The sequence below is a fragment of the Bacteroides intestinalis genome (assembly GCF_003464595.1).
Lineage (GTDB): Bacteria > Bacteroidota > Bacteroidia > Bacteroidales > Bacteroidaceae > Bacteroides > Bacteroides intestinalis_A.
In genome coordinates, this window is sequence record NZ_QRZF01000027.1 from 4,106 (window position 1) to 61,776 (window position 57,671).

Here is a 57,671-nt window from a genome sequence, read left to right on the forward strand (position 1 = left end):
TTTAAATATCCGTTTCATATATTCTTGTTTTAAATTATCAATTTTAGCATAGGAATAGCAGAAAACAAGCCGTCCCGCCTCATGCACTTCTGTGCACGGGGCGGGACGGAAAACAATATTTTATTAAAAAAATTACTTAAACAGCATTCTTTCTATAGTCTCCACTAACTCTAATGCTTGGGGATATAATGCCGAAGTGGTCTCTTCATCAAAATAAATAAAATCTTCATAATCCCCAATTTGCCTATTATCAAATAGATCCGTATAAAATTTACTTAAAGGTATGGGAAACTTCCCAGTCCTAACAAAATGCATACCCAACATCTGCCGTACTCCAGCATGAGTTTTGGTTTCCTGTCATCATAACAGTATCCCTTCTTTCATTACATTCTTATAAAATGGAGTAATACGATGTAATGTCTCCCATATCTTACGAGAAAGCACTATCGGACTAATAATAACTCCACTCTCAAACTCTATATCATAAAGCGGATATGTTATTGCACGCCTATCTTCTAATGTCACTTTCTCTTTATCAAGCAGAATTAGCACATCAACATCACTATCGGGACGTGCTTCTCCACGAGCCTCTGAACCATACAAAATAGCTTGAGCATCAGGAGCGACACTTTTCAATGTATTGCGAATGGCTTCTATGATTTCAGGTCTTTTCATTCTTTCATTTCATTAACTCGTTTCAACGCAAAAATAGTCAGTTTCCTATTGATAAGTAAACTTTCAACAAACTATTTTACTCTCCTCCCACTGGTTAAATAAAGGGAATGAATTCTCTACACAGTGTGGAGAAAATCTCTTTATATACAAAATTTCAGCACAACATACATAGTACAGGATAGAAGACTAAATACATTTGTTTTCCGTTATTCCAACATATCAAAGAGCGCATCATAAAAGAAACCATCAAGGCTTCTTCCGAATATTATCCTGCACACACCTCACTGAAAAGCCGAATTTCCAGTCGATAGGATGTGTAACTGCAATGGCATTATCCTGAATCTGATAAATCAACATACCACTCGTAGTCTTCGTTCCATGTTCAGAAGTCCACTGATAAACTGTACTATTCTTTTTATCCCGGTAAGTGCCATTCATTTCACGAAGCGAAACGGCAGGAAAGAATATGGATTTATCGCCATCCGGACCTTCTGAAGTTCCATAGTAAATAAATCCTGAACCCACAAAATCCGGTTCTTGTACTGCACCGGTAATGGAAGATATGGTAGAGCCATTGTAGAACATTATGTTGTTGAACTTCGGTTTAATCGATTCCAGTGCTCCGGTAGTACCATCATTGGCTCCGAATCCTATCCACATACAATACTTGAATGTACCATCATCGCTAAAGATAGAAGAATTATATCCCGAGAGAGCCGATTGCGTAATACCATTGGAAGGAACCCTCCATCCTTTAGGACAAGGATCATAAATAGTTTTAGGACCATCCCCATTCCAATTATAAGATATGGCAGGATATTCATTATTCGTACCTGTACTATACGTCAATGGATTTTGTATTAGCTGTTCCACCGAAGTCAGTTTTTGTTTTTTTACATCCAACGGTTCACCCACTTCATCAAAAATAGTCTTTGTCTCTTTTGTTGTGCCGTCTGCTGCAGCAAAGAACGGATCTTTGCGCCCTCCCTGATAAAGCAAGCCGAGAGTACGCCGTCCGTCAATCTGGTTATCTTGCATGCCTGCCTTGGTAGCTCCCAGATTGCGATCCATAATGACACATTTATAGAAAGCTCCGGCAGCATCCGTCCACGAAATACCCTGATATACCTGTACCGCACCACCTTGAGTCGCATTCCGGGCATCGTTGATGGCAGCCTCGCGAGTAGCTCCATCCGTTATTTTACTTGCATCCAGCCCAGCCGGTACATAGTCGCTAATCCAGATATGCCAACTCCATACGGTGGCACCTGACTGATTTACAGCTTCTATCACTGCATTTCCTCCCTTGGTAACAGGTACTTTTACGTGTACCAGTGCTTTATTTAAATCTCCGATATCAGTAGTATTTACCAAATTGGCATGATTATCCTTGTCTACAACATATCCCAATACCAAATCACCAGAGGTTCCGGTATCTTTCGTCTGCCACAATACCCGGACATGATCGATAGCCTTATCAGCAGACAATGTAGCACCATCCGTCAGATAAGTATTCCAGCCATCCGTTCCTGCCTCGTGCTTATAAGGGTTAAAGCAGATATTCGTACCCGGCAGCATCATCAGGCAGTTGCTGGTGGGCACAATGTTGGTACTGATTACCGGAGTCTGATCCAGCAATTGGATACGGCCATCCCCACGATAGTCAGTGGAGTTGATATTCAGTGTCCAGGTATAATCCGTATTTTCCAGCAAATTAAAGTCCGTAGAGGCATCACCACCCAGATAAGCCCGATAATAAAGACGTTCATTCTTAGTAGAATTATCTACCACCACTTCCGCATACGAAGCGGCATCGGGGGCATTCTCTTTCGTACGATAATAGGAAGAAGAAGCGGCGGCTGAAGTTCCGCGTGCATTGGCAGGTATCCACAAGGTTTTTGAACCTGCCGCCAAGTCACCGGGATCGGTCAAACGGAAATAGTCAACAAATTCTACGATTGCAGATGGATACGTCATTCCCCATTCTGTTTGTGTAGCGGCCGGAAGAAGCCGGAAGGCTGCAGGTATCTGGCAGAGGCGGACCTCTTTGACAGCATACGCATTATCCGTCAACTTATTATTCCATGCCACCGTCATCTTGGCAGCCAGGCGTTTGAGTAATAAACGGGCATCGTATGCACCCTCCACACTCTGAATGCCCTCGCTCGTTACTTTAACATGAGGTAAATGGAGGAGATAAGGCATTTTGTTGATATTAATGCCACTTGCACTTGTACTGCCATCGGTAGGAATAGCATCGAAGTAACTTTTATCCAGAGTCAACTTCTGGAGTTCTGATATGCTATTGCCAAAATTGAGAGAGCCATTGTCCTTTCCACAAGCCACAATCACCAATTGGCAATCATCCAATGCCGCCAATGAGAGGGTCAGTTTCTTGTTCAAATCCGTAGATCCGGAGAAACTCTGGCTTTTCTTCAATATTCCATTACTATCATATTGCATGATGCGAAGTTCATACAACTTGTCAGGTTTCATCCCTGCATCAGTTCTTGTATGTACCATTGGCACCGGTTCAGCACTGAAAGCACCGTCCTGCGCCATGCCATTGCTACGTGTCGTCCCGGAAGGTGTATAACCATCCTCTTCGTCAGCAAAACCTAACGAAAGAGAAACAGTTACCTGTTTTTCTTCCTGTTGTGGTGACGAGAATCCCAGTTCGTTTTCACAAGCTGTAATTCCTACGAGTAATATGAGACCTGCCATAGGTCCCATGATCTTCTTCTTTATCCCAATCATATCATTCAGGTTTTAAAAATCCACCACTTTATCAATCGTCTCCACCTTATCAAACACCACCACATTACCATTCGTAATGGTTACCCGCACATCACCACTGTTGGCGCCGCTGATCTGCACAGTAATTGTATAGTGGTAGCCGCGGCGGACATTGTAATCATTCACCAGATTGCCGCCCAGATACAAACGATAGCGGACAGAGATAGGACTCGTGGCAGTCGGAGCAGCGCTACTATAACTGTACCAATACGACCCGACCAGATCAATATAGGTACATTTCGACAAGTCACCACCCGTTTCAGGTTTGCCGTCACCACCCAATGCGGGCACCTTGCCGTCGGCTTTAGGACCGTAGGCATTGAGGTTTTTCTCTTGGAAAGATTTGCCGCAACCTACTCCGCGAAGATTTTCGGGCATATAGAAAGTATAGGTACCATTTACACTAAGACCATTATCGGTGGCGTCAGTATCAACCGGATAAGTATTGGTTATTTGATCTGCTGCCGGATAAGCACCGACAGTTGTTCCGGCACGGCTTTCAAGAGCGAATGATTCAGGTAGATTATAAGCCGTTATAGATTGAAGGGTGAATCGTGCGGGAGAAGCCACTTTATTCGTCCACTTTACATCAATCCAGCTATAAGCATAGCTCAAACCGGCCAGAAGAACCGCTTTACCACTTGCATCAGTACCTTTAAATTCTATGTCATCCGAAACCAGATAATTCTGCTGGCTTTTATAATTCGAATAGCTGATTACGATGCCTTCCAAATCTACTTTTTGAGCATTAGTATTTTTGGAAAAAGCAACCAACTGACTTTGGCTTTCACCGAAATTTACGATAATACGGAAAGTTCCGCTTACATCCGAAAAGTTACCCGTTTCTACCTGTACAAGTGCTCCGCTGGTTCCAAAATCACTAATCTTATCACTGCCATAACATACAGCATGCAACATCTTTCCATCTGCATCGAACTGCACCACCCACACATCATTAATACTAACGCCACCGATAGATCCGGCACGAGTATCTACCGACAAGGCCGGAGGCAGACTCAAATAAATACTGAGTCCCCCACTCTCATTCTCAACTGGTTCCGAAGATTCGCAAGCCACAAACAGAAAGATGGCAGCAACACAAAGAAGGGTTATTATCTTATTCATAAGCATACACTGTATTTTGATCAATCTTTTCCCAAATCCTCACCGGTCAGATTGGACGTTGTCCATTCACGAATGGCAAGCGTAAGGTCGGAAGGAACAATCGCACCGTAAAATGTCAGTGAGAAGTCAAACTGATACGTCATTCCCGGCAACAAGGCTTTTTCAATAGTGGCAAAATAGGAATCGGTAGAAGTTTTCGTCTGACTGCCATCTTTATATTTCACTGTCAGATTCACATCAAACTTCATCTTTTGCGTTCCACCTACAGGCAATAGTACACCGGGATCGCTGGTGCGTTCCTTGGTAACATCATACTCCAAAGTATTATTTGAATCGAACTTTTCAAAAGAATAGGATGCATTGGCAACAGTAGTAGCACTCGGCGTCTCCCAGGAAGTATTATTCAGTTTATAGACAAAACTTCCGTACAGGCCGCTCACCTTAATGTAATTCACAACCAATGCCGTAGGAGTCACCGGTTGCATGGAGTTTCTTGCCTTCACAGTGGTTATCACCTGCGCCCCCATGCGAGTAAAAGGTTTGGGCAGAGATACCAGCATGGTATTGTCTCCCGTTTTATCCGGTTGCACCACGATGCCTTCCAACTTGGTGTACATGAAGTCCTTTCCGTTACTTACGGTAAATGCTCCGCTGTTATCCAACTCCGGCACTTCGGTAGAAGAATTGTAAGATACCAGATAGAGGTCGTACGTTCCACGATACAGGGTCAGACTGCCTGTAGCCTTGCCGGGTTTTGAAGCATCTGCTTCACTGGGTTGGACAGTGTAGTTTTTACTATCCAGCGGAGTTCCCAGATTCGTGCTTCCTGCCGAAAAAGCGTAGATGCGGAATATCTTACCGATTGCCATATCTTCTGATGTAGAAGCAGCATCGGCACGTGTCACCGAGGCACTATACATATCGAACGTCAATGTCACAGGTTCCCCCGGCTCCGAATCAGGGTCAGCATCCGGCAGCACTGCATCACCGGCACTGCATCCTGCCAGCAAAATTCCCAAAACAAGGCCGGAAAATACCGGAAAGCGGGAGGCTAAATTTAAAGATTTGTATTTCATAAGTCACTTATATTCCAATTCCCGTATTCTGATTTGCATCACTCTTCCATGCGTCAATCTTTACATTGGTCAGACTGCCGCCCATCTTGTCCACCGTAATGGCATAGACATAATGATAGCCTGCTTTCCATTGCACCGCACTCACAACCGCCGTTTCAAAAGAACGGGGAGTGACGGTACCGTCGGCCTCGGTGACGTCCACAGTAAGGCGAAATGAAAGGCGCGTTTCGGCAGCACTCATAGGGGCTACCAAAGAACTGACATTAGGGTCTTTTTGCAAGGTACTCAGCACTGCCGATCCTTCCAAAGCGATGGAATTGGTAGATGCCAGACCGTTCAGGGTTCCGGTACTCAGATTCATAGTACCACTCGAACCCATTTGCAAACGGCTGGTACTACTTAGCAGTTCTATCTTTGTCAAAGTCAGCGTTTCCTGTACATTGGCAGATTTCGACACCCGGAAACTAACCTTTGCCAGAGCATGATTCATGGTGAAGGTAACCGCACGGGAAGCAGCCGTAGCCGTCAGCGGGGTGGCACAAAGGTAATCCACCTGCTGGGAAGCGTTGAAATTGTCCGCTACCACCTGAACAGGTACGGAATGATTACCGACAGAGGAATTTGTGACCGATAGATCCGACGGAGCAAAGGCATATAAACGATTGGGAGTGCTCGCATCCGTCACCGTTATATCGGGAGGAGTAATTGAACTCCATGTTCCATTCGCCAATTCGTACACGGATTTGGCATTCGTTGCCAGTGCTGCATGCGCGTTATCGGTGACATATACACCGATTTTAGTCAACTGGGTAGCTCCCAGCGCACGAGTGACCGAAGGATCGGACAACTCCACCGAACGTAACTGCAAAGCATTTCCCTCAGTGTCCGGTTCCGGTACACCGTCTCCGTCACAGCCCAAGAATACGAGAGCTGCTACGGAAGCCAACAAGATATCTGTATATTTCATTTTCATCATTTTTTCTCGTTCTACTTTGTTACACCGGTCAGGTTGCATTGCCGGCATCTTCTTCACCATCAGTAGTACTGAAACCCGGAAGAAATTCCGTCACGACTACGCTGGTAAGGTTCAACTCATTCGTTCCGGTAAACGTGTATTGATATTCGTATCCCGCCTGAAAGGTCAAGCCACTGCCTTTCTCCTGATAAGTACGGGTCCCAAAGGGGCTTGCCGTCACCGAAATGAGATAGGACGTGGCAGCATCGGGTGAAAAGATACCTGAATAGGTATGGCGTCTCACGGCTTCGGAGGTTTTCAGTAATGTGATGGTTTCCTCGGTAGTTTTATTTCCACTACAGAGTCCCTTTCCGGTAACCTTAGCACTTCCACTACTATTATCAACCTGAAAACTTACAATAATCGTAATTTTACAGGCAGCCGGTGCAAAACTGAAACTGACACGGTTTCCGGTGGCAGCGGCGGTAGCAGTCAGCCGATTGCTTTTCCAGAATTTAGTAGGCGTGCTTTGATCTGCCAGTATACTTGAAAAATCATTGGGAAAAGTGGCTGTAAAAGTCTCCCCATTACCCGTTGTAGTCATCGGAGTAGTGGACACAGACGGGGTCCAACCTCCGGCTGCCGTCCGTTTATAATTGACGTCGGTTGATCCTGTTTTTGATATTTTAATCACATCATCGGTCACAAATTTCTTTTTATCATAGTCCGATAGATGCGGGTCGTCCGCACGGGTTTGGGGATTACCGATTTCGGCAGATATTTCCAACGGCGTAGCGACGCCTGCACCGTCCTGTGTACACGATGCGAATATACCCGCTATCAATAACAGTAGTAACCGGAATTGTGACCGGACACCCGTGTACTTAGTATATATATGAGTCTTATTCATCATGCTTACTTTTAATTAGTCAAAGTCCCCATTATGTCTGCCCGATACCGTCCAGTCCTTTATTTCGGCCTGACCTACCGGGACGAGAATATTATTCTGCAGTTTCAGTGTATATGTATAGCTGGTTCCCTTTGCCATGGCACATTGGACAGTAGCTTTATAGGTGAGGCCATACGCATCTGTTATTGTTATTGAAATGTCCGTATTCTTGGCCCGCGGATAAATCACCGCGCACCAGAGGTAGTCGGAATCGACAGGGCGCAGCATATTGATACTTTCAGTAGCCGTACTGCTGCCCGTCCGCAATCCGGTTGCCTGCACGGTCATCCGGCTGAAAACAGGCAATTTATTCACACCAGTAAATTTCAGTGTCAGTTTTGCATTTTCATGATTGAAGGCATTCGTGCCTGTAAATTTCACTTCAGCACCCGAAACAGGAACTTCGGGCGTACGGAGGTAGTTACTTTTCAGGAAATCCGCTTTCTTCTCCTGGCTTGCCTGGATGCCATCATAACCGACCGGGAAAGAAGCACGATACGTCACGGCAGGAAGAAAGCCCAATTCGCTACCTGCGGGTGCTTTCCAACTACCGGTTGCATTCAGGGTATATCCGGAAGATGCCAGCAGGGCAGTGTTACGTGTACAGGTTACATTGATCTGGTCATCGGTTCTGAATTTACTCAGATCGTAGTCATTGGCAGGTGCAGCATCCCCCAACCTATCTGTAGATGAAGGGGAAGCGGAAGTCCCGATCTCGGCAGTAATGGTGAGCGGAGTGCCTGACGCTACCGGAATACCCGATTGCTCGTCGGTGCAACCGGATGCCAGTAACAGGAAGCCGGAAGCGATATAGGGCAGTATATTTAAAATCTGTTTCTTCATTGGTTCGTTTCTCCTTTCGTCGGTTTATTCTATAACGGGCGGCACGTCCTGCGAGCCTCCGTCCTTTTCTGTCCAAGCTTTTATTTCAACACTTTTCAGGGTGATGTCATTCTTGTCGAGTTGCAAGTTGTAGGTGTAGCGATGTCCTTTCTTCCACTCACCGTTGAACAGGGCGGCGTTGGCGGCGGTCAGGGTGCGGTCGTTGGTTGACGCAGACTTTTGCCCTAATACGAGGTTCAGGGATATCGGGTTGGTACTGGTTTCGTCTTTAGCTTTCGGGGCAACCAATCCGTAAGCTACCGGTTTCGGGGCACCGATATTACCCGGAAGTTGTGAAGTTCCTGCAGTTGCGGTAAAAGTGATGGTAGTGGTTGGGGCAAGAGTGATCGTACCGTCATTCAGTGCCAGGGTGCCGGCTGCATTTGCAGCACTGAAAACGGATGTGCCCGTGCCGGTGGTAAGGCTGATACTTTTCACATAGTCGTACTCGCTATCGGGCACGCGTCCGGCTTTGTATTCGATGGTAAATACAAGTTGTGCTAAGGCGTGTTGCAGATAGACGGTTGGGGTGGCATTAGTTGCACTTACAGTGATGGCAGTGGCATCGCCTGCAGTATTGCTTGCCGAGCCGTAGAGGTAGTCGGTTTGTGAACAGGCAGTGGTGCTTGTGCCGTCGAAGGTTTGCGCGGCAGGTAAGGTTAAAGGTATGGTCCGGGTGGTTCCGGATTCTGTGGGGGCCGTTCCATTATCCGGATACCAAGCATAGAGGCGTGCCTGTTCGGTACGGAGGTTGAGTTTCTTTGCTCCGCCCCAAGTGGTACCGTTTGTGGTGGCAAAGGTAGTATAAACCATAGCAGGATCGGCATAGGCGGTATGACCATCGGTACGGGTAAGGTAAGCGCCTATTTTATTTACCTGTCCGGTTGCTGTACCCGTTTCATTCACAATGGAGCGGACGGAGACATTGGAGGCTGTACTGAAAGAGGGTTGCAGAAAGACAGGAGTATCCGTGTCGGACAGGCAACCGTCGTCGGTACACCCGCCTGCAAGCAGGAGGGTGCAAAAGACGGACAGGTAAAAGATTGAGAGTTTATTCATATATGAAATAAAACTAATAAAATTACTTAATTTCCAGATTAGCACTACCGACTACTTCTTCCCATTGTGTCACTGTTATAGTACCCAAAGAAAGCTCCGTACCACTTAATTTCACTGTATAGAGATGATTTTTTCCGGCAGGCCATGCACCGCTATTAGCGGTAGGTGCTGTCAATTTCACTGTGTATTCTGCTCCATCAATGGTGAAGGTAGCTTGAATTTTATCATTACCGATGGAAGTAGAAATGGGAAGCACCATGATACTGAATTTTTTGGCACCTGCACCGTTAGTAGTAGATTCTAATGTGTAACCATCTTTAATAGTACGCGTATAGGTTGCAGCAGTCGGAGTACCTTCCGTAATTGTACCGTTCTTAATATTCATTGTCGGGCTTGCGCCTTTGCTTAAAGTAGTACCGTCACCTACATTCTTCAGTACAATCTTCGTTAACTTACCTGTACCTTCATAATCGGCTGCTTTGTAAACACGAAAACTTACCATAGAAAGAGCATGCTTCATGGTCAGTTCCACACCTTTAGTTTGGTTTGATTTATTCGTAACTTTTGGAACTGGCGTTGCATACATACAATCCACTTCACCATCAGCAGCAGCGATAGAAGTGCCGGTTACATTATCAACGGCAGTGATAGTAGTAGCATCAGTTCCCTCTAAGAGTTTAGCAGGAATCGTCAAATTAGTAGTATTATACGTATCACCAGTAGGATAATAGGCATAAATCGTAGCCTCTGCATTCGTCAGATATATTTTATCAGACCCGTCACTATTCCAAGCGCTGCTACTATACTTATATTTTGCGTAATTATTACTTTTATCACTCGTATAATCTGCTCCCTCAGCATATACCGCCACAGTAGTACCATCAGCGAACGCAGCACCATCTACTACCCCGCGTGTCAGTGTCACTCTTGGAGAAATCCGTAATTCCACCGGGTCGTTGTTTTCAGCAGTTCCGGTGTTTTGATCATCCCAACATCCGGCAGTCAGCAACAGACCGGAAATAAGGGCGAGATTCATCAGTTGTTTGGTTTTCATTATTATTTTCTTTTTATCATTCATAACAGTTCGTTTGTTCATGCTATTATGGAACTAAGTCCAGATCATCATCTACCGATACCAGTTCCCAAGGAGTTACTTTCACAGACAAGATACCCAACTCATTGTCGGATAGCTTCAATGTGACTTCATGGGAAACTCCCGCCTGAAACATTCTATCCGTAGAGGCAGCGGAGAAAGTGATCGGAATATCTTGGTAAGTCCCCGTCGATGTTTCCACATCCAATGTATAGGTATGGCCCGCAGCCAACGGAGGAAGCAACAGATCACCCAACGTAATGGTAGTGCCATCAGCCGGAACTTCCTTGCCCGCATTCCCCTCACCGGGAAGTAGCGAAAGCCCTTTCGTGCCACTGAATGCAGGAACACCCGTTGCCAATGGCAATGTCACGGCACTTTCCGCTTCGTTTACCTTCACACGAGTAATCTTCACTGCCAAGCCACCGGTCTGCTTCTTACAAGCCTTCAACTGCAAGCGGGTCAGCAGATGTGAGAACTCCAACGGCTTGTCATAGCTGCTGTTGGTATTCCCGGCAAAGCGGTCACTGTCCCACTTGTTTCCACGTATTTCCGGTGCATACAGCAGATCTTCCTTGCCTGTGAGTGTATAAGATACATTACCACTACTATCGGAAACACCTGTCGGAGAAATTGCCACAGCATACAGCCAACTACCCGTTTCGGGATAGACCGGCTGCACACCGCTTTGCAATTTCCAAGAGACGCTACCATTCGTACCGACTGTTACGCCATGACTTCCCTCATACTTCGCCGTAAGCCCGGAATAGTCTCCTTGCCTCGTGGTAAGCATTACAGTGGCATCGAAAGCCTTTTCCGGCAGGTTGTCGGCACGAGTGACGGAAGTCTGAATCAGGGCATCCCCGCCAGCACACAAATCCAACGGAACAACCTCTTCTACAGGAAGAGAAACGTCGGACGAACAAGCTGCGAGAAAACACAGGGAAACTGACAGCACGGAATGAAACAAAAGGTGAAAACGTCTCATGAGTAATTATTTAAATATTTTATAATTCAGCTGTACCGGAATCGCCTACAACCCACGGAGTAACGGTAGCAGTAGTAGTAATTTTAACTGCATCATCTGCAGTGGCCGGTTCCTTCATAGTAAGGGTGATTTTATGAGACTTACCTGTTACGGTAGTCAAATGGGAATCTCCGTTCATGACAGGGACATTATTAAACACCTTCGTATCACCGCCTACTACAATAGCCACATCCACAACTACTTTATCACCCGCTTTTATCATAATCGGACTTCCCGCAGCAGTGGCAGCTTCAGCAATAACAGTTTCGGTAATGCCGGGAACAGCCAAAGTTGCCGCAGAACTCCAAGTAACAGTACCATCTGCAGCATCTACTGCCTCAGGTACGGCAACATCCTTCATAGCAATGCTCTTCAAAGCCACACGTTTACCATTCCATTCGCCACCACCGGATACTTTTTCCAGTCTAATCTCAAAGTTCAATTGAGTCGTCTTATGTGCAAATGTCAGATTACGGGAACTTGCTGCTGAGCTTCCATTACCTACAGTTATTGCCGGAGCATACATGACGTCTTGCGTACCGTCTTTCTGGCTAAAAGCAACAGCAGTTCCGGCATCGGCAACCTGACCGGCAGGAGATACACCGGCAACAAATGAATTGGTACTGTTATCTGTATGATAATAAAGTTCCTGATTCAATGAAATCTCTTGGGTAGTACCTACTACGAAAGAGGCTGCCGAAACACTGGCACGGGCAATCAATTGTTTAGAACCATCAATCACATTTTTATCCACTTTAGTAAATCCACTCCAGTCCGAAGGGGTATCACCGTCGCATCTCAAAATAGTGGCGGTCACACTGGTGCCATTTTCGGCCACCGCACGTGACACTGCATTCACGCTCTGACCAATACGGATGGGCACTGCATTTACAGGAGAATCCGGCAAATTACTCTGGTCACTTTCACTGCATCCTGCCGCAATCAACATGGTCAGCAGAGCTAAACTCAATTTTGTTTTCATATTCTACGTCTTAATTAAATGATTAATAATTTATTCGTTCGTTTATATAGTAGTTACTATCAAGACTTCACTCCCAGCCGGGAATATCTCCGCTACCGGAATCACCTGCTTCCCATGCTACAATGGTAGCGGTAACCCTGACAGGTACAGGATCGGGAAATGTGGGAGTCGGCAATTCCACCTTCACCGTATAGGCTATGCCGCCTTCGCCCTCGCCACCCTCGAAGCTGATAGCCAAGTCATGGTATTCAAGATCGTGGGAACGGTCATCGTCAACGGCAATCACCATATCGAGTGTGAAGTCGGACTGAGGTTGCACCAAGGCATAACCGGGAAGCTGCAATACTCCGTCGGTAAATGGAAGCCCTTCGGCATCGGCTGCGGCGGAATAGATAGGCACAGGAACCGTGGCATCACCATAGGATAATGCAGCGGTTTGCAAAGCCAGTGTAACTTGCCCCGCCAATCCATTGAGTTGCAGAGAACGGACACGAAGGGAAGGTATATCATCGCCCTCCAAATGAATGGCAAAACTTAATTTCGTCAACAGATGATTGTAAATCAACGTCCCTTTACTGTCGGAAGTAAAAGGTGAAGAAAGGGAGCCATTTTGCTCACCGCTGAGCAGGAGGTCTTCGTCCCCGGTAAGGGTAAAAGTCAATGTACCATCGGCAGCCATCGGTACAGGAGGATAGTAACCACGCAGATAGAGCGAAGTACCATCTTCGGGATAATAGCGTACTGGGGTGAGAGTGATCTCGTTTGCCGTGGCGATGCCGTCCCAAGTAGTAGTATAAAGCCCGGAAGAGGTGCCGCAGGCAATGCATACAGGGGTAGCATCGAATGCATCGACCGCCGCACGGGTATGAATACCGGTATAGAGGCGGATAGGCACAGGATCGGGAGTATCTTCGGACGAGTGTTTGGCACAACCGGTAAAGGTGGCCGCAACAAGAAGTAGCGGAAGCAGCATGCCACAAAGTTTGCCGAGAATTATGGGTAAATTCCTTTTCATTATAGATCGATCAGCTTGATTTCAGATAAATAAAGTCGGGTCATCTGGTTAATGACTCCCAACCGATGGGCAGCAGCACGGTATTGCAGATACATCTTCTCCTTGGTGGGTTGATTGCAATTCAAGTGTTCATCAAGAGCTTCCAGAATATTCAGCAGGGATATATCCTTATAATCGCGAGTTAGTTCATAGGAAGAAAGAAGCCCGGATGATGGAACTCCTTTACGATGAATCAAATCGGCCCTCTCAAACTTAGTGAGGATGTCGATCAAATCTTGCGGCGCAATAGTCAATTGTGCTGTGCGATATGGTATGCCACCAGCATAAATGTCGTATAATACGGCGATAGCTGTTTGTGTCAGTTGTGTTAGCATAATTATTGTCTTTAACCGTTACTTCGTAAGTAACGGAAGCACGCAAATACGGAAAATATAAGGTGTTATAGGAATACGGCGGGCGTCTAAAGAGCAGAATACGCAAAAATAAAGCGTAGAATATCACAGGTCCATGTTGAAGGTGAAACGTGGAAAGGAGAATTTATGTGTTTTCTCATAGCCGATAAGCCGGTAATATGTCGATTTATAATTTGTCTTGGTTGTTTGAGTCGTGTTTTCAGTTAAATATCAGTCAAAATTATTATTTATAATTTGTTTTTATTAAAAATTTAATATCTTTGCAGCAAGATTATACATCCGTTACTTACGAAGTAATGCCTTCTGCATACCGTTACTTACGAAGTAACAGCAAATTCAAGCTCCACTCCACACTTTTTTTCTTCCAGTAGAAATGTAATCAATTATCATCCGGTTTGCTTTTTCAAGTTCATCTCCTCCAAAACTTTTCAGATAGGTACGAGTAACTTCCAGTGAGGAATGTCCCAATCCTTCGGAAATGATTTCTTCCGGCACTTGGCAGTACTTGGCAAGTGTAGCCCATGTATGGCGTGCGGTGTATGAGCTGACTTTCACCCCTTCTACCCCACACAGTCCGGGAAGTTTGGACAGTTGCAGGTTTAAATCGCGAAGTTTCCCCTGATATTCTTCGAAAGCTTCTTTTTCCGAACAAGTGCCACTCAGGATATTAAGAAGATAAGGAGAATCTGCTTTATGGTTACGGTAGCGTTCAATCAGTCTCATAGCTTCGGGAAGCACCTTCACACATAGTTCCGTACCTGTCTTCTGGCGATGACAAGTCAGCAAAGTATCATTCAGGTCCGCTTTATGCAGATGCGCCAGGTCAGTATAAGGCATCCCTTGCAACAGTACCATCAATGAAAGAATGTCTTGCGCTTGACGAACCTTCGGCGGTAGCTGTCGGCTTCGGGGCGTATGCACCAGCTTCTGCATCTGTGAAGCTGTAACTGCCAGCTTTTTTTCCGAAACCACTCCTGTCTTCAGGTTTGCAAACAGACGGAATTCACCCGCCACCAATCCACGGTCCACTGCCCTATTGTAAACCGCACGCAGCGCACGGATATAAGTAGAGATAGTGTTGTAACTCTTCTGCAAATCTTCCAGATAAGTCTGGAAGCGATGCAAAGCCCCCCTGTTCAGACCTCCCCAGAAGATTTCACCACCTCCCACGGATTGGGTAAATGCCCGCAGGGCATACTTGTAGATATTAGCAGTGGCGAAACGCCCCTCCTGCTGCAACTCTACAATGACTTCATTCATGAAGCCGGTTAAACTGTTTTGTTTCATAATCAATTGTATTAAAAATAAAAAGCACCACACGAACAATGTCGTGCAGTGCTATGTTTAAAATGATAGGATGTATCTGTCGATTCTTATGATTTTCTCTTAAAATGTTATTTTATGATCCATTGTTCTATGTTCCTGGTACGATTACTAAAGTTCACCCCAATTTTAAATAACTTACGGGAATCGGATTCAAAAGGTAGAGCATATTGTTTTTCTTCTATTTGCCGCAATGCTTCTTCGGCAGTACCTTCGAGCTTGAATTCCATAACATAGATATACTTATCTGTTTTCAGCACCAAGTCTATACGTCCCTCAGATGTATGATACTCTGCTTCCGTATAGAAGCCTACCAACTTGAAGATTATAAACAGCACATTCTGATAATGAAGTTCCAGGTCACTGACAAGCTCATAAGGAGTATCGGCAAAGAAACTTTGCAAACGACGGAAGAAAGCATCGGGTTGCCCACTCTCTACTTCACGAACAAACTTTTGTATCTCAAACGGAGCTTCCGCTTTGTTAACCCTTGCATAGAATGGCATTAAAAACCTTATAAACCCTTCTTCGACTTCTCTATTCGGGAACCCCAAACTGTAGGTGCCGAAACGAGAATTGTATCCCTTAATTGTCAAATATCCGCTTTGATAAATCACAGGTATGGGACTATCATCATCATAGATACTATTCAAGACATCCACACTGGTTTCTTCGTGAGTCATCTGCTCCAGATCATAATGATTATGCTTCAGCAATTCTACGAGATAAGTAGGTGTCCCGGTCTCAAACCAATAACTACCAAACTTCATTTTATAAAAGGTATTCAGTACACTGAAAGGATTGTAGATCCCTTCAGAATCTTCTACAAAATGGTAGCCATCGTAACACTTCTTCAACTCGACACAAACTTGTTCATACGTCATCTTTTGTACCGTTGCCAGTTCATGCAAATCTTCTTCCAGATTATCATGCACTTCTTTCTCCGTTAATCCACAAATAGAGACGAACGGCTCATCCATAGAGATGTCATTCAGGTTATTCAAGTCACTAAAGACACTGATTTTACCAAATTTAGTTACTCCCGTCAGCAGAGCAAACCGGATACATCTGTCCATCGTCTTGAGTACACCATAAAAAGGTTTCAGGGTATTACGAAATTCGGTCTGAAGCTCTTTGTCTCCAATAGCCTGCAACATAGGCTTGTCATACTCGTCAACAAGGATAACAACACCTTCGCCGGTTTGCTTGTAAGCCCGCTCCACTACACCTGCAAAGCGCAGAGCAAGAGTTACCTCACCCGCACCGGTACCATAAATGGCTTCCCACTCTAACAATGCCTTATTCAGAATATCGTCAAGGCTGTGGGGCGCATCATATTTCCCGATATTGAGGTCCAGATGCAAAATCGGATGTTTTTTCCATTCTTTCTCCAACTGTTCCAAAGCAAGTCCTTCAAAAAGTTCGCGTGCACCCGAGAAGTAAGCCTCTAAAGTAGACAAAAGCAGACTCTTGCCAAAACGCCGCGGCCGACTCAAAAAGTAATAGCTACCAGTCTGCACTAATCTGTAGATCAGTGCCGTCTTATCAACATAAAAGTAACCGTTTTTACGAATCTTCTCAAAACTTTGTATGCCGATCGGATAGATTTTATTACCCATGATTTGTTCTCCTTTTAACGTTAAACGACACAAAGATAATAATGTTTTGTGATAGACAGTGTGACAAAATGAAAAACCTTGCGACAGATAGGGTAAATATCAATTCAATTATTTATCTTTGTTAGCTTTTATAAGTTAGCATACAAAAAACAATAACTACAATGAAAGAATTTTTTAAATTTACGCTTGCCACCATCACAGGTATTATCGTGTCATGCGTTGTGTTGTTTTTCGTCAGCATCCTGATACTGTTTAGTATGCTGTCTTCGTCGGAGTCTGAAACACAAGTACGCAAGAACTCTGTGATGATGCTCGACATGAGAGGTATGCTCTCTGAACGCAGTCAGGACAATCCGTTCGACATGTTCCTGAGTGAAGATGAAACCACTTATGGTTTGGATGACATTCTGTCGTCTATCCAGAAGGCTAAGGATAACGAAAACATCAAAGGTATTTATCTGCAGGCCGGTTCAATGGGCGCAGGTTTTGCTTCCATAGAAGAAATACGCAAAGCACTGGCTGACTTCAAGACCAGCGGTAAATTCGTAGTAGCTTACGGCGACCAATATTCACAGCGTCTGTATTACCTGGCAAGTGTAGCGGACAAGGTGATGCTGAATCCACAAGGTTCAATCGGCTGGTATGGTCTGGCTTCTACTCCGGTTTTCTACAAGGATTTGTTGTCTAAGATTGGTGTGGAAATGCAGGTATTCAAAGTAGGTACTTACAAATCGGCTGTAGAACCGTTTATCTCTACCGAAATGAGCCCGGCCAACCGCGAACAGGTAACTGTATTTCTGGATGGCATCTGGGGACAAATGTTGGGCGACATCTCCGAATCAAGAGGCGTAAGCAAGGAGAAGCTGAACGAAGCTGCCGACAAGATGCTGATGTTCTACCCTGCAGAAGACTGCGTGGAATATGGACTTGCAGACACCTTAATATATAAGAATGATGTACGCAACTATCTGAAAACTCTGATAGGCATAGATAAAGATGATCGTATGCCGGTACTGACTCTGAAAGATATGGTAAACGTAAAGAAAAACGTTCCGAAAGATAAGAGTGGAAACATTGTTGCCGTGTACTATGCGTATGGTGCCATTGATAGCGGAAGTTCATATGCTGATAGCGAAAATGGAATCAACTCTGAAAAGGTGATCCGCGACTTGCGCAGACTGAAAGAAGACGAAGACGTGAAAGCGGTAGTGCTGCGTGTGAACTCTCCGGGTGGTAGCGCTTTCGGTTCGGAACAAATATGGTATGCAGTGACCGAGTTGAAAAAAGAAAAACCGGTAATTGTATCTATGGGGGACTATGCTGCATCAGGCGGATACTATATTTCTTGTAACGCAGACAGCATCGTAGCTGACCCGACCACGCTGACGGGTTCCATCGGTATCTTCGGTATGTTCCCCAACGTGAAGGGGCTGACAGACAAGATCGGTCTTTCATTTGACGTTGTGAAGACAAATACATATTCTGACTTCGGAATGATGGGACGTGCACTGAATGATGGTGAAAAGGCTTTGATGCAAAATATGGTGAACGAGGGTTATGAACTGTTCGTGAAACGTTGTGCAGAAGGACGCGGCATGACTACGGACGAAATCAAGAAGATTGCCGAAGGTCGTGTGTGGACAGGCGCCAAAGCCAAAGAACTGGGCTTGGTAGACGAACTGGGCGGACTGGACAAAGCATTGGAAATGGCTATCGCAAAAGCCGGACTGGATGCTTACACCGTAATGTCTTACCCCGGCAAGAAGAGTTTCTTCGAAACGCTGATGGATACGAATCCGGGTGGATATATCCAATCTCGTATGCTGAAAGGCAAAGTAGGTGAACTTTACAATCAGTTCGATTGGCTGAATAACTTTGAGAATTACGATAAGATTCAGGCACGCGTTCCGTTCGAGTTGAACATCAATTAAAGAAAGGAGTGGATGGAAGAACCGCTGGTTAAGATACACTATTGGCTATACCCCGTCTCGTGGATTTACGGGATGGGAGTATACCTGAGAAATAAACTCTTTGATTGGGGATATTACCAGTCAAAGAGTTTTGACGTACCTGTGGTATGTGTCGGAAACCTCGCTGTAGGCGGAACAGGCAAGACGCCACACACGGAGTATCTTATCAAGCTGTTGCAACAGACAGGAGCGAACGTTGCCATGCTGAGCCGCGGTTATAAACGGAAAAGCAAGGGATATGTGCTGGCTACGGAAGAAACAGACGTAAAGAGCATCGGCGACGAACCGTATCAGATAAAAACCAAATTCCCGGATATCCGGGTGGCTGTAGACGAAAATCGTTGTCATGGCATCGAACAACTAATGAAGTTGGACAATCCCAAAGTGGATGTGGTGTTACTGGACGACGCTTACCAGCACCGGCATGTAAAAGCCGGTCTGAATATACTGCTGACTGATTTTCACAGGTTGTTCTCAGATGACACCCTGCTTCCGGCAGGACGATTGCGTGAACCGGAAGACGGTAAAAACCGGGCGCATATCGTGATCGTAACCAAATGTCCGGAGGATATCAAGCCTATAGATTTCAATATCATCACGAAAAGGCTGAAACTGTACCCATACCAACAACTTTATTTCTCCTCATTCCGATACGGAGCACTGACACCGCTTTTCGGCAAGAAGCGGAGAACACTCACATCACTGGAAAAAGACGAACAGGTGTTGCTGGTTACAGGAATCGCTTCGCCCGCACCCTTGGTGGAAAAACTGGAAGCATATACGCCGCATGTGAACATATGTCAGTTTGACGATCACCATGATTTCAGTAACAAGGATCTGCAAATGATCAAGGAACGCTTCGAGCGTATGGAAGGAAATAAGAAGCTGATAATCACAACAGAAAAGGATGCGACAAGGCTGCAACATCATCCGGCATTGGCCGAAGCTTTGAAACCGTATCTATACGTTTTGCCTATTGAAATAGAATTTTTACAAAATCAACAACATATATTTAACCAAAATATTATTGGCTATGTTAGAGCTCATTCAAGAAACAGCAGCTTACCTAAAAGGTAAAATGCACACACAACCAGAGACAGCAATTATCCTCGGAACCGGTTTAGGCAGTCTCGCCACCGAAATCACTGAGAAGTATGAAATAAAATATGAGGAAATCCCAAACTTCCCCGTATCGACGGTAGAAGGACACAGCGGAAAGCTTATATTCGGAAAGTTAGGCAACAAAGATATCATGGCAATGCAGGGACGCTTCCATTACTACGAGGGTTACTCGATGAAAGAAGTAACATTCCCCGTACGTGTGATGCGTGAACTGGGAATCAAAACCCTGTTCGTTTCAAATGCCAGTGGTGGTACGAATCCTGATTTTGAAATCGGTGACCTGATGATTATTACGGATCATATCAATTACTTCCCGGAACATCCGTTGCGTGGCAAGAACATTCCGTATGGCCCACGTTTCCCGGATATGAGTGAGGCGTATGACAAAGAGCTGATCCGTAAGGCGAATGCTATTGCAGCAGAAAAAGGAATTAAGGTGCAACACGGCGTATATGTCGGTACGCAAGGTCCGACGTTTGAAACCCCTGCCGAATATAAATTATTCCATATCTTCGGTGCGGATGCAGTAGGTATGTCTACAGTGCCGGAAGTGATTGTTGCCAATCATTGTGGCATCAAAGTGTTCGGTATCTCCGTAATTACCGACCTCGGTGTGGAAGGTAAGATTGTGGAAGTAACGCACGAGGAAGTACAGAAAGCTGCCGATGCTGCACAACCGAAGATGACGGAAATTATGAGAGAATTGATAAACAGAGCGTAATCATGAGAACAGAAATATCAAGCCTCGGTGAGTTCGGTCTTATCCGCCGCCTTACCGAAGGCATTGAACTGAAGAATGAATCAAGTAAGTACGGTGTAGGCGACGATGCCGCCGTGCTCTCCTATCCTACCGAAAAGCAGGTTTTGATTACTACCGACTTGCTGATGGAAGGTGTACATTTCGATTTGATTTATGTCCCACTGAAACATTTAGGCTATAAGGCGGCTGTCGTGAACTTCTCCGACATCTATGCCATGAACGGTACCCCGAAGCAGATAACGGTTTCCCTGGCTCTCTCCAAGCGCTTCTCCGTAGAAGATATGGAGGAGCTATATGCAGGCATCCGCCTGGCATGTGAGGAGTACGACGTGGATATCGTAGGTGGTGACACTTCTTCCTCGCTTACAGGACTGGCAATCAGCATCACTTGTATTGGTGAGGCAGATAAGGATAAGGTTGTCTACCGGAATGGTGCCAAAGAGACTGATCTGGTTTGTGTGACCGGTGACTTGGGTGCGGCATATATGGGTCTACAGCTATTGGAACGCGAAAAGGTGGCATTAAAAGGGAAGACTGATGTGCAGCCTGATTTCTCTGGAAAAGAGTATCTTCTGGAACGCCAGCTAAAACCGGAGGCACGTCGTGATATCATCGAGAAATTAGCGGAAGAAGGGATTCAACCCACTTCCATGATGGATATCTCAGACGGTTTATCTTCTGAATTGCTGCATATCTGTACGCAAAGTAAAGTAGGCTGCCGCGTTTACGAAGAGCATATTCCTATCGACTACCAGACAGCTGTCATGGCAGAGGAGTTCAACATGAATCTGACTACATGTGCACTGAACGGTGGTGAGGATTATGAATTGCTATTCACCGTCCCCATCTCTGACCACGAGAAGATTTCTGAAATGGAGGATGTGAAGCTGATCGGTCATATCACGAAACCGGAACTGGGTTGTGCTTTGATTACCCGCGATGGTCAGGAATTTGAGCTGAAAGCCCAAGGCTGGAACCCGCTGAAAGACGAAACGACCGAAAATGCAGAAGCAGAAAAGGGAGAAGAATAAAAAAACACTTTTTTTATTAAATTATAAACGCTGATACTTAGCCACATAGGCAATTATCAGCGTTTTTTATCTCCAAAGCCCTTGCACAGTCCAAAAGTTTCACTACCTTTGCAACCGCAAAAGAGAAACAATGGTGCCATAGCTCAGTTGGTAGAGCAAAGGACTGAAAATCCTTGTGTCCCCGGTTCGATTCCTGGTGGCACCACTCTTAAGAAAAAGCGTTGTAAATTATTGATTTACAACGCTTTTTTATTTGATTGATTCATTCCTTACTTTTCCACCTCTTCAACCCCGGAAAAAATCCCCTCATTTTAATCAGTGCTTCCTGCTCATTAAAGCCAGGATCATCCTTGAAGATTTCTTTCATATGCTTCAAACTGATATCAATCATGCCCTCCATACTGATATCCCCTGTAAATGCTCCGTCTTTAAAGCAATAGATACAATACTCGTTCATAAGAGAGCCGTCCTTATTCGTCGCTATATCTTCTTTCTTCGTGAGCGGCATACCACAGCTCTGACAATACATTTCTTCCATACTTATTCTATTGGTATTTAATTTTCAATATATTAGGTGTCTAACCTACATTCTTACGGGCATTTATCAACCAGTTAACGCCAAACTTATCGGTAAACATCCCAAAATAATCTCCCCAATGTGCTTCACTCATAGGCATTGTCACGCGGCCATCTGTTGATAGCCCGGCAAACAATCTATCTGCCTCTTCCCTATTATCAGCTTCTATATATAAAGAGAAGTTGTTACCGAAAACTGTATTTTGCGCCATATAACCGCAAACATCCGCGCCCATCAAAACGGTTTCCTTTGCAATAGGCAAACAGATATTCTCTATTTTATTTTTCTCGCCCTCAGGAATCGGAGGCATACCATCCTGCTGAGGAATATCTCCATATCTGCCCACAAAAGTAAATTCTACACCAAAAGCTGATTTATAAAAATTGAATGCTTCTTCGCAATTGCCATTAAAGAGAAGGTAAAAATTGATTTTTGCCATTTAGTTACGTTTTTAAGTATTAAGTCTATAAAGATTTATATGACATTTATCGTCATTTCACAAATATAAGAATTTCTCTCTGATTCACAAGAACGACCCACTCCAAAACGCAATAAAACAGAATTTTATTGCAAAACCTGACGTATTCAGAAGGTAAATAAACAAGGTAAAAATATTAAAGTTAACCCTCTAAAATTATTTTTCTCAAACAATGGAAAATCACGAAAAAAAGCAGTAGATTTGCGCCATTACAAAGTAGCAACATATTATGCGACATTTACTAACTACTATATTTATACTTATTAGCTCGACCGCGCTTGCCTCCAATCTGACCCAGGCAGCAGATAGTCTTCTAGGTGTTTTAAAAAACACCCAATCTCCCGAGCAGAGAGTCCAAATATATAGAAATCTGGCAGACATATACTCGGAAAGCCCTGAAGCCAGAACCTATCTATTGAAGATGTATCAGGAAGCATCAACAATCAATGACAGAAAGAGCATGTTAAATGCACTTGATGACATTCTGACTACCGGAATCTATGATTACAATAAAGATACGATAGCCAAATATACCAAACTTTTTGAAAAAATAGCAACTGAAGAAGAACTTAAAAGTTTATTGCCTTTTTATCGTATGCGTACTTTCGATTCGCGGTGCTACTCCGGAGAAAGAGACAAAGCCATCAAAGAAGAAATAAGTTCTCAAAATTCAAAGGCAAATGGAAAAGAAGACATTTACAATCAGGTAGTATCAGCTTATAATATGGGCACAAGTTTCTATATGAGCGACCAATATGCAAAGGCAATTCCTTATTTGGATAAGGCTATGAAACTTGCAGAATCACTCCCCGAAAAAGACAAATATATCTATAAGAAATTCATTACCTGGAGGGTGTGTTTTACATATGGCCAGACCGGAAAGGGTAAAGAGGCTGTGAAAATCATGGAACAGCTCATTAATATGGTAGAACATAAATATAGAACTGATTACCAAAAACAACGACCATTCTATAATATAGACCCATATCTTCTTCAGTACTATTCATTTTTGATTAGTAGTTTGCCGTATTTAACATTGGAGCAAGAAAAAACATACTGGAAACGTATTCAAAAAATTGGCAAGAATTTGACCAATGACCTGGATAAATATAATTATTATCTTTGTGCCAATAACTATTATTCCAATAATCATACAGAAAAAGATTATTATAAAGCAATAGCAGCCAATGATAGCCTTATTAAGTTTGCTACTACATTAGCCCCATTGAATTTGCCGGGACTATACAATATCAATTCAATGACTTATGAAGCAGTCAAAGATTATCAGAATGCACTGAAATATCTGAAGATTTCACATCAGATTCAAGACTCACTGAGTACGGAAGCTACACACAAGCAACTCAATGAATTGCAGGTAAAGTATGATATGAATGCACTCAATAATGAGAAGACTATGCTGGAAATTAAGAATAAGAAGACCATGCTTACTTCTCTCAGCATTTTATTGATAATCGTAGTCGCCATCTGTACCTATTTATATTTCTCCTGGAAAAAAGAGAAAAGGATGAAGATGGAACTGAAAGCCTTACATCTCAAAGCACAGGAAAGCGAAAAGATGAAGCAATCGTTCATCAACTCCATTTGTCACGAGATACGTACTCCGCTCAACGCTATTGTCGGATTCTCCGATCTGATCATGAATGAAGAGATAGATGCGGAAATGCGAAAAGAGTTTCCTCCGGAAATTCAAAAGAATACAGTATTGCTGACAAGTCTCATTAACAGCATGTTGGAAGTTGCAAATCTGGATGTTTCAGAAGAAAAGCTCCCATGCAAACCCATAGATCTTAAGAATATCTGTGTACATGAAATGAAGCAGCTTAAGAAAAAGGAAGGTATAGAATATAAATTAGAGATTACAGAAGAGAGTATGATTATTCCAAGCAATGCTCAATACCTGACGCAGGTTATTGAACATTTGCTGAGTAATGCCAATAAATTCACAGAAAAAGGCCAGATCACTTTAGGATATAGAGTGAATCAATCAAAAGAGGAAATCTCAATATATGTCAGCGATACCGGTTGCGGAATCCCGCAAGAGAAGCATGAAGAAGTATTCAATCGATTCTCCAAGCTTGACACTTTTATGCCCGGCAATGGACTGGGATTGTATCTCTGCCGGCTCATCACAAAACGACTTGCCGGAGAGATAAAAATAGATCCTGCATATAAGGAAGGTACACGGATGATTGTTACTCTACCCATCAAATAGAGATACTGATCTTTATCGGTGCTGCTTCATTTTCAGGTATATGTAAGATTGTACACCTAATAGAATCACAAACAGATACTCAGCCGTCAGATATACCGGAAGGGTAGCTGTGAAACTATAACTCAACAGATACAGGTAAAACAGATAGAAAGCTATAGTGGATATCTGAAAAATAAATGCAATCCGGGTATTGCCTGTACCTGTAACTGCATTCATAAAGACATAGCCGGGCAGAGCAAATGTATAATTCAGTAACATTACAATAAACGGATAATGAGCAAGTTCGATCAACGCCACATTATCTGTATAGAATCCGACAATCTGCTTATTTAATAACATAGCAATAATTATCAGGGGAAAGCCAAGTGCATATCCTAATCTGAGGATTTTACCACAAAGCCGGAACATGCTTTTCCCCTCTCCCGCACCAATCAGATTACTGACCAGCGAACCGGTAGTGGCTGCAAAAGAATTGACTATCACAAAGAAAACAGTAGAAATACTCCTGATTATATTGGATACAGCCAATTGTACTTCACCCAACCGTTCAATAGCCACAAAGAAGAGAAACCACGGAGCAACACTAATGAAAGCATGCATCATGCTCCATACAGATAAATGAAAAAGTGACTTTAATAGTTTCCCATCGTAAACAAGTCTTAACCCCCAATTCCCTTTATTCATTTGCAGGAAGACGTAGATAACCAATATCAATAAAGAACCGGCTTCAGCCAGTGAAGAAGCCATTGCCGCCCCTGAAATCCCCAAATCAAAACTGAAGATAAACAAGTAATTACATGGGATATTGATAAGAACTGCCAGAGTAGCTGCCCATGATAATATTCTCGTTTTCGTGATCCCAACAAAGAAAGCGCGAAATGCAAGAAACGGAAAAGAGAATAATAGGCCGAAACATCTCCACTCCAGATAGTCGACCGCAGCTTTATAAATCTCTGGAGAATGAATAAAATACTTCAGGATAACAGGTGACAACACATAGGAAGTAAGACTTAAGAATACGGCCAATCCGCTCAGAAAGAATAGACCTTGGAAAAAGGTTTTTCCCGTTTCTTTGTATCTTTGCTCCCCGTTCCTACGGGCAATCATGACCTGCAAACCGAGACTGAAACCAAATCCCAGCATATAAATGGCCAGATAATAAACACTCGCAAGCGCAGAAGCTCCTAACTCCACTTCGCCCACATGTCCCAAAAAAATCGCATCAGTAATATTGATTAATTGCTCCATCAGAATGCTCATCATTACGGGAAAATTGATGAGCCATATTTGTTTATAGGTATAATTCATTATTCAACTAAAATAAACGCATGCCACACAACTATATACATAGCCGCATGCCACTCGATATAAAAAAATCAGATATGAAAACTCTGTGACGAACTACAGAAATCCGTCAAATAGCCGAATAGCTTTTATTGGAAGGTGCTATTCGTGAAGCGTAGCTATATACAGAGTTGGTGTTTCATAAGTTGAACAATCGTTTTATTTGAATTTCACACGGCAAATATAGGAAAAATAATCAAATAGAGCTATTTTTAGACAAATGACCACTATTCTGTTTCCCAATTTCCTCTTACATTTGCTTTCAGACTAAATAATACAAATGACAATATGAAAAAAATCTTTCTCTTCTTATTTTTTATCGGATCACTTACCGGATGGCCAATGTCGATGAAAGGCCAGAATCATGAAACAGCCACTTTTAAGAATCCTATCATCTCCGGATTTCATCCCGATCCCAGTATCTGCCGGGTAGGAAACGACTATTATCTGGTAACTTCCAGCTTCGAATGGTTTCCCGGAATTCCTGTCTTCCACAGTAAAGACCTGATGCATTGGCAGCAAATAGGATATGTACTGAATCGTCCTTCGCAACTACAAATGAAAGACGGATTGAGGCATTCAAACGGACTATGGGCTCCTACCATCCGCTACCATCAGGGTAAGTTCTATGTCATTTGTACGGCTCAGCAAGCCGGTGGTAATTTCTATGTCACTGCCGACAGGCCGGAAGGCCCTTATTCAGAACCTGTCTTTCTAACCGATGCTCCGGGTATCGACCCATCTCTCTTTTTTGATGAAGATGGCACTTGCTGGTATATGGGTTCCATCAATGACACGCCGGAACAGGACAAATACCTGAATGAAGACCGCATCTATCTGCAACAACTGGATTTAAAACAAGGTAAACTTATCGGAGAGCGTCACATTCTGACCAGTGGACATGCTATCAATGCTCCTTACTGCGAAGCTCCACACATCTATAAAATCAACCATAAATATTATCTGGTAGTTGCCGAAGGGGGTACTTGGGAAAATCATGCTGTAAGTGTATTTACTGCTGATAAAATAACCGGACCTTACACACCGGGATATGCCAATCCGGTATTAACGCACCGGCACTTAGGAAAGAACATCGATATCACAACCATAGGGCATGCCGATTTGGTACAGACTCCTCAGGGAGATTGGTGGGCAGTAATGCTGGGAGTTCGCCCGCTCGAAGGTTATACCATGTTGGGACGTGAAACCTTTCTCACTCCCGTAAGCTTTCAGGATGGATGGCCTGTTTTCAATCCGGGAGTAGGACGTGTACTTGCTACTGAAAAAGCTACCGGATTAACCCCTGTAGTATTTAAGAAAGAACCGGTAAGAGACGAATTTGATGAGGATTCATTGCGTTTCTGTTGGAACTTTCTGCGAACACCTTTTGAAAAATGGTATCAACTGGAAAATGGCAAGCTGATTATTAATGTACGTCCTAATTCCGTCAGTGAAGACACCAACCCTTCTCTGATAGCACGCCGCATTGAGCATTTCAACTTCACGGCACAACTAAGTATGGAGTTTAATCCACGTAAGCAAGAGGAAGCCGGCATGATTGTTTTACAAAATGGAAGTCATCATTATAAAGTCGTTCTTTGCAAAGACTCAAACCGCAATGTAATCAAATTAGTGAAAAGAGAAGGAGGAAAAGAAGAAACTTTAGCTAACATTCAATGGAAAACAAAGAAGTGTTTCATCAAACTTGTAGCACAGGGATTGGATTATCAATTTTATATAGGCGATTCTGAAGAAAATATGCAGGCATTGGGCAGCAAACAAGATGCAAGCCTCAATAGCTCCAACAAAGCAGGTGGTTTTATAGGACCTTTCATTGGGATGTATGCCAGCAGCAACGGAGAAAAATCAACCAATAAAGCCTACTTTGACTTCTTTGAATATCAAAGTAATGAATAATCACGCATAACTTTAAAATATAGGGAAAATAATAAAAAAGCAGGATAGACATGCAAGGATAAACAGTTACTTGTTATACTTTTGCAATAAAGAACTATCCTGTATGAAACCAACCGACATTACAAGAGAGGAAATGTGGGCCAGACAGAATTTATCTGCTGCCGATATTGACTATAGCATCTGGGAGCGTGATAAATTAATGCTCCACCAGATGTCTCGCCTTAACCAGAGCTGTACCTTTGTGGTGGATGTATATAAGTTCAGATATGCCTTTGCCTCCTCTAACTTTGTGGACTTACTGGGGTATGACAGCCATAAGATAGCTACATTGGAGAGACAGGGAGATTATCTGGAATCCCGCATCCACCCCGATGACCAACAACAATTGCAAGCCTTACAGATTCGGTTAAGTCAATTCATTTATAGTCTGCCTCCTGAGCAGAGGAATGATTATTCCAATATCTACAGTTACCGGGTACGAAATGCCAAGCAGCAGTATGTACGGGTTATCAGCAGGCAACAGGTTTTAGAAAAAGACAGTACCGGAAAAGCATGGCTCATACTTGGAAGCATGGATATCGCACCGAATCAAAAAGATTCGGATCAGGTAGATTGTACTGTATTAAACCTAAAGAATGGACAGACTTTCTCCCCTACCTTACTTACGAATCCGCGAATCCATTTGACACAGCGTGAACTGGAGATTTTACAGCTTATCCAAAAGGGGTTGTTGAGTAAAGAAATAGCTCATAATCTCTGCATCAGTATTCATACGGTTCATATTCACCGGCAAAACCTATTGCATAAATTAGGAGTACAAAATTCGATAGAGGCTATCAATGCAGGATTGGAGTTTGGGTTACTAATCTAACCCGAAAGGAATACTTAGTTTACGGCATCCAAGTCATAACGCCTGTAACCGGGTGTTGAATTCTCCATTCCATGAATTCCTCATAACTGCGTATGCCATCGCGGATAACAGCCATATAATATTCTATTCCCATAATCTTTTCAGATTCAGGCGTCTCATATTTCAGTTTTAAAATAGCATACTTTGTTTCTTCAGTCAGAACAGCAGAAAGCCGTTCGGCAAACTTTTCAAAATAGCCGTCATACCGGGAACCTTCCAGAATATGAATCATATCAATCTGCCAAAGCTCATTATCCGCATCACGATACCAGGCATGCCACTCCACACATTCTCCCTCAGTATCCAACAGATTCTTATGTTCCATCTTCATAAAAGATTTATTCTCTGTAAATTTTACCATTGCCTGAAAACTGTCAGACAAACTAAACTGTGGGGTATAAATATGAAAATCAATATCCAGGTGTTTCATCAGTAACCCCGTATTCAAGGAACCTACGAGATTTACTCTGGCACCCACACTTTCCCAAGTCGGGATGATTTTTGTGTCTTCTATTATTTTCCAGGCTTTCTGCTGATTTCGCCTGGCAAGATCAAGGATATCCATATTTTTTCTTTTGAAATGACTTGCAAATGTAGAAAAAAGGATGGATATATAGCTATAAATAGCTATTTAATAATCTGACAATTTGGACTAACTTTGCCACCCTTTCTAAACTTTTCAACTAAAAAATTAAAAGAACTATGACATTTTATCAAACAGAGCAACAAGAAAAAGTACACTTGCAACAAGTCATCAGTATCATAAATGATACGATTCATAACACTGATACTTCGGTCAAAGAACATGTAGAAACCTTACAGGAATATAAAGATTATATCTGGTCGAACAAAGATATTGATCCTCATGAAATCCGTTCTATGCGCGAGAGTATCCTCAATCATTTTGCACTGGGTGAAAGTGTGATTGATAAACGCAGGCGGCTGGGCAGGATACTGGACATTCCTTATTTCGGAAGGATAGATTTTAAAGAAAAGAAAAACGGTGCCAACATTCTACCTATTTATATAGGTATACACACATTTTATGATTCGCAAAGCAAGATGAATCTGATATACGACTGGCGGGCTCCCATCTCCAGTATGTTCTACGATTATGAACTGGGAGAAGCAACTTACACCTCTCCCACCGGTGAAATCAGTGGAGATGTTTCGCTCAAACGTCAGTATCGCATCCGCAAAGGAAAAATGGAGTACATGATAGAAAGTTCGCTGACGGTTCACGATGAAATTCTCCAAAAAGAACTCAGTAGTAATGCAGATGATAAAATGAGGAATATCGTTACTACCATCCAGCGGGAGCAGAACCGGATTATTCGCAATGAGGAAGCCCATATATTGATTATCCAAGGAGTTGCCGGATCGGGCAAAACGTCCATTGCTTTACATCGCATCGCTTACCTGCTCTATACACTGAAAGGGGATATATCTTCAAAAGACATACTGATAATCTCGCCTAATAAGGTTTTTGGCGATTACATCTCGAATGTCCTTCCCGAGTTAGGAGAAGAAAGTGTGCCTGAAACCAGTATGGAACAGATTCTTTCGGGAGTTCTTGAAAACAAATACAAATACCAGAGCTTCTTTGAACAGGTAACGGAATTACTAGGGAAAACAACTCAGAGTTTTATAGAACGGATAAAATATAAATCCTCTTTCGAATTCATTTCACAGCTTGACAAGTTTATTCTCTATATGGAAAATAACTGTTTCAAAGCTACAGATGTAAAACTCACCAGGCACATCACTATTCCGGCTGAATATATTGAAGAGCAATTCAGACGCTTCAACCGTTATCCCATGCGTCAACGATTCGAGGCAATGACGGATTATATCCTGGAAATGATGAAAGTACAATACTACTTTACGGTTACCACCGCCGACAGGAATCTGTTGAAGAAAGAAATAAAGAAAATGTTTGCAGGTAACAATGATCTTCAGGTTTATAAAGAGTTCTTTGAATGGATTGGGAAACCCGAACTATTCAAATTACGGAAAAACAGAATACTGGAATATACTGACCTGGCCCCTTTAACCTATTTACATCTGGCTTTAGATGGGAATATTACCCAATGCCGTGTCAAGCATCTTTTGATAGACGAGATGCAGGATTACTCTCCGATTCAGTACAAAGTTATCCAGAAACTTTATCCCTGCCGGAAAACAATTCTTGGAGATGCCTCCCAGTCTGTTAATCCTTATGGTTCGTCAACTGCCGGGATGATCAGAAAAGCATTTACTATGGGCAAAGTAATGAAGCTCTGCAAAAGTTACCGTTCTACATTTGAGATTACGGATTTTGCACAAAAAATTCAAACGAATAATGAATTGGAACCCGTCATGCGACATGGTGAATTTCCTTCAGTCCTACGATTCGAGAATACAGAAAAGGAAAGCTCCGGTATTATCGACCTGATTTCATCCTTCAAACAATCCGGTTATAAGTCACTCGGAATAGTCTGTAAAACTGAAGCACAAGCGAAAGAACTGGCAGAAAGCCTACAAATATATACTGCCGAAGTTTATTTTCTATCCAATCAAAGCTCCGCTTTTATGAAGGGTATCATCGTTACCTCATCTCACATGGCAAAAGGATTGGAATTTGATGAAGTTATCATTCCTTATGTCAATGACAAAAACTATAACTCAGCTATTGATAAAAGTATGCTCTATGTGGCCGTAACAAGGGCAATGCATAAATTGACACTAACTTACAATGGAAAACTGAGTGAATTCGTTCCTGCTTTTAAACTTTAAAAAAGAAATTTATTCCAGTTTCTTTCCAGATTCTCCTTCTATATTTGCAATATCATAATAAACCAAAGTATTAATTATTAAAAATAGAAGAATATGAAAAAGTTAGTTTTGTTATTAGTATGTATGTTCACGATGCATACAATGGTTATGGCGGATAATGATAAACCCATCCAAGTCAATCAACTCCCAGCAAAGGCTCAGACTTTCCTCAACACTTATTTTAAAGATCACAAAGTAGCATTGGCGAAACAGGAAACGGAATTGTTCTACAAGAGTTACGATGTAGTCTTCACCAATGGAGAAAAAGTTGAATTCGATAAGGCGGGAGAATGGACAGAAGTTAAATGCCAGCAGAATGAAGTTCCTGCACAAATCATCCCGGAAGCTATCCGCACTTATGTAAAGACTAACTATCCGGATGCTAAGATCATACAGATAGAGAAAGATAAGAAAGAATATGAAGTGAAGCTGTCTAGCCGTTGGGAAATCAAGTTCGATTCGAAGATGCGGGTAATTGATATCGATGACTAAATAAAACAGAGTTATCTGCGAGAAGTCGCACAAACGAAAATATTTTTGTTACATTTGCAGCCGATTAACAAAAATAATACCGGCTATCGGTTCAATACCGATAGCCCAATATCATGAGGAAAAGACGACTTTATAGAACGACTATACGCTTCCGGAAATGGAGTCGGAAAGCCTATGCTGCATTTGCCAGTCTGGGCCGTTGTGTCACTATTGGTTGTCTGCCCAAAAATGTGGCAGATTGTTCTCTTTCCAAACAAAATTCCGGAACATCGGCCGGCTACAAAAGCGGCGGACAAAACCTGGAAGATACAGATAACGGTAAAGGACAGGAAACGGATATAGGCATACCGCTGGGATGTGAAAACGGATTGGGGACAATGCTTGAAATCTTCGGTTTCAAAGGATTGCTGCCTGTATTGTGTCCGACTACCATCGGTCCTGAAGGGAAAAAAGATATAAACACTATTATAAATAAGAGTGGAACACAAATGACGCGGATCATGCAAATGCTGTTTTCAGATTTGCACGACCCGCGTCATTTGTGTTTTGTATTCTCCTAAAACAACGTAAGAATATGACAGTAGAAGAATTGAAAAACAAAGTACTGCAAGATGTACCCATCACACAGGCAGAAGCAGAATGGCTGGCTACACAGCCGGATAAGGAAGGCCTTTATGAAGCGGCACACGAGATTACGACCGCACGGGCATCACAGGAATTTGATATGTGTTCCATCATCAATGCAAAATCCGGCCGCTGCCCTGAGAATTGCAAATGGTGTGCCCAATCATCACACTATAAGACAAAAGCGGATGTTTACGATCTGGTGGATAAGGAGGAATGCCTGCGTCATGCACTACACAACGAATCACAAGGCGTGGCACGCTTCTCATTGGTAACCAGTGGACGGAAACCTTCAGGAAAGAATATAGAAAAACTGTGTGAAGCAGCACGCTATATGAGGCAAAAAAGTTCCATTCAACTCTGTGCTTCACTGGGATTACTGAACGAAGACGAACTACGTGCTTTGTATACAGCAGGCGTGACGCGCTACCACTGTAATTTGGAAACTGCCCCAAGCCACTTCCCTACCCTATGCAGCACACATACGCAGGAAGAAAAACTACAGACACTGGCAGCCGCCCGCCGCGTAGGAATGGATATCTGTTGCGGCGGTATCATCGGTATGGGGGAGACAGCTAAACAACGAATTGAATTCGCCTTTACATTGAGAGATTTGAAAGTACCTTCCATTCCCCTGAATCTGTTGCAACCCATCCCGGGAACACCGCTGGAAAACCAAACTCAACTGACAGAAGAAGAAGTGCTGACCACCATTGCTTTGTTCCGTTTCATCAATCCGACAGCTTATCTGCGATTTGCAGGCGGACGTTCTCAGTTGACAAAAGAAGCTGTGAAAAAATCCTTGTTCATAGGTGTGAACTCCGCCATCGTGGGAGATTTGCTGACTACTCTCGGATCTAAAGTTTCGGAAGACAAAGCGCTGATAGAAGATGCGGGATATCGTTTCAGCGACTCACAATTCGACAGGGAACATTTATGGCATCCTTATACATCGACCACTAACCCGCTCCCTGTATATAAAGTGAAACGCGGAGACGGGGCAACCATTACGCTGGAAAACGGACAGGTGCTCATAGAAGGCATGTCTTCCTGGTGGTGTATGGTGCACGGATACAATAACCCGATACTGAATCAGGCTCTCCGGGAGCAAACGGAAAAGATGTCACACGTCATGTTCGGTGGACTGACACATGACCCAGCCATAGAACTGGGCAAATTACTGTTGCCACTTGTACCGCCATCCATGCAAAAGATATTTTATGCAGACTCAGGTTCGGTAGCTGTGGAGGTAACTATGAAAATGGCTGTACAGTATTGGTATGCCATGAGTCAGTCAGCTCCGGATCGGGCACATCTGGCTAAAAAAAGTAATTTTGTGACCATTCGGCGCGGTTATCACGGAGATACCTGGAATGCAATGTCCGTATGCGATCCCGTAACTGGAATGCATTCCCTGTTCGGTTCGGCATTACCGGTACGGTACTTTTCTTCCCGTCCGCAATCACGGTTCGATGGCGACTGGGATGCGGATGATGCACTGGAACTGCTGGATATTATAGAAAAACATCATGAAGAACTGGCAGCACTGATTCTGGAACCCATCGTTCAGGGTGCAGGCGGCATGTGGTTCTATCATCCGCAATTCTTGCGGGAAGCTGCCAGAATATGCAAGGAATATAATATATTACTGATCTTTGATGAAATAGCCACTGGATTCGGGCGTACAGGCAAGATGTTTGCTTGGGAATATGCAGGCGTGGAACCGGATATTATGTGCATAGGAAAAGCACTGACAGGTGGATACATGACCCTGTCCGCAGTGCTGACCAGGAATGAAGTGGCGGATGCGATTTCCAATCACGCACCGGGAGCTTTCATGCACGGCCCCACATTTATGGGAAACCCACTGGCATGTGCGGTGGCATGCGCCTCCATACGCTTGCTGACTTCACCCGAATATGACTGGCAGGGAAAAGTGAACCGCATTGAAGAACAGTTGTGGCGTGAACTGGAACCAGCACTACTACTTCCGCAGGTAGCAGATGTCCGTGTATTGGGTGCCATCGGAGTGATTGAAGTACAAGACCCGGTAGACATGGCCTGGATGCAGAAACGATTTGTGGAAGAAGGCATTTGGGTACGCCCCTTTGGAAAACTGGTATACATCATGCCACCGTTTATCATAGAACCGGAGCAGTTGACAAAGCTGACAAGTGGATTGTTGAAGATTATAGGAGAAATGGAATGAGTATAATAGAGCAAATGCAGCAGGAGCTGCAAGAACTGAAAGAGAGCAGTAATCTGCGGACATTGCCCGACCTGATCCATGAAGGACGGGATGTGATCGCAAACGGACAGCGAATGCTAAATCTTTCCTCTAATGATTATCTGGGACTGGCTGCAGACCGGACCTTACGGGAAGAGTTTCTACAAGAACTGACAGCCGACAGTTTTTTGCCAACATCTTCCTCATCACGTCTATTAACAGGTAACTTCACCATCTATAAGGAACTGGAACAGACGCTCGCAGAACTCTTCGGAACTGAAGCAGCACTGGTTTTCAACAGTGGTTATCACGCTAATACAGGTATTCTACCTGCCGTGAGCGATGTGCAGACTCTGATACTGGCAGATAAACTGGTACACGCAAGCCTGATTGACGGTATTCGACTTTCGACAGCAAAATGTATCCGTTACCGGCACAATGATCTGAAACAACTGGAACGATTACTGGCTGAAAATCATGCGGTATACAGACAGGTGATTATTGTCACCGAAAGCATTTTCAGCATGGACGGAGATATAGCCGATCTGAAAGAACTGGTACGACTGAAACATATGTATGAGAATGTGTTACTCTACGTGGATGAAGCACACGCTTTCGGAGCGCGGGGTGAACAAGGACTGGGTTGCGCTGAAGAAGCCGGATGTATTCGGGAGATTGATTTTCTGGTAGGGACTTTTGGCAAAGCAGCCGCATCAGCTGGAGCATATATCGTTTGCCAGCACACCATCCGGGAGTATCTGGTGAACAGGATGCGGACACTTATTTTTACAACAGCTCTTCCTCCGGTAAATATCGCATGGACTTTGTTTGTGGTGCGGCGATTGGCTGAATTCAGGGAGCGAAGAATGCATTTAGAAAATATCAGTAATATCCTTCGCGAAGCTTTAAAAGAAAAAGGATATACTTGTCCGAGTGGCAGTTATATAGTACCGATGATTGTAGGGAAAAGCTCAGACACGATTCTGAGGGCGGAAGAGTTACAGCGACATGGGTTTTATGCCTTGCCGGTGCGGCCTCCTACAGTTCCGGAGGGGACATCACGCATTCGTTTTTCGTTGACGGCGGAGATAAGGGAAGAAGAAATCAGGGAATTGATAAAAATAATTATATAGATACACGGACGACGCGGATGAAACGGACGAACACGGATTTTGATTTTTATCCGCGTACCTTCTAAAAAACATACAGGATTATGAAACAAGTTTATATAATAAAAGGCGGGCATCGCCGACTGTTACTATTCTTTGCAGGATGGGGAGCCGATGAAACACCATTCAAAGATTATCAACCTGCGGACAGTGATTATATGCTCTGTTACGATTACCGGACACTGGATTTTGATGCTTCATTGCTGAAAGGATATCAGGAGATCAATGTCATCGGTTGGTCAATGGGTGTATGGGCTGCATCTCGGGTAATGGATAAATTACAGGAAACAGATACATCTCTCATAATCAAAAATAGTATAGCCATTAACGGCACTCCCTATCCTATTGATGATACATGCGGCATTCCATCCGCTATTTATCACGGAACCCTGGAAGGACTGACAGGGCCTTCCCTGAATAAGTTTCTTAGAAGGATGTGCTTCAACGGAGAGGCATTCAAAGAGTTTCTGAACATTACTCCCAGACGGCCGTTGGAAGAACTGAAAGAAGAACTGGCAGAAATAGAGCGCATATATCTCACACAACCTACCACCTCATTCCATTGGCTACAAGCGGTAGTGGGAAGTAACGACCGTATCATTCCACCCGATAATCAACTGAATGCCTGGCGTAAAGAAGAAGAGAATAACCGGAAAAAGATACGGGTACATTATACGGAAGATGCTCATTATCAAGTTGAGTTGTTCCAACACTATTTGCAAGATATATGGACAAAAGATTGATTGCAGAACGATTTGCCCGTGCACGGGATACCTACTCACGCGAAGCACGGGTACAACAACAGGTAGCCGAGAAAATGTTACAGCTACTGACAGAGCATACTTCCCTCTTTCATCGTATCGTGGAATTTGGATGTGGTACAGGCAGTTATTCCAGGTTATTGTTGGACAAGCTGCAACCGGAATGTTTGCTGCTGAATGATCTATGTCCGGAAATGAGAGAGTGTCTTGCTGATTTGCTTCCACAAAATATGGTGCAATTCATTCCCGGAGATGCCGAAGCTCTGGACTTTCCCGAAGGAACGGATTTAATTACTTCCTGTTCTACCTTGCAATGGTTTAATGATCCGGAAGCGTTCTTCACCCGTTGTCATCGTTTCCTGTCGGAAGACGGTTATTTGGCTTTCAGTACTTTTGGCGCTGAGAATATGCGCGAAATCCGTATGCTCACCGGACATGGGCTTGAGTATCTGCCGATAGAAACGTTGAAAGAACTGCTGGCTCCTTATTTTGAGACTGTATATGCGGAAGAGGAAATTGTCTCTCTACCCTTTAATACTCCACTCCAGGTATTGCAACATCTGAAAGAAACCGGAGTAACAGGAACGGAAAAGAAAGTATGGACACGGGGACGGTTACAAACCTTCTGTAACGGATATACCGAGCAGTTCAGTCGGGAAGATGGAAACGTCACTCTGACGTACCATCCTATTTATATTGTCACACGAAAGAAAAACAAATAAAGCAATGGAAAACAATGTGTATTTTATCAGCGGTATCGACACAGATGCCGGAAAATCTTATTGTACAGCTTATTATGCCTGTGAATTGATTCGCAGCGGTAAACGCGTTATCACGCAGAAATTCATCCAGACAGGTAACAGCGGTCATTCTGAAGATATAGACCTGCATCGTCGTCTCATGGGAATTGGTATGACAGAAGAAGACCGTGAAGGATTAACCATGCCTGAGATCTTCTCTTATCCTTGTTCTCCCCATCTGGCAGCACGCATTGACAACCGCCCCATTGATTTCGGGAAGATAGAAGATGCCACGCAAGAACTTGCCCGACGCTATGATGTGGTACTTGTAGAAGGTGCAGGCGGACTAATGGTGCCACTGACCGAGGATTACCTGACGATTGATTATATTGCAGAAAAGCAGTATCCGCTAGTATTCGTGACTTCTGGGAAACTGGGAAGTATCAATCATACATTGCTGAGCTTTGAAGCAATCCGTAACAGAGGAATTCAGCTGGACACGGTATTGTACAATCTCTATCCTACCGTGGAAGATACTACGATACAGGAGGATACGATGCAATATATCCACCGGTATCTGGATAAATACTTTCCGGGAAGTAAGTTTATAGTGGTACCCGTAATGTAGCTCGTAGCTTGTTATTTCCTAAACTTGCGCGTATAATCATATTTTTTGTGTACATTTGCAACACAAAAACGTCATACGACCACATGGAAACATTAACATTCAATACTACAGAACAAGCATTACTTGCCGCTGTCGGTATCCTTTTCCTGATTCAACTCCTTTATTACTTTTGTCTTTATAATCGTATACATATCCGTAGCCGTGCCGTAAAGCGAAGTGATATACATTTTTCACAGGAATTACCACCCTTATCGGTCATTATCTATGCCCGTGAAGAAGTGGAAAATCTGCGCCGGAATCTGACCGCAGTATTAGAACAGGATTATCCGCAATTTGAAGTTATCGTCATCAACGATGGCAATACGGATGAAAGTGAAGATTACCTGACGCTGCAAGGAGAAAAGTATCCAAACCTGTATCATAGTTTCGTTCCAAGCTCTTCACGCTATATCAGTCGCAAGAAGCTGGCCATCACTCTTGGAATAAAAGCAAGTAAATACGACTGGCTTGTGTTTATCGAAGCAAACTGCCTTCCCGAAAGTGACCAATGGTTGCGTACCATGGCACGTAATTTTACCTCGCGTACACAAATCGTATTGGGTTATAGTGGATATGAACGTGGAAAAGGCTGGCTGCACAAACGGGCATCTTTCGACAATCTGTTCACTTCCATGCGCTATCTGGGCTATGCATTAGCCGGAAAGCCTTATATGGGAATCGGCCGCAATATGGCCTACCGGAAGGAGTTATTCTATGCCCAGAAAGGCTTTTCAGCACACCTTAATCTGCAACGTGGGGATGATGACTTATTTATCAATAAAACGGCTACCTCAGAGAATACACGAGTAGAGACAGATGCAAATGCAGTGGTACGTGTGCAACCCGTTTTCCGCGCCAAAGACTGGTGGGAAGAGAAAATCAGCTATATGGCTACAGCACACTTTTATCGGGGAATACAGCGTAATTTATCCGGCTTTGAAACAACTACGCGTTTACTGTTTCATGCAGCATGGATAACTACTCTGGTGATTGGAATACTGAACTTTCACTGGTTAGTAGCTGGTATTGCATTTCTGATGTTCGCTTTACGATATACTATGCAAGCTTTGATTATCAATAAGACGGCAAAAGACCTCGGAGAAAAACGGCGTTACTTCTTTACCCTTCCGGTATTCGATATTTTACAGCCGATGCAATCACTTCGCTGGAAGCTTTATTGCCAGTTCAGAAAGAGAAATGATTTCCTAAGAAGATAACATTTTCCAATGCCACACCTCATCGTCCCAAATGCCACATCTCAATAGAACAAATGCCACACTTTATCACCCACGAAGTGTGGCATTTCACTTGTTAAGGTGTGGCATTTGGGACGATGAAATGTGGCATTTCTATTCGTATCTCATAGAATTGGCAGGATGGATGCGTGTAATCAGGAAAGAAGGTCCTAAAAGCATCAGAACGGATGCCAGTAAAGTGCCGATATTTAATAATAAGAACAACAGGATACTGAAAGATACAGGAACAGTATCCATATAATACGTTTCAGGGTCAAGCTTAAAGATTCCAAACCACTTTTGCAGGAAATAGAATGCCAATCCGATAGCATTGCCCCATAGCATACCTTTTCCGATAAGAAAAACTGAGAACCAAAGGAATACCTTGCGTATGGTGGTATTGTTAGCACCAAGAGACTTCAGCACACCAATCATGGAAGTACGCTCAATGATGATAATCAATAAACCGGATACCATGGTAAAACCTGCTACGCCAGCCATCAATATCAATATTACCCAGATATTCACATCCAGAATACTGAGCCAAGAAAATATCTGGGGATTCAGCTGCTCCACGTTGCGCACGCAATAGTCTTCTCCGTACTTATCCTCTATTCCATTCAGATCAGCAGCAATCTGATAGGTAGTTTCCTCAAGACGATCATAATCGCGTACCTGTAGTTCTGCACCGCTCACCTGCCCCGGCTCCCAGTTATTAAGACGATTTACGAGATATAAATCTGTAAGGAGAAAGAGGTTATCGTATTCCGAGAAATTAGTCTGATAGATTCCCACAACCTGCAACCGGCGGGCACGGATATCATCCTGTATATAATAGGTATCTATCTTATCTCCGAGTTTCAATCTTAACTTTGTAGCAAGTGCCTTAGAAATGACAACCCGATTGGAAGAAGCTGTATCACTGAACTGTGGTAACACTCCTTCCACCAAATGTTCACGGAAGAAAGCAGAATCAAACTCTGGTCCTACTCCTTTCAGAACCATACCCTGAAAATCTTCGGCAGTCTTCACCATACCCGGTTTAGTGGAATAGCGTTGTACATGCTTTATCTCAGGATATTCGGAAAGAATGGAGATAACACTATCATTCACCACCACAGGACGCGTTTCATAGGAACGTGCAGCATCCGAATTCGTAATCTGAATGTCCGAACCGAAACCTATGACTTTACCACGCACTTCGCTCTTGAACCCCACAATCACCGACACCGTAATAATCATCACTGCCAGACCGATAGCAACACCTATCAGGGCAATGAGCACGGCAGGACGTGAAACTTGCTTTCCAGCATCTCTGTCGCGGTAAATACGTCGGGCCAAAAACAATGGCAGGCTCATAGGGGTAATTAAAGATTAAAGTGATAGAGTGATAGAGTAATAGGGTGATATTTACCACCTTATTACATTATTCCGTTCTTCCCGGATATGCCTCCAATGCCTTTGATAAGACAAAAAGCGCACGGGTCAAATCTTCCTTCTTCAACACATAAGCTATACGCACTTCATTCCGACCGGAACCGGGGGTAGTATAAAAGCCGGAAGCAGGTGCCATGAATACGGTTTGTCCTTCATACTCAAAGTCGGAAAGACACCAGGCACAGAACTTATCGGAATCATCTACCGGAAGTTTGGCTACTGTATAGAATGCTCCCATAGGAATAGGCGAATATACACCGGGAATACGGTTTAATCCGTCTATCAGGCATTTACGGCGTTCTACATATTCATCATACGTATCACGCAAGTAATCTTCATCGGCATCCAAAGAAGCTTCGGCAGCAATCTGACCAATCAACGGAGGACTGAGACGTGCCTGACAGAACTTCATTACAGCACTACGAATTTCCGCATTCTTCGTAATCAAAGCTCCGATACGGATACCACACTCCGAGTAACGCTTGGATACGGAGTCTATTAATACTACATTATCTTCGATACCTTCCAGATGGCAGGCAGAAATATAAGGAGAACCTGTATAAATGAATTCACGATACACCTCATCGGAGAAGAGGAACAAATCATACTTCTTTACGAGATCACGTATCTGATTCATTTCGCGACGGGTATAAAGGTAACCAGTCGGATTATTAGGATTACAGATCAGGATAGCTCTGGTACGCTCATTAATCAGTTCTTCAAACTTTTCTACTTTAGGAAGTGAGAAACCTTCTTCTATCGTAGTGGCTATAGTACGAATTTTGGCACCGGCAGAAATAGCAAACGCCATATAATTGGCATAAGCCGGTTCGGGAACAATAATCTCGTCACCCGGATTAAGACACGCTAAGAAAGAAAACAATACAGCTTCTGAACCACCGGAAGTAATGATGATATCATCTGCCGTCAGCTTGATGTTGAACTTATCATAATAGCCCACCAGTTTTTCACGGTAACTACGATATCCGGCACTGGGGCTATATTCCAGAACTTTCCGGTCGATATTGCGTATAGCATCAATCGCGACTTGCGGCGTGGGCAGGTCGGGTTGTCCGATGTTCAAGTGGAATACGTGCACTCCCCTTTGCTTGGCTGCATCAGCCAGAGGAGCCAGTTTTCTGATAGGAGACGCGGGCATCTCCGTTCCGCGAATAGATATTGCTGGCATGTCTAAGTATTTACAATTTGACAAATAAATGTTAACGATTGGCGATACACTTTCATATATATGCAATCAAAGGTGCAAAAGTAACACTTTATTTGAAATGACGGGAAAGCATTGGCAAAAAAGTTTAAAAACACTAGCTATGACTTAAAAGATAGTGATTGTATCAAAAGAAATTGTACCTTTGATTATTCTCAAATCGTAAATCGTATACAATGCCATGGTATTAAACCTGATAACATTTGCATCTTTGCTTCATAAGCAAGCATCCATTCTCGGCTCCCACGAACTTATCTTAAACGAACTGGAGAAATATTTCACTGTAAATATTGTAGAATATCAAAACATCAACAAACTCACAAAAGACGATTTCAGCCTGCTTTTCATTGCTACCGGCGGTGTAGAACGGTTGGTTATCCAACACTTCGAGTCTCTACCCCGCCCTGCAATCTTACTGGCGGATGGTATGCAAAACTCGCTTGCCGCTGCCCTCGAAATTTCGTCCTGGTTACGTGGCCGGGGTATGAAAAGCGAAATTCTGCACGGAGAGCTACCCGAAATCATCAAGCGTATCTTTGTACTATACAGCAACTTCAAAGCTCAACGAGCACTCTCAGGATCGCGTATCGGCGTAATAGGTGCTCCTTCTTCCTGGCTTGTTGCCAGCAATGTAGATTACCTCCTCTCCAAACGACGTTGGGGAATTGAATACACTGACATATCACTGGATCGTGTTTATAAGTACTACAATCAGATAACAGATGATGAAGTAGGCGAAGCCTGTGCAACTTTTGCAGGTAAAGCACTTGCCTGCCGAGAAGCAAGTCCGGAAGATCTGATAAAGGCAATGCGTCTGTATCGTGCCATAAAGCGGATTGTGGAGGAAGAAAAACTGAGCGCACTCACCCTAAGTTGCTTTAAGCTGATAGAACAAACCGGAACTACCGGATGCCTTGCTCTTTCCTTATTAAATGACGATGGCATTATTGCCGGATGCGAAGGTGATCTGCAATCTATCTTCACCCAGCTTGCCGTAAAAGTGCTGACCGGCAAGGCCTCTTTCATGGCAAACCCTTCCATGATCAATGCACGCACCAACGAAATTGTACTTGCACACTGTACCGTGGGCATTGCGCAAACAGAGCAATACATTATCCGCAGTCATTTTGAAACAGAAATGGGTATCGGCATTCAGGGAATCTTGCCCACAGGACACGTAACAATAGTGAAATGTGGTGGAGAATGTCTGGACGAGTATTATCTAAGCACGGGCACATTGACCGAAAATACCAATTATATCAACATGTGCCGTACACAAGTACGCATAAAAATGGATACACCTGCAGAATATTTCCTCAAAAATCCATTGGGAAACCACCACATATTAATACAAGGGAATTACGAAATACTATTGGATGAATTTCTTCAAGCTAACGGATGCAAAAGAGTTGAATAATACTATTCATTATAATCGGGTACACGTACTGTAAAGCGTGTACCTTCTCCTAATTCTGAAGATACATTTATTTCTCCTCTGAAACGCTCTACAATAGTCTGGCAGATGCTCAATCCCAGACCGGCCCCCTGCGTAAAGCTATCTACTTTATAAAAACGTTCGAATATACGTCGCTGGTTTTCTTCCGAAATACCGCTTCCGGTATCTTCTACAAAAAAGACCGTATAACCCGGTTCTTCCGTAAGGAAACCGAAGGTTATAGAGCCCTGAGTCGTAAATTTCTTGGCATTGTTAATGAAGTTATTGATTACCTGTTTCAGGCGGACAGAATCCGTTACTATGGATTTACTTTCTTCGGGCAATTTCATGACCAGCTCTACACCCGAAGGCATACTCAGACGCTGAGAATCATAGATCTGCTGCATTACAAACGTAAGGTTGTATCCGGCAAAACGGAAATCCATTGAACCGGATTCAATACGAGACAAATCAAGAATATCATTAATCAATGCCAGCAATAAAGTACAATTTGTATTGATTGTATCCACAAACTGCTTTACTTCTTCAGGACTAAATGCTTCAATATCCTTCAGCAAATCGGAGAAACCGACAATAGAATTCAGTGGAGTACGAATTTCATGGCTCATATTGGCAAGGAAAGCCGATTTCAGAGTATCAGCCTGCAAAGCTTTGTCACGCGCTGCTATCAACTCTTCTTCGGTAGTCTTATAGCGCTGTATACTTTGGCAAACACCCAGTACCATATAAGGTGCCTCAGAATCCAGACCGTTGTAAGAAGCACTACGGAATTCCCACCATTCATATTTACCTTCTCCGCTACGCATACGGAAACTCATACGCGTATCCATTTCCTCACCTTTGAAAATGGCTGTGAAATGTCGGTGAGCCTCTTCCAAATCATTCGCATGGATAAAAAGCTCCAATTCTTTCCGCAAGATAGTCTGCTTACCGGGAAGACCGAAGTAATCAAGCAAAGCACCTGAAAAATGAAAACTATGCGTACGTATGTCGTATTGCCAGGGATATACGGAACTTGCATCCACAGCCAGATTGAAGAAACGCTTATGCATTTCTTCCTCCGAAATATTGCGGCAACAAATAGCCATACCCGTCATCTTATTCTTGGAATAAATAGGTACAATCTCACCGGAAACAGGGAAATAGGTTCCTTTATGAACTTCCTGCATAAAGGTCTTCTCCGGAATAGGTATTACACGACGCTCAGCTCTCACCTGTTTCAGTAAGGACTGCAGAATATCCTCCCCATTCGAATAGATATGGAAAATGGAACCAGCCATCTGACCTTCATAATAACGTGCTGTGTGAGTATCAGGATCCAGTTCGAGCATCAACATCAGAGCACGATTAACAAAATGTATACGGAAATCCGTATCATAAGTAATCAACCCGTCGCGAATAGAACAGAAAATATTATCAAATTCATCACGTTGCTCCACCAGACGATTCTGTATCAGTAAACGTGTTTGGGCATGCATACGACGGCGTGATTCATGACGATTCAAACGATAGAGCCAGATTACGAGGAAAACTAATGCACCTACAACAATAGAGTAGAACAACACGAACCAGATGCGGTAACGTTCCATCAAAGGTGCATTCATGATAACACCACTATCACTCACTTTATCCGCATTTACTCTGAAGTATTCCAACTGCTTAAAGTCGTAAAGCAATTTGCCTGGAAGATCCGTAACTCCAACCACAGAAGGTGTGGCACCTTGCAAAACTTGTGCAGCACATTTACCTGCTGCACTGGCCCCTTCATAAGGCTCCATATCGTGCACACAGAATACTCCGTTTGTCAAAGCCAGACTTTGTCCGGCAAAAACCGGAGCTTTAGAGTTTTTTCCAATAAAAGAAAGAAAGGGGGTCCATTTGGGAGCAATGACAATACGGTTATATGCGTTATAATCATAGCAGATAGAAGCAATAACAGGATTGGGCGCCTGCGCCTGCACATTCATTACTTTCAACTTATATTCAGGATGAAGCTGCTGATAATCAGGCCACGCACGTTCCAATTCTGCAATACCCCTAAGCCCTAAAAGACTGCTGTCTGAAACACAAACTACTTCTGTACGATTAGGGAATACACGACGTGCATTTTCAAGCAAGTGTATGAAATCGATCTTAGATGTATACCCACAGACATTGGATAACTTCGACATCAGTTTTTCATTGGGATATTTAATGCCCGATACTACAACCGGTAACTTATAAGGCAGAGAATCTCCACAATGCATTAATGTATAGAAAGCCTCATCACTGCTTGTTATAATAATATCCGTATTTTTCTGACGTGCCCGTTCACAAATACGCCTCATTATGACGCACTCAGATGCAAAGGTCCAGTAGTCAGCATCCAGATATTCAGTAGTGACTTTTGCTTTTATACCTCCACGTGACAGACCATCACGCACCCCTTCAGTCAGTCGATCGTTCCAAGGAGTACGGTGATTATATGACTGGATGAAAAGCACGTTATATGTACGTTCTGCAGCATAAAGGTGTCCGGCAAATACAATGCAAGGAAACAGGCCTATCAGCATCACGAGGAGAATGCGTCTCTTCATATCTCGTTTTTCTTCTGTTTTTGAATAAATGTGCTAAGAATTTTCCTCGCAAATATACGGATTATATTGAAATACAGAATAGAATGCACCTTTTCTTTTGCCTGACAGGAAAAGAAAAGGTGCAGATATAGAAGAAAATATGACTATTCGTCATGCAAAGCATCCGCCGGTTTCACCCGCATCGCCTGCGCAGCAGGGAACCAGATGCCTGCAACTACCATCAAACTCATAAGAAAGAAAGTGAATAATGAGACTACAGCAAAACGTAATCCTGTAACATCAGTCTGTTCTGTCATTATAGCTTCCGCCATAACCAGATTACTACAAATAATCAAAGCCGGAATAGCTGCCACCACTAACAATAACAATCCTTCTCCCAACAATTGAGAACGTATCTGTGAACGGCTGCTTCCCATCGCCATACGCAAAGCTATTTCACTACGACGGTGGCGGGTACGGAACCAGAAAATACCCATTAACCCGATAAAAACATTGAAGCTAAAAAATACAGCGATGAGCCGTGCACTACGAATATACGGAGTAATTCCTTCTGATGCATCACGCTCTGCTTTCTGTTCATCGTAGCTACGGATTTCAAATAGATAGAACGGAGCAACCTGCAACTGAGGAGTCATATCACGAAAAAAGCGGGTAGCAAAGTCATCTGTATCAGCCTCGGGACGTACACGAATGGAAATAAAGGGAACAGCTTGCACTCTGTAAAACCAATCCGGAAGAGGGGTTAGAATGAAAGATTCATAGCGGGCATAATCATCTGTTTTCTGATGATCGCATATGGCAGTCACCCGATAACGAAGACTGCTACCTGTATAGTAGTCAAAGAACTCCTTCCCCAATACTCCGCTATGAGTGTGGAAAAGACTGTCTGCCAGCTCTAATGTTATGACGGCAGGTAATGGAGTGACAGCAGGATTCCACTCGGCTGAAGCGAATGACAGCGAAGAGCCGGAAGTACTTTCAAAGGCATTCATATCAGCAGAAAACATTCCTGTACCTTCTTGTATTGGAATACGCATTACATCAAAATATTCAGGAGATACATAACGAATATTAGCATCCTTCACACCTATACTGTCTATAGTGTATCCCTGAAATACAGTGTTTCGAGTATAAGCATCAGAACCAAGCCAGATACTGGCACTTTCCACATCCGGATTTTGTTTGATCCGACGGAACACTTCCTCCATAGGCTTGAACCAGAAATTTTGCAAACTATCTTCGGAAGAACAAAGCACCAACTGAGTGGGATTCGTGGAAATGCTAACCTTATATACATGCTCCAAATCATACCCTTTAGGCTGACGCTCTGCATAAGCAAAAGCATAGAGCATATCAAGACAATACCATAACAATACGAAAACGATCAAAAGTTCAGCGAAGAGCCAACCGTTCGAACGGCGCTGGTTCCAGATTTGGGTCAGGATAGACTTTATCATAATGGTTTCTCTTTAGTTTTTAAACAATTATTCTCCACTGATAACTTCTGCTATCGGGCGACGAGTGGCATTCCATGCTGGAATAAATACGGACAGCAAATTAAAAAGCAGGCATACGCCCAATACCGTCAGAAATACGGTGGGTCGTAGGAAAAGCCAGATACTTACCTCGAAGTTCGCATCGGTATATCCACCTGCGAGCATCCAATCTTTCCCTAACCATAACAGCAGGCATGAAAGCAGAAATCCCAGCAATGCACCAATAAATGCCATCAGCAAGTTCTCAATTAACAACTGTGCCATCAAGGTCAGACGACTTGCACCATAAGCTTTACGTACCGCAAGTTCCGACAGACGACGGGACATCTGAGAGGAGATAAGTCCACTAACATTGATTGCAGGCACAATGAGTAGGATAAGCCCCAAAATGATACAGGTAGCCATAGGGTTAAGGAAATCATCACGGAAGAACTGGCGCTCAGCATAGGTGCTCAGATCGGGAAGTACCAATTCATATTCGGTAAGTGATGCATTCAGACTATCCAGCGAACTCTCTATCTGTTGTTTCATTTCATTGGGACTGACATCTGGTTTACACAACACCATCGCTTCAAAACCACCACGTAACCCTTCACTCCCCCAAGCAGGGTCTTTAGTATAGTAAGGCACCCACACTTCGCCATAAGCAAAGGTGAAAAGAGAACTTACATCTTCCGTAACCCCTACTACACGTTTGGGACGAAAATCAACAAAATAACTTTTGCCAATAGCTTCTTCAGCCGAACCGAAAGCTTCGCGTGCCAACCGCTCGGCAATGACTACAACATCTGCACAAGCATCAAACTCTTGTTGATCGAACGAACGACCAGCCACGAAACGAATATCATAAAGGCGCCAGAAGTTCAGGTCAACACGACGTTTCTGGCGGCGACTACCTTGCTCCGGTGAAACACCACAATACTCCATAGTGATATAACTGGTATAAGTAACAAGTTCCGCACCAGGCAAATTTTCAAAAATACGGCTGGCAGCCTGATAAGACATACCCGTGTTCGCATTACTATGATCTGCCTTACGATAACTATAGCCATAAGAAGAATAAACCATCCGATCACGATGCGATTCGGGACGAATATTGGCAGTCTGAATGTCATAGACCATATAAACCACCATGGCAAAAGCAATACTCACCGCCGTACCGACAATGGAAACGACACTAAAGAATGGATTCTGCCGTAAAAGTGTAAATGCTTGTCTGATTATCATAAGTATCTCTTTTTATAAGAACAACACTATTCATCATGAAGTGCCTCAGCGGGTTGTAACTGCATGGCTTTATAGGCCGGATACCAAATGCCGACAACAATCATCAACGCCATAAGCAACCACGTAAGTACTGCGGCAATCAGGAACCGGTCGACCGTAAATTGCATTTTACTGATATCCACCAACTCGGCAAGCCCCACATTAAAAGCAATAATCAAAGCAGGGATGGCAGCTACCGTCAAGAGTAATATGCCTTCTCCCATCAGACGCAGAAAGATACCGCGACGACTGGATCCCATTGCCATACGCAACGCCACTTCACGGCGACGATGCTGCGTACGGAACCAGAATGTACCAATCACTCCCAAGAAAATATTCAGCATCAGGAAGAAAAGGATACAAAGCTGTGTTTTCACTTCGTTTACATCTTCAAGTTCGCTGATGTGACGAATATCGTTGAAAGAAGATGCCTCCAGCAGAAAGACATTTCCTACCCGATATAAGCGGTCGGCATCTGCCATAAGTGCATCTACAAAATCGTTGTCTGCATCAAGAGAGACACGAAGACTCACCTGGACATAACGCACGTTTCCCAGTTCATTAATCAACTCATCTCTGTTCAGATTATGCCCGATAAACGCCCCACCCCATTCGTGCGATGTTTCAAAATGAGAACGGCGTACAGGAACGGCTATGGCAGCAATACGACGATGATACCCACGATCGGGATAAGTCAAAGCCACTTCACGATTCAATAGCGGACGTGCATCGGGTAAATCAAGTACCGGATAATCCTCAGTGACATTGGACGTGATAATCATGGTTTGGTCGGAAATAGCAGCAGCCAGTTGTTCGGAAGAGCCTCCATCAACTGCCTGATAACGGAAAACACGATAGAAATCCGGATCAGACCAAACCAGATAAGCACCCACATGAATACTATCCTGCAAATAAAACTGAGCGCTGTTACTTCCCTCATTATAAGGGTAGCAGTTCTGTGAAATGGAGACAGCCTCCACACCCGGACGATGCCGTAAACGTTCGGTTATCTCAAGCAAAGCATCTATATTATCCTCAACTGTGAGTTCCGGATTATAAAGCGCCGACTTGGATGTCAAGGTACTGAAAGACAGATTATAGCAATGTTCCGTATCAAAGCCCATCGGGGCACGATAAACACGTGCAGTGACAGTAACCCAGTCTACAATGTACCAAAGTACAGCAAAAACCAGCAGTAACTCCACGAGCAGAAAGAGATTACTTCGCCATTCATTTTTAATTTGTGTAAGTAGATTCTTCATAGCTATCTTTGGTTTATTGCATCAGTAATATTCATCTGTGACGCACGCCATGCAGGAATACCTGCAGAAAGTACATTCATCAGGAGGCAGAATGCGAAAGCTGCTATAAAAGCCCACGGTGATAATAACATACCGGGAGTCAACGCTGTCTCTCCACTGAGGTAGGCATTCATCGAATTGCTAAAGAGAAAATCGTTCAATAGGAATGTAGCTGCATAACTCAATGCTAATCCGACAACACCGGCCATCAACGTCAATACAAAATTCTCAAAAAAAACTTGTCGCATCAATTCACTGCCAGTAGCACCAAACGCCTTACGCACACCTATTTCCGCCATACGGCGACGCATACGTGAAAGGGTCATACCGGACAAATTCACCGCCGGGACCAATAATAAGATGGCGATAACGATACCGTAACGCAACATTACACCGGAAACATCAGGTTCAGCGTACCAACGGCGATAGAGATAAGCCAATTGTGTATCGGGTTGTCCGCGATAGAAAACTTCTACATCCCGTAATCCGTCATTATACTTTTGGCGTAAGAGTTCTGTTTCCTTTCGGATCGCATCAAAGTCCGCCGATGAGTGGGCAAGGATAACCGCATGCATAGGCCCCATCGTGCCATCCCGCCAGGAAAGGACTTCCGCATCTGCAGCAGTGTAAGGTACCCATATTTGTGCATAAGCGGCCGTAGCAAGCATAGATACATCTGCTACAACACCTGCAACAGTAAAATCCACATAGTTTAATTGTACCGTATGTCCAACAACATCGATAGTACCAAAGAGTTGGCGGGCAATACTGGCACTCAACACAGCACGCGGCAATCCGGCATCACAATCAGCACGGGTAAATCCTGCACCACTGAGAAAATGGAAACTAAAAACGGTCCAGAAAGCTTCGTCGGTTTGTACCATATCTGCAGTAGCTTTCGGTCCGGCAGGCACAGAGGCACGCACTTTATCAGCACCGCTGACCAGAGTGACAGCTTCAGGCGTTGTTAACGCACGGAAACACTCACGTCCAGTACGCACAGACATAGAAGAATTAGCCGATTCATTGTCCGGTTTCCCTTTCTGCTTGACGGACATATAAGGTACGTAGAGCGTACGTGAGCGATTCACTTCAGGCTCACAATCTACGAGGCGCACCTGGAAAGTGATGACAAGCACCATAATCATACAGATAGCCATTGCCGTACCTAACACAGACACCCAAGTAATAATAGGGTTCTCGCGTAAGTGGTAGAGAGCTTGAAGGAAGTAGAGTCGTATCATATTTTAAAGTTGTTTAATCGTCATGTAAAGCCTCAGCCGGTTGTACTTTCATTGCCTTACGTGCCGGAATACCAATACCGATGACAATCATCATTGCTATCAAGACAAAGCTGATAGCTGCACAAAGTAATAATCGGTCCCACTCCAGCGTAGTATTATTTCTCCATGAATTCAGTTCCATGTGTGCCAGATTCCAGTCGATAACCAACGCTATCGGCGTGACAACAGCCAGCAATAACAATCCTTCACTCAGCAAGCGATTAAAGATGGCACGGTCTGTCGCTCCATGTGCTTTGTGCAATGCAATTTCTGAACGACGTTGCTGAGTACGGAACCAGAATGTACCAAGCAATCCGAGGAAGATATTCAAAAGTAAGAATCCCATACCCATTACATAGTTGCGGATATCATTGGTCCATGCCTGCTGGAAGTTACGACGTATATCATGGAAAGAGCGAATTTCTGAAATAAAGATATTACCTATCCGAAACTGAGATTCACTGTCTGCTTTCAAACGTTGAATGAAGTCATGGTCCTGCCCCTCACGAACACGAACACAAAGTTCCAAACCTACATAGTAGAACGACTGCTTACATAAAAAACAGTACGAATTACGAGCCTGATCATAGTCATGATAACGCACGTTTTGCAATGCAGCCCCCAAGCGATAGGTCTTTGTCGTATCACCAAAAAGCTGAAAGCGTTGACCTATAAATTCAGTCATCTTACGATTGTATTTACTATAAAGGTTGTTAGAAGTAAGAATCTCACCACGCTCCAGCATTTCAGCCATTTGTTCAGGTGTCTCACCCTGCGCACCCTGATAACGGAAGACACGAACAAAGTCCGGAGTCACCATCCGGCGAATAGTCCATCCGGGAGAGTTTAGCGTATCATACTTCACCTCACCACTGCTATTACTTCCGTTATAAGGATAGGAGTTCTGTGAAAGACTGACAGCTTCCACTTCCGGACGACGATGCAGACGTTCCAGTAACTCAGCGATGTCGTCATGAGTTTCCTCTGATTTCCGGTCAGCAATGTAATCCGGACTCTTTGGCGTCAGTTCGCCCAACTCTATCAGGTAACAGTGCTCTATGTTGAATCCGCGTGGTTCCAGATAGGTAGCAGCACGAGTATATAAGTAATCCACCACATACCACATCACTACGCTCACCACAAGCAACTCTAACGCCAGCCAGAGGTTACTGAGCCATTCATTCTTTATCTGTACAAGAAGTTTTTTGGTCATTTTCTTTAATGTTTAGTGATTAGTGCAGGCGACCGCCCAATGCATTTACAATTCCCACTCTCGAAGCACGCCATGCCGGAAAACCGCTACTCAATAAGTTCAGCACAAAGCAGAATAGCAATGCCCAACCAAAAGTCGATGCATGTAGTAATATGCTGGCATCCACAGCGGGAGGACTCAACGTCTGACTGAATTCCTGTGCAAACAGCAGTGTGTTGCCCAAGTAAGCAAACGCCACGCTCAACAGCAATCCCAATGCACCGGCCAGCAGTGTCACGACCAGATTCTCTGCAATAATCTGTCCCATCAATTCCAACTTCGTCGAGCCAAATGCACGGCGTACACCTATCTCTGCCACACGTTGGCGGAGCCGGCTCTGCGTCATACTACTCAGGTTTATAGCAGGCACGATTAGCAGGATTATGAAAATAATCATACGCTGGCGGCGATGCTGATCCAAGTCAGGCTCCTGATTGGCACTGAAAGCGATGGAACTTTTCTCCTGGTCGTAAGGGCGATTACGGTATATCAATTCATAGCCATCCTCACCAATAATACTATTGTACTCTTGTCTGCGACGTTCTGCTTCTGCACGAATGGCATCAAAGTCATCACGACTCCGGGCCAGAATAGTACAGCTCATCATACCCATATGATCATCACTCCAAGTGTCCTTCGTTATTTCCGTTGAAGTATAGGGCACCCATACCTGTCCATAGGCAACGCTAGCCAGTGTAGAAACATCTTTTACCACACCTTCCACTTTATAGGGTGCATGGTTCAACAGAAATTCACGCCCCACGGCATCTGTTGTTTGAAACAGTCGGCGTGCTACGCTCTCCGTAATTACTGCTACGGGTAATCCGGCATCGAAAGTTGCTTTGTCATAAGGCTTTCCTGCAGTAAAAGAAAAGTCAAATACATGCCAGAAGACATCATCCGTCTGCAACAAGTCGATACCCACAGCTGGTTGTCCAGATAAATTAACAGGTGTAGAAACAACCATACACGTGTAGATAGTCACTGCTTCGGGTGTCTTTAACGACTGAAAACATTCACGTGCTGTCTTGATACCCATCGGCCCATTACTGCTTCCACCACCCCAATTCTTATTCGTTATACTCATGAAGTGGGCATGCAGAAAGCGATCACGATTGCTCTCCGGAGCAAAAGGCGCCACCTTTACCTGCTGCATCATCACCACCAGCATAATGAGGAAAATGGCAAGTGCGGTACCGGCTATGCTGACAGCACTTATCAGCGGCTGTTGCCGAAGCTGTGCCCAAGCCTGAGTAAAATATTGCTTTATCATTATTCTCCAATCTTCAGATTACGTGTATTCACTCCACCAATACCCCCCTTAGAAATATCTGCCTGACGTGCCTGCCCGCTCAGAGTAACGCTACCTACACCTTCCATGCTGGCACGCAAACGGTCACAATCCACATGAATATCAGCTTTACCCACACCTTCCATCTTTACAACGAGAGATTTACAGGTCAGGTCTTTCACATTCACTTTACCTACGCCTTCGATCTCGAATTTGACATCATTCAGCTTCAATGCACCTTCACAGTTGAAAGAACCTACACCAGTAAACTCTACATCTTTCAGATCGGGTGCGCTCAGATAAATAGTCACACCTTTGTTGCGATTATTATCACCATCTTTCTTATTCTTGAAACCAATAATTAGGCAATCTCCTTTCACTTCTGTAGTAGTAGTGGTTACATACTCTTCTCTACCTTCTATTTTCAAAGAATAAGAATTACTCTGCGTGAAATACACCGTCGCTACAGACGTTACCTTTACAGAAGAAAAAGCTTCCACCTTACGAACTTCGCTTACCTGCGGGTCCTTTTCATTAGCTGCATATACGGTGCCGGCTACTGCGGCAAATAATAAACTCAAAGTTATAAATAAAGTCTTCATAAGTTTTGCTATTTAAAATTGTTTTTACTATTTCTCTTTTCTATTCTTCATGTAAAGCTTCAGCCGGCTGTATTTTCATCGCTTGCCGCGCTGGGAACCAAATACCAACCATCACCATAAGTGCTATCAGAAACCAAGCTCCCAAGGAACCAAGCAGAAAGCGTACAAAACCCCACTCTACCGGCCAAGTAGAAATAAGTTCCGTTCGTCCTATGGTAAATTCAGCAACACCAATATTATAACAGATAATCATAGCAGGGAGTGTTACTAATGCCAGCAACAGTAATCCTTCGCCCGCCAGCAATCTGAACACTTGATTCTTTGTACTCCCCATTGCCAGTCGTAAGGCAATCTCACTGCGACGGCGGCGCGTGCGGAACCAGAAAGTACCTATCAGACCCAAAAATACATTCACAAGTAAGAAGAGCACAACAATAGCTTGGCTGTTCACTTTATCCGTGTCACCGTTCATAACTTCAAATTGCAATTGCTGCTCGGTATAAGGTACAGCATCAGCCACAAATAAATCGTCCACATCCAGTCTGGGTGCAATCTCACGAATGAAATTTGTACGATAATCCGGACCATCAGCAGCAGGCTTCACACGGAAAACGATCTGTGCCCACTCGTCAGTAAAATGTGTCTTGATCAGATTTTCATCCATACGATAGAAAAAGCAGGGAGCACCGCTTCCATAACGATAAGTTCTGAAAGCTTCAATCTTTCCACCTTGTGTAACGACTGACGTGGAATCACCGTATTTACTCAATGGTGTATCCAGCGAGAATGTCGGCATCCTCTTCTGAAAACGGTCGAAAGCAGCCTGGCTCAGCATCACATTATCCCACCCCGAAGGAGTTTTCACAAAGGGACGTTGCGGATCATCACTCATACGGAAGACGTTAATGTACCCACCAGTGGTGTTAATGACACGTGCATTCACACCTATAGTATCTTGTGCAGCCAGCGAACTATAACTGTTGCTTCCGTGCATCGGCAAACTCCAGTAACACAGGGCAGCTGCTTCAACGCTGGGTTCCTGTTCCAGTTTCTTCAATGCACGCAGATATCTATCGGCATTTGTCAAAGTTGTATCGCTTGTAGCACCACCTATAATCGTTGTAAGTCTATATACATGATCAATATTGTAACCAAGAGGACGGTAAAAGGTGTACTTAAGGCAGCCCAATGAGTCACAAAGGAACCACATCACGACAAACACCAGGAACAGTTCAGCCAGTACCCATCCGTTACTGCGAAAACGCGACCAAATCATGCGTAAATTATGTAATATAAATTTCATAAGGTCTCCTTTTTATTTATCGTTCAATGAGTCTACAATTGTACGGCGTGTGGCAAGCCAAGCGGGTAATCCTGCACTCAACAGATTAATTACCAGACAGAAAACAAAAGCCAACACAAACACCATCGGACTGAACAAAGCGTCCATACTTAAACTGAAATCACCTGCTGTACCGATATTCTGGCTATTAGTAAACAGCCATGTACGCATAACGTAAACAGCAAGATAACTGAATACCAATCCTACTATGCCTCCTATCAATGTAAGTACCAGATTCTCATTTAATATCTGACGGATAAGCGTACTACCTGTTGCTCCGAAAGCTTTGCGCACACCCAGTTCACTGACGCGTTGCTGCATACGGCTATTGCTCAGTCCACACAAATTGAGCGAAGGTACCAGCAGAATGATAAAAAGAGCAATTCCATATTGCAGATAAAGCATCGGCAAATCCGGTCCTACATTAGCCCAAACATGGTTCACGTGCGCCACAATATTGTCAGGTTGCTCCATGATGTCCATCTGCATTTCTTCCAGACCGGCATTGACATCTTTCACTCTTTTCTCAACTCCTTGCTTGATAGCAGGAAAATCATCAGGAGTACGTGCCAATACTGCAATCGTTTTTCCACCCAGATAGCTCCACCAACCGGTTACTTTCAATTCATCGGTATGGTACAGCCCCCATACTTGAGCATAAGCATCTTTGGCAGTAACAGAAACATCCTTCACAACTCCGATGATACGCGACAGTTCTCTATTCAGCAATATTTGCTGCCCAATAGCCTCTGTTGTTCCAAAAAGTTTTCGGGCCACAGAAGCACAAATAACGATAGAGCGCATATCTCCTCCCCGATCGGCTTCAGTGAGAGCTCTTCCACCAAGAAACTGCATACTGAAAACTTTCCAGAATTCAGGATCAGTATTCATTGCATCAACTTTCAATCGGTTGTTACCATCAGCTAAAGATACCAGTGCAACATCTGCCGCTGTAAATGCAGTACAAGCTTCCACTTCCGGGATTGACTGTATACACTCTTTCATAAACGCAGCCGAAGGAGTACTATAATTATTCCTATCCTTATTCTCTTTTCCCTGCATGTGCATAGCAGAGAAATACAGA

Annotated in this window: 48 protein-coding genes and 1 tRNA gene (1 of these 49 cut by a window edge); 18 read left to right on the forward strand and 31 right to left on the reverse strand. The window is 43.7% G+C overall.

The features are described 5' to 3' along the window. Positions 1 to 360: 360 nt before the first annotated feature. The 15 genes from DWW10_RS23310 to DWW10_RS23380 form a co-directional block, all read right to left on the reverse strand. Positions 361 to 675: a nucleotidyltransferase domain-containing protein gene (locus tag DWW10_RS23310; protein WP_022392241.1), complete on the reverse strand. Its 315-nt coding sequence runs from the start codon at positions 673 to 675 to the stop codon at positions 361 to 363. A gap of 246 nt (positions 676 to 921) precedes the next feature. Further along, entirely contained in the window at positions 922 to 3,432 is a 2,511-nt protein-coding gene (locus DWW10_RS23315) for a DUF4906 domain-containing protein (protein ID WP_022392240.1), read from the reverse strand. 12 nt (positions 3,433 to 3,444) lie between these two features. Further along, positions 3,445 to 4,596: a DUF4906 domain-containing protein gene (locus DWW10_RS23320; RefSeq protein WP_259320529.1), complete on the reverse strand. Its 1,152-nt coding sequence runs from the start codon at positions 4,594 to 4,596 to the stop codon at positions 3,445 to 3,447. A gap of 20 nt (positions 4,597 to 4,616) precedes the next feature. After that, positions 4,617 to 5,672, reverse strand: coding sequence for a hypothetical protein (locus DWW10_RS23325; protein ID WP_022392238.1), 1,056 nt, complete (start codon positions 5,670 to 5,672; stop codon positions 4,617 to 4,619). Between the two features lie 7 nt (positions 5,673 to 5,679). Then, entirely contained in the window at positions 5,680 to 6,639 is a 960-nt protein-coding gene (locus DWW10_RS23330) for a fimbrillin family protein (protein ID WP_022392237.1), read from the reverse strand. 37 nt (positions 6,640 to 6,676) lie between these two features. Next, positions 6,677 to 7,540 (reverse strand): hypothetical protein, encoded by an 864-nt coding sequence (locus DWW10_RS23335; RefSeq protein WP_118422281.1) that lies wholly within the window; start codon positions 7,538 to 7,540, stop codon positions 6,677 to 6,679. Between the two features lie 12 nt (positions 7,541 to 7,552). Next, complete coding sequence (locus DWW10_RS23340) at positions 7,553 to 8,419, reverse strand: fimbrillin family protein (RefSeq protein ID WP_022392235.1); 867 nt, start codon at positions 8,417 to 8,419, stop codon at positions 7,553 to 7,555. A gap of 24 nt (positions 8,420 to 8,443) precedes the next feature. Continuing rightward, entirely contained in the window at positions 8,444 to 9,517 is a 1,074-nt protein-coding gene (locus DWW10_RS23345; protein WP_022392234.1) for a fimbrillin family protein, read from the reverse strand. Positions 9,518 to 9,539: 22 nt separating this feature from the next. Then, positions 9,540 to 10,571 (reverse strand): fimbrillin family protein, encoded by a 1,032-nt coding sequence (locus DWW10_RS23350; protein ID WP_022392233.1) that lies wholly within the window; start codon positions 10,569 to 10,571, stop codon positions 9,540 to 9,542. A 46-nt stretch (positions 10,572 to 10,617) separates the two neighbouring features. Next, positions 10,618 to 11,598 (reverse strand): fimbrillin family protein, encoded by a 981-nt coding sequence (locus DWW10_RS23355; protein ID WP_022392232.1) that lies wholly within the window; start codon positions 11,596 to 11,598, stop codon positions 10,618 to 10,620. Between the two features lie 19 nt (positions 11,599 to 11,617). Beyond that, positions 11,618 to 12,619, reverse strand: coding sequence for a fimbrillin family protein (locus tag DWW10_RS23360; RefSeq protein WP_022392231.1), 1,002 nt, complete (start codon positions 12,617 to 12,619; stop codon positions 11,618 to 11,620). Between the two features lie 67 nt (positions 12,620 to 12,686). Then, positions 12,687 to 13,634 carry a fimbrillin family protein gene (locus tag DWW10_RS23365; RefSeq protein WP_022392230.1) on the reverse strand — a complete coding sequence of 316 codons (948 nt, stop codon included), beginning with the start codon at positions 13,632 to 13,634 and terminating at the stop codon, positions 12,687 to 12,689. Continuing rightward, a complete protein-coding gene (locus tag DWW10_RS23370) occupies positions 13,634 to 14,008 on the reverse strand; it encodes a hypothetical protein (protein ID WP_022392229.1) in 375 nt (124 codons plus the stop codon). Before DWW10_RS23370 ends, DWW10_RS23365 begins: the two co-directional genes overlap by 1 nt. A gap of 375 nt (positions 14,009 to 14,383) precedes the next feature. After that, positions 14,384 to 15,334, reverse strand: coding sequence for a tyrosine-type recombinase/integrase (locus DWW10_RS23375; protein ID WP_022392228.1), 951 nt, complete (start codon positions 15,332 to 15,334; stop codon positions 14,384 to 14,386). 107 nt (positions 15,335 to 15,441) lie between these two features. Next, positions 15,442 to 16,989 (reverse strand): ATP-binding protein, encoded by a 1,548-nt coding sequence (locus DWW10_RS23380; protein ID WP_022392227.1) that lies wholly within the window; start codon positions 16,987 to 16,989, stop codon positions 15,442 to 15,444. A 161-nt stretch (positions 16,990 to 17,150) separates the two neighbouring features. On the opposite strand from DWW10_RS23380, the gene sppA reads away from it, so the two are divergent. The 5 genes from sppA to DWW10_RS23405 all read left to right on the forward strand — a co-directional run bounded on the left by sppA (position 17,151) and on the right by DWW10_RS23405 (position 22,077). Continuing rightward, on the forward strand, positions 17,151 to 18,920 hold the full coding sequence (gene sppA / locus DWW10_RS23385; RefSeq protein ID WP_022392226.1) for a signal peptide peptidase SppA: 1,770 nt from the start codon (positions 17,151 to 17,153) through the stop codon (positions 18,918 to 18,920). A gap of 12 nt (positions 18,921 to 18,932) precedes the next feature. Further along, positions 18,933 to 20,036, forward strand: coding sequence for a tetraacyldisaccharide 4'-kinase (lpxK, locus tag DWW10_RS23390; protein ID WP_022392225.1), 1,104 nt, complete (start codon positions 18,933 to 18,935; stop codon positions 20,034 to 20,036). After that, positions 19,993 to 20,802 (forward strand): purine-nucleoside phosphorylase, encoded by an 810-nt coding sequence (locus DWW10_RS23395; RefSeq protein WP_022392224.1) that lies wholly within the window; start codon positions 19,993 to 19,995, stop codon positions 20,800 to 20,802. The genes lpxK and DWW10_RS23395 overlap by 44 nt, the downstream gene beginning before the upstream one ends. Positions 20,803 to 20,804: 2 nt before the next feature. Further along, positions 20,805 to 21,872 (forward strand): thiamine-phosphate kinase, encoded by a 1,068-nt coding sequence (gene thiL / locus DWW10_RS23400; RefSeq protein ID WP_022392223.1) that lies wholly within the window; start codon positions 20,805 to 20,807, stop codon positions 21,870 to 21,872. A 132-nt stretch (positions 21,873 to 22,004) separates the two neighbouring features. Beyond that, a tRNA-Phe gene (locus DWW10_RS23405) sits at positions 22,005 to 22,077 on the forward strand. Between the two features lie 57 nt (positions 22,078 to 22,134). Here DWW10_RS23405 and DWW10_RS23410 read toward each other — a convergent pair. After that, a complete protein-coding gene (locus DWW10_RS23410) occupies positions 22,135 to 22,410 on the reverse strand; it encodes a zinc ribbon domain-containing protein (protein WP_118422283.1) in 276 nt (91 codons plus the stop codon). Between the two features lie 40 nt (positions 22,411 to 22,450). Further along, positions 22,451 to 22,888 carry a VOC family protein gene (locus tag DWW10_RS23415; RefSeq protein ID WP_022394025.1) on the reverse strand — a complete coding sequence of 146 codons (438 nt, stop codon included), beginning with the start codon at positions 22,886 to 22,888 and terminating at the stop codon, positions 22,451 to 22,453. Positions 22,889 to 23,156: 268 nt separating this feature from the next. Here DWW10_RS23415 and DWW10_RS23420 point away from each other — a divergent pair, with 268 nt between their 5' ends. Further along, positions 23,157 to 25,160 (forward strand): ATP-binding protein, encoded by a 2,004-nt coding sequence (locus DWW10_RS23420; protein ID WP_022394024.1) that lies wholly within the window; start codon positions 23,157 to 23,159, stop codon positions 25,158 to 25,160. A 12-nt stretch (positions 25,161 to 25,172) separates the two neighbouring features. Here DWW10_RS23420 and DWW10_RS23425 read toward each other — a convergent pair whose 3' ends face one another. After that, positions 25,173 to 26,468, reverse strand: coding sequence for an MATE family efflux transporter (locus tag DWW10_RS23425; protein WP_118422284.1), 1,296 nt, complete (start codon positions 26,466 to 26,468; stop codon positions 25,173 to 25,175). Positions 26,469 to 26,792: 324 nt separating this feature from the next. Between DWW10_RS23425 and DWW10_RS23430 the strand changes: the two genes are divergently transcribed. Both DWW10_RS23430 and DWW10_RS23435 read left to right on the forward strand, forming a co-directional pair. Continuing rightward, positions 26,793 to 28,421 carry a glycoside hydrolase family 43 protein gene (locus DWW10_RS23430; RefSeq protein ID WP_022394022.1) on the forward strand — a complete coding sequence of 543 codons (1,629 nt, stop codon included), beginning with the start codon at positions 26,793 to 26,795 and terminating at the stop codon, positions 28,419 to 28,421. A gap of 103 nt (positions 28,422 to 28,524) precedes the next feature. After that, positions 28,525 to 29,292, forward strand: coding sequence for a response regulator transcription factor (locus tag DWW10_RS23435; RefSeq protein ID WP_022394021.1), 768 nt, complete (start codon positions 28,525 to 28,527; stop codon positions 29,290 to 29,292). A 19-nt stretch (positions 29,293 to 29,311) separates the two neighbouring features. Here the strand turns inward: DWW10_RS23435 and DWW10_RS23440 are convergent, their stop codons facing one another. Then, positions 29,312 to 29,896, reverse strand: coding sequence for a nucleotidyltransferase domain-containing protein (locus DWW10_RS23440; protein ID WP_022394020.1), 585 nt, complete (start codon positions 29,894 to 29,896; stop codon positions 29,312 to 29,314). Between the two features lie 137 nt (positions 29,897 to 30,033). Here DWW10_RS23440 and DWW10_RS23445 point away from each other — a divergent pair, with 137 nt between their 5' ends. The 9 genes from DWW10_RS23445 (at position 30,034) to DWW10_RS23485 (ending at position 40,042) form a co-directional block, all read left to right on the forward strand. Continuing rightward, positions 30,034 to 32,106 carry a HelD family protein gene (locus DWW10_RS23445; RefSeq protein ID WP_022394019.1) on the forward strand — a complete coding sequence of 691 codons (2,073 nt, stop codon included), beginning with the start codon at positions 30,034 to 30,036 and terminating at the stop codon, positions 32,104 to 32,106. 93 nt (positions 32,107 to 32,199) lie between these two features. Then, the gene (locus DWW10_RS23450) at positions 32,200 to 32,637 is read left to right on the forward strand and encodes a PepSY-like domain-containing protein (protein ID WP_022394018.1); all 438 of its coding nucleotides are present in this window, start codon (positions 32,200 to 32,202) and stop codon (positions 32,635 to 32,637) included. Between the two features lie 113 nt (positions 32,638 to 32,750). Continuing rightward, the gene (locus DWW10_RS23455) at positions 32,751 to 33,197 is read left to right on the forward strand and encodes a hypothetical protein (protein ID WP_022394017.1); all 447 of its coding nucleotides are present in this window, start codon (positions 32,751 to 32,753) and stop codon (positions 33,195 to 33,197) included. Between the two features lie 14 nt (positions 33,198 to 33,211). Next, positions 33,212 to 35,470: an adenosylmethionine--8-amino-7-oxononanoate transaminase gene (bioA, locus tag DWW10_RS23460; protein ID WP_022394016.1), complete on the forward strand. Its 2,259-nt coding sequence runs from the start codon at positions 33,212 to 33,214 to the stop codon at positions 35,468 to 35,470. Continuing rightward, complete coding sequence (locus DWW10_RS23465; RefSeq protein WP_022394015.1) at positions 35,467 to 36,621, forward strand: 8-amino-7-oxononanoate synthase; 1,155 nt, start codon at positions 35,467 to 35,469, stop codon at positions 36,619 to 36,621. Before bioA ends, DWW10_RS23465 begins: the two co-directional genes overlap by 4 nt. 80 nt (positions 36,622 to 36,701) lie before the next feature. Further along, complete coding sequence (locus tag DWW10_RS23470) at positions 36,702 to 37,400, forward strand: pimeloyl-ACP methyl esterase BioG family protein (protein WP_118422286.1); 699 nt, start codon at positions 36,702 to 36,704, stop codon at positions 37,398 to 37,400. Next, the gene (gene bioC, locus DWW10_RS23475; RefSeq protein WP_118422287.1) at positions 37,385 to 38,140 is read left to right on the forward strand and encodes a malonyl-ACP O-methyltransferase BioC; all 756 of its coding nucleotides are present in this window, start codon (positions 37,385 to 37,387) and stop codon (positions 38,138 to 38,140) included. The genes DWW10_RS23470 and bioC overlap by 16 nt, the downstream gene beginning before the upstream one ends. Before the next feature lie 4 nt (positions 38,141 to 38,144). Continuing rightward, entirely contained in the window at positions 38,145 to 38,786 is a 642-nt protein-coding gene (bioD, locus tag DWW10_RS23480) for a dethiobiotin synthase (protein ID WP_118422288.1), read from the forward strand. 83 nt (positions 38,787 to 38,869) lie between these two features. Next, entirely contained in the window at positions 38,870 to 40,042 is a 1,173-nt protein-coding gene (locus DWW10_RS23485) for a glycosyltransferase (protein ID WP_118422289.1), read from the forward strand. A 132-nt stretch (positions 40,043 to 40,174) separates the two neighbouring features. Here the strand turns inward: DWW10_RS23485 and DWW10_RS23490 are convergent, their stop codons facing one another. After that, positions 40,175 to 41,419, reverse strand: coding sequence for an ABC transporter permease (locus tag DWW10_RS23490; protein WP_118422290.1), 1,245 nt, complete (start codon positions 41,417 to 41,419; stop codon positions 40,175 to 40,177). Positions 41,420 to 41,486: 67 nt separating this feature from the next. Beyond that, positions 41,487 to 42,686 carry a pyridoxal phosphate-dependent aminotransferase gene (locus tag DWW10_RS23495; protein ID WP_044270127.1) on the reverse strand — a complete coding sequence of 400 codons (1,200 nt, stop codon included), beginning with the start codon at positions 42,684 to 42,686 and terminating at the stop codon, positions 41,487 to 41,489. A gap of 217 nt (positions 42,687 to 42,903) precedes the next feature. Here DWW10_RS23495 and DWW10_RS23500 point away from each other — a divergent pair, with 217 nt between their 5' ends. After that, positions 42,904 to 44,139, forward strand: coding sequence for a hypothetical protein (locus DWW10_RS23500; RefSeq protein ID WP_022393634.1), 1,236 nt, complete (start codon positions 42,904 to 42,906; stop codon positions 44,137 to 44,139). A gap of 2 nt (positions 44,140 to 44,141) precedes the next feature. Here DWW10_RS23500 and DWW10_RS23505 read toward each other — a convergent pair whose 3' ends face one another. The 10 genes from DWW10_RS23505 to DWW10_RS23550 all read right to left on the reverse strand — a co-directional run. Next, a complete protein-coding gene (locus DWW10_RS23505) occupies positions 44,142 to 46,754 on the reverse strand; it encodes a sensor histidine kinase (RefSeq protein ID WP_118422291.1) in 2,613 nt (870 codons plus the stop codon). A gap of 143 nt (positions 46,755 to 46,897) precedes the next feature. Then, entirely contained in the window at positions 46,898 to 48,211 is a 1,314-nt protein-coding gene (locus DWW10_RS23510; RefSeq protein WP_022393636.1) for an ABC transporter permease, read from the reverse strand. A 27-nt stretch (positions 48,212 to 48,238) separates the two neighbouring features. Beyond that, a complete protein-coding gene (locus tag DWW10_RS23515) occupies positions 48,239 to 49,477 on the reverse strand; it encodes an ABC transporter permease (protein ID WP_022393637.1) in 1,239 nt (412 codons plus the stop codon). A 26-nt stretch (positions 49,478 to 49,503) separates the two neighbouring features. Beyond that, positions 49,504 to 50,778 (reverse strand): ABC transporter permease, encoded by a 1,275-nt coding sequence (locus DWW10_RS23520; protein ID WP_022393638.1) that lies wholly within the window; start codon positions 50,776 to 50,778, stop codon positions 49,504 to 49,506. Positions 50,779 to 50,780: 2 nt separating this feature from the next. Beyond that, positions 50,781 to 52,061: an ABC transporter permease gene (locus tag DWW10_RS23525; protein ID WP_022393639.1), complete on the reverse strand. Its 1,281-nt coding sequence runs from the start codon at positions 52,059 to 52,061 to the stop codon at positions 50,781 to 50,783. A gap of 13 nt (positions 52,062 to 52,074) precedes the next feature. Beyond that, complete coding sequence (locus DWW10_RS23530; protein ID WP_022393640.1) at positions 52,075 to 53,313, reverse strand: ABC transporter permease; 1,239 nt, start codon at positions 53,311 to 53,313, stop codon at positions 52,075 to 52,077. 19 nt (positions 53,314 to 53,332) lie between these two features. Next, entirely contained in the window at positions 53,333 to 54,625 is a 1,293-nt protein-coding gene (locus DWW10_RS23535) for an ABC transporter permease (RefSeq protein ID WP_022393641.1), read from the reverse strand. Beyond that, positions 54,625 to 55,245: a GIN domain-containing protein gene (locus tag DWW10_RS23540; RefSeq protein ID WP_022393642.1), complete on the reverse strand. Its 621-nt coding sequence runs from the start codon at positions 55,243 to 55,245 to the stop codon at positions 54,625 to 54,627. Before DWW10_RS23540 ends, DWW10_RS23535 begins: the two co-directional genes overlap by 1 nt. Positions 55,246 to 55,285: 40 nt before the next feature. Then, a complete protein-coding gene (locus DWW10_RS23545) occupies positions 55,286 to 56,548 on the reverse strand; it encodes an FtsX-like permease family protein (protein WP_022393643.1) in 1,263 nt (420 codons plus the stop codon). Positions 56,549 to 56,560: 12 nt separating this feature from the next. Continuing rightward, positions 56,561 to 57,671, reverse strand: the 3' portion of a protein-coding gene (locus DWW10_RS23550; RefSeq protein ID WP_118422295.1) for an ABC transporter permease. It continues 164 nt past the right edge of the window; the window shows 1,111 of its 1,275 coding nt (coding positions 165–1,275); the start codon falls outside the window, past its right edge; the stop codon is at positions 56,561 to 56,563.

Coding starts and splice junctions, on each gene's coding strand:
- DWW10_RS23325 (WP_022392238.1), bottom strand. CDS start 5,672: ATGAAATACAAATCTTTAAATTTAGCCTCCCGCTTTCCGGTATTTTCC.
- DWW10_RS23520 (WP_022393638.1), bottom strand. CDS start 50,778: ATGAAGAATCTACTTACACAAATTAAAAATGAATGGCGAAGTAATCTC.
- DWW10_RS23330 (WP_022392237.1), bottom strand. CDS start 6,639: ATGAAATATACAGATATCTTGTTGGCTTCCGTAGCAGCTCTCGTATTC.
- DWW10_RS23490 (WP_118422290.1), bottom strand. CDS start 41,419: ATGAGCCTGCCATTGTTTTTGGCCCGACGTATTTACCGCGACAGAGAT.
- DWW10_RS23515 (WP_022393637.1), bottom strand. CDS start 49,477: ATGATAATCAGACAAGCATTTACACTTTTACGGCAGAATCCATTCTTT.
- DWW10_RS23440 (WP_022394020.1), bottom strand. CDS start 29,896: ATGGATATCCTTGATCTTGCCAGGCGAAATCAGCAGAAAGCCTGGAAA.
- DWW10_RS23540 (WP_022393642.1), bottom strand. CDS start 55,245: ATGAAGACTTTATTTATAACTTTGAGTTTATTATTTGCCGCAGTAGCC.
- DWW10_RS23340 (WP_022392235.1), bottom strand. CDS start 8,419: ATGAAGAAACAGATTTTAAATATACTGCCCTATATCGCTTCCGGCTTC.
- DWW10_RS23530 (WP_022393640.1), bottom strand. CDS start 53,313: ATGACCAAAAAACTTCTTGTACAGATAAAGAATGAATGGCTCAGTAAC.
- sppA (WP_022392226.1), top strand. CDS start 17,151: ATGAAAGAATTTTTTAAATTTACGCTTGCCACCATCACAGGTATTATC.
- DWW10_RS23465 (WP_022394015.1), top strand. CDS start 35,467: ATGAGTATAATAGAGCAAATGCAGCAGGAGCTGCAAGAACTGAAAGAG.
- DWW10_RS23450 (WP_022394018.1), top strand. CDS start 32,200: ATGAAAAAGTTAGTTTTGTTATTAGTATGTATGTTCACGATGCATACA.
- DWW10_RS23370 (WP_022392229.1), bottom strand. CDS start 14,008: ATGCTAACACAACTGACACAAACAGCTATCGCCGTATTATACGACATT.
- DWW10_RS23395 (WP_022392224.1), top strand. CDS start 19,993: ATGTTAGAGCTCATTCAAGAAACAGCAGCTTACCTAAAAGGTAAAATG.
- DWW10_RS23360 (WP_022392231.1), bottom strand. CDS start 12,619: ATGAAAACAAAATTGAGTTTAGCTCTGCTGACCATGTTGATTGCGGCA.
- DWW10_RS23545 (WP_022393643.1), bottom strand. CDS start 56,548: ATGAAATTTATATTACATAATTTACGCATGATTTGGTCGCGTTTTCGC.
- DWW10_RS23445 (WP_022394019.1), top strand. CDS start 30,034: ATGACATTTTATCAAACAGAGCAACAAGAAAAAGTACACTTGCAACAA.
- thiL (WP_022392223.1), top strand. CDS start 20,805: ATGAGAACAGAAATATCAAGCCTCGGTGAGTTCGGTCTTATCCGCCGC.
- DWW10_RS23410 (WP_118422283.1), bottom strand. CDS start 22,410: ATGGAAGAAATGTATTGTCAGAGCTGTGGTATGCCGCTCACGAAGAAA.
- DWW10_RS23470 (WP_118422286.1), top strand. CDS start 36,702: ATGAAACAAGTTTATATAATAAAAGGCGGGCATCGCCGACTGTTACTA.
- DWW10_RS23535 (WP_022393641.1), bottom strand. CDS start 54,625: ATGATAAAGCAATATTTTACTCAGGCTTGGGCACAGCTTCGGCAACAG.
- DWW10_RS23320 (WP_259320529.1), bottom strand. CDS start 4,596: ATGAATAAGATAATAACCCTTCTTTGTGTTGCTGCCATCTTTCTGTTT.
- bioC (WP_118422287.1), top strand. CDS start 37,385: ATGGACAAAAGATTGATTGCAGAACGATTTGCCCGTGCACGGGATACC.
- DWW10_RS23505 (WP_118422291.1), bottom strand. CDS start 46,754: ATGAAGAGACGCATTCTCCTCGTGATGCTGATAGGCCTGTTTCCTTGC.
- DWW10_RS23310 (WP_022392241.1), bottom strand. CDS start 675: ATGAAAAGACCTGAAATCATAGAAGCCATTCGCAATACATTGAAAAGT.
- DWW10_RS23430 (WP_022394022.1), top strand. CDS start 26,793: ATGAAAAAAATCTTTCTCTTCTTATTTTTTATCGGATCACTTACCGGA.
- bioA (WP_022394016.1), top strand. CDS start 33,212: ATGACAGTAGAAGAATTGAAAAACAAAGTACTGCAAGATGTACCCATC.
- DWW10_RS23495 (WP_044270127.1), bottom strand. CDS start 42,686: ATGCCAGCAATATCTATTCGCGGAACGGAGATGCCCGCGTCTCCTATC.
- DWW10_RS23420 (WP_022394024.1), top strand. CDS start 23,157: ATGCGACATTTACTAACTACTATATTTATACTTATTAGCTCGACCGCG.
- DWW10_RS23350 (WP_022392233.1), bottom strand. CDS start 10,571: ATGAAAACCAAACAACTGATGAATCTCGCCCTTATTTCCGGTCTGTTG.
- DWW10_RS23375 (WP_022392228.1), bottom strand. CDS start 15,334: ATGAAACAAAACAGTTTAACCGGCTTCATGAATGAAGTCATTGTAGAG.
- DWW10_RS23455 (WP_022394017.1), top strand. CDS start 32,751: ATGAGGAAAAGACGACTTTATAGAACGACTATACGCTTCCGGAAATGG.
- DWW10_RS23425 (WP_118422284.1), bottom strand. CDS start 26,468: ATGAATTATACCTATAAACAAATATGGCTCATCAATTTTCCCGTAATG.
- DWW10_RS23355 (WP_022392232.1), bottom strand. CDS start 11,598: ATGAGACGTTTTCACCTTTTGTTTCATTCCGTGCTGTCAGTTTCCCTG.
- DWW10_RS23435 (WP_022394021.1), top strand. CDS start 28,525: ATGAAACCAACCGACATTACAAGAGAGGAAATGTGGGCCAGACAGAAT.
- DWW10_RS23415 (WP_022394025.1), bottom strand. CDS start 22,888: ATGGCAAAAATCAATTTTTACCTTCTCTTTAATGGCAATTGCGAAGAA.
- DWW10_RS23335 (WP_118422281.1), bottom strand. CDS start 7,540: ATGATGAATAAGACTCATATATATACTAAGTACACGGGTGTCCGGTCA.
- DWW10_RS23365 (WP_022392230.1), bottom strand. CDS start 13,634: ATGAAAAGGAATTTACCCATAATTCTCGGCAAACTTTGTGGCATGCTG.
- DWW10_RS23315 (WP_022392240.1), bottom strand. CDS start 3,432: ATGATTGGGATAAAGAAGAAGATCATGGGACCTATGGCAGGTCTCATA.
- lpxK (WP_022392225.1), top strand. CDS start 18,933: ATGGAAGAACCGCTGGTTAAGATACACTATTGGCTATACCCCGTCTCG.
- bioD (WP_118422288.1), top strand. CDS start 38,145: ATGGAAAACAATGTGTATTTTATCAGCGGTATCGACACAGATGCCGGA.
- DWW10_RS23345 (WP_022392234.1), bottom strand. CDS start 9,517: ATGAATAAACTCTCAATCTTTTACCTGTCCGTCTTTTGCACCCTCCTG.
- DWW10_RS23510 (WP_022393636.1), bottom strand. CDS start 48,211: ATGATAAAGTCTATCCTGACCCAAATCTGGAACCAGCGCCGTTCGAAC.
- DWW10_RS23485 (WP_118422289.1), top strand. CDS start 38,870: ATGGAAACATTAACATTCAATACTACAGAACAAGCATTACTTGCCGCT.
- DWW10_RS23525 (WP_022393639.1), bottom strand. CDS start 52,061: ATGATACGACTCTACTTCCTTCAAGCTCTCTACCACTTACGCGAGAAC.
- DWW10_RS23380 (WP_022392227.1), bottom strand. CDS start 16,989: ATGGGTAATAAAATCTATCCGATCGGCATACAAAGTTTTGAGAAGATT.
- DWW10_RS23500 (WP_022393634.1), top strand. CDS start 42,904: ATGGTATTAAACCTGATAACATTTGCATCTTTGCTTCATAAGCAAGCA.